The sequence below is a fragment of the Mycoplasma hafezii genome (genome assembly GCF_049942695.1).
Classification (GTDB): Bacteria; Bacillota_I; Bacilli_A; order Mycoplasmatales; family Metamycoplasmataceae; genus Mycoplasmopsis; species Mycoplasmopsis hafezii.
Map to the genome: position 1 here is coordinate 576,714 of NZ_CP187940.1, position 57,671 is coordinate 634,384.

44 protein-coding genes, 1 tRNA gene and 2 rRNA genes (2 of these 47 cut by a window edge) are annotated in these 57,671 nt (G+C 30.3%); 16 read left to right on the forward strand and 31 right to left on the reverse strand.

What is annotated here, in order from left to right; genetic code table 4:
• The 15 genes from ACPYPZ_RS02220 to ACPYPZ_RS02290 form a co-directional block, all read right to left on the reverse strand.
• Positions 1–407, reverse strand: partial view of a hypothetical protein gene (locus ACPYPZ_RS02220; protein ID WP_426460950.1) — the 5' portion only. 394 nt of this gene lie to the left of the window's left edge; the window shows 407 of its 801 coding nt (coding positions 1–407); its start codon is at positions 405–407; its stop codon lies off the left edge, out of view.
• 216 nt (positions 408–623) lie between these two features.
• Positions 624–1,133 (reverse strand): adenine phosphoribosyltransferase, encoded by a 510-nt coding sequence (locus tag ACPYPZ_RS02225; RefSeq protein ID WP_426460951.1) that lies wholly within the window; start codon positions 1,131–1,133, stop codon positions 624–626.
• 8 nt (positions 1,134–1,141) lie between these two features.
• Positions 1,142–2,947 (reverse strand): translation initiation factor IF-2, encoded by a 1,806-nt coding sequence (infB, locus tag ACPYPZ_RS02230; protein WP_426460952.1) that lies wholly within the window; start codon positions 2,945–2,947, stop codon positions 1,142–1,144.
• The gene (locus ACPYPZ_RS02235) at positions 2,940–3,233 is read right to left on the reverse strand and encodes a YlxR family protein (RefSeq protein ID WP_426460953.1); all 294 of its coding nucleotides are present in this window, start codon (positions 3,231–3,233) and stop codon (positions 2,940–2,942) included. Before ACPYPZ_RS02235 ends, infB begins: the two co-directional genes overlap by 8 nt.
• On the reverse strand, positions 3,214–4,884 hold the full coding sequence (locus tag ACPYPZ_RS02240) for a NusA N-terminal domain-containing protein (RefSeq protein WP_426460954.1): 1,671 nt from the start codon (positions 4,882–4,884) through the stop codon (positions 3,214–3,216). The genes ACPYPZ_RS02235 and ACPYPZ_RS02240 overlap by 20 nt, the downstream gene beginning before the upstream one ends.
• Positions 4,885–4,891: 7 nt before the next feature.
• Entirely contained in the window at positions 4,892–5,320 is a 429-nt protein-coding gene (locus ACPYPZ_RS02245; protein ID WP_426460955.1) for a hypothetical protein, read from the reverse strand.
• 189 nt (positions 5,321–5,509) lie between these two features.
• On the reverse strand, positions 5,510–7,054 hold the full coding sequence (locus ACPYPZ_RS02250) for a hypothetical protein (RefSeq protein WP_426460956.1): 1,545 nt from the start codon (positions 7,052–7,054) through the stop codon (positions 5,510–5,512).
• A 108-nt stretch (positions 7,055–7,162) separates the two neighbouring features.
• A complete protein-coding gene (glyA, locus tag ACPYPZ_RS02255; protein ID WP_426460957.1) occupies positions 7,163–8,431 on the reverse strand; it encodes a serine hydroxymethyltransferase in 1,269 nt (422 codons plus the stop codon).
• A gap of 11 nt (positions 8,432–8,442) precedes the next feature.
• The gene (locus ACPYPZ_RS02260) at positions 8,443–10,599 is read right to left on the reverse strand and encodes a phenylalanine--tRNA ligase subunit beta (protein ID WP_426460958.1); all 2,157 of its coding nucleotides are present in this window, start codon (positions 10,597–10,599) and stop codon (positions 8,443–8,445) included.
• Positions 10,599–11,270, reverse strand: a complete 672-nt coding sequence (locus ACPYPZ_RS02265; RefSeq protein WP_426460959.1) for a uracil-DNA glycosylase — start codon at positions 11,268–11,270, stop codon at positions 10,599–10,601. Before ACPYPZ_RS02265 ends, ACPYPZ_RS02260 begins: the two co-directional genes overlap by 1 nt.
• Entirely contained in the window at positions 11,260–12,213 is a 954-nt protein-coding gene (pheS, locus tag ACPYPZ_RS02270) for a phenylalanine--tRNA ligase subunit alpha (protein ID WP_426460960.1), read from the reverse strand. Before pheS ends, ACPYPZ_RS02265 begins: the two co-directional genes overlap by 11 nt.
• Positions 12,214–12,216: 3 nt before the next feature.
• Positions 12,217–13,470 (reverse strand): replication-associated recombination protein A, encoded by a 1,254-nt coding sequence (locus ACPYPZ_RS02275; protein ID WP_426460961.1) that lies wholly within the window; start codon positions 13,468–13,470, stop codon positions 12,217–12,219.
• A gap of 71 nt (positions 13,471–13,541) precedes the next feature.
• A tRNA-His gene (locus ACPYPZ_RS02280) sits at positions 13,542–13,617 on the reverse strand.
• Between the two features lie 236 nt (positions 13,618–13,853).
• Positions 13,854–16,738 (reverse strand): 23S ribosomal RNA (locus tag ACPYPZ_RS02285).
• A gap of 299 nt (positions 16,739–17,037) precedes the next feature.
• Positions 17,038–18,542, reverse strand: a 16S ribosomal RNA gene (locus tag ACPYPZ_RS02290).
• The 16S and 23S rRNA genes sit together here with 1 tRNA gene alongside, the layout of an rRNA operon.
• Positions 18,543–18,804: 262 nt before the next feature.
• Here ACPYPZ_RS02290 and ligA point away from each other — a divergent pair.
• The gene (ligA, locus tag ACPYPZ_RS02295) at positions 18,805–20,799 is read left to right on the forward strand and encodes an NAD-dependent DNA ligase LigA (protein WP_426460962.1); all 1,995 of its coding nucleotides are present in this window, start codon (positions 18,805–18,807) and stop codon (positions 20,797–20,799) included.
• Here the strand turns inward: ligA and ACPYPZ_RS02300 are convergent.
• From ACPYPZ_RS02300 to ACPYPZ_RS02320, 5 genes are all read right to left on the reverse strand, one after another.
• Positions 20,796–21,236: an NUDIX domain-containing protein gene (locus ACPYPZ_RS02300; protein WP_426460963.1), complete on the reverse strand. Its 441-nt coding sequence runs from the start codon at positions 21,234–21,236 to the stop codon at positions 20,796–20,798. The two genes, ligA and ACPYPZ_RS02300, sit on opposite strands and share 4 nt — an antisense overlap.
• Positions 21,236–22,372: a methionine adenosyltransferase gene (gene metK / locus ACPYPZ_RS02305; protein ID WP_426460964.1), complete on the reverse strand. Its 1,137-nt coding sequence runs from the start codon at positions 22,370–22,372 to the stop codon at positions 21,236–21,238. The genes ACPYPZ_RS02300 and metK overlap by 1 nt, the downstream gene beginning before the upstream one ends.
• Positions 22,373–22,694: 322 nt before the next feature.
• Positions 22,695–29,579: a hypothetical protein gene (locus tag ACPYPZ_RS02310; RefSeq protein ID WP_426460965.1), complete on the reverse strand. Its 6,885-nt coding sequence runs from the start codon at positions 29,577–29,579 to the stop codon at positions 22,695–22,697.
• A 140-nt stretch (positions 29,580–29,719) separates the two neighbouring features.
• Complete coding sequence (rbfA, locus tag ACPYPZ_RS02315) at positions 29,720–30,058, reverse strand: 30S ribosome-binding factor RbfA (RefSeq protein ID WP_426460966.1); 339 nt, start codon at positions 30,056–30,058, stop codon at positions 29,720–29,722.
• Positions 30,059–30,179: 121 nt separating this feature from the next.
• Entirely contained in the window at positions 30,180–31,367 is a 1,188-nt protein-coding gene (locus tag ACPYPZ_RS02320; protein ID WP_426460967.1) for a phosphopentomutase, read from the reverse strand.
• A gap of 196 nt (positions 31,368–31,563) precedes the next feature.
• Between ACPYPZ_RS02320 and ACPYPZ_RS02325 the strand changes: the two genes are divergently transcribed.
• From ACPYPZ_RS02325 to ACPYPZ_RS02340, 4 genes are all read left to right on the forward strand, one after another.
• Positions 31,564–32,148 carry an FMN-dependent NADH-azoreductase gene (locus tag ACPYPZ_RS02325; protein ID WP_426460968.1) on the forward strand — a complete coding sequence of 195 codons (585 nt, stop codon included), beginning with the start codon at positions 31,564–31,566 and terminating at the stop codon, positions 32,146–32,148.
• Positions 32,149–32,459: 311 nt separating this feature from the next.
• The gene (locus ACPYPZ_RS02330) at positions 32,460–33,359 is read left to right on the forward strand and encodes a putative cysteine peptidase (protein ID WP_426460969.1); all 900 of its coding nucleotides are present in this window, start codon (positions 32,460–32,462) and stop codon (positions 33,357–33,359) included.
• Positions 33,360–33,745: 386 nt separating this feature from the next.
• Complete coding sequence (locus ACPYPZ_RS02335; RefSeq protein ID WP_426460970.1) at positions 33,746–34,318, forward strand: hypothetical protein; 573 nt, start codon at positions 33,746–33,748, stop codon at positions 34,316–34,318.
• A gap of 20 nt (positions 34,319–34,338) precedes the next feature.
• The gene (locus ACPYPZ_RS02340) at positions 34,339–34,872 is read left to right on the forward strand and encodes a hypothetical protein (RefSeq protein ID WP_426460971.1); all 534 of its coding nucleotides are present in this window, start codon (positions 34,339–34,341) and stop codon (positions 34,870–34,872) included.
• 126 nt (positions 34,873–34,998) lie between these two features.
• Here the strand turns inward: ACPYPZ_RS02340 and ACPYPZ_RS02345 are convergent, their stop codons facing one another.
• From ACPYPZ_RS02345 to upp, 5 genes are read right to left on the reverse strand one after another with little or no spacing between them, the layout of a single operon-like run.
• The gene (locus tag ACPYPZ_RS02345) at positions 34,999–36,456 is read right to left on the reverse strand and encodes an amino acid permease (RefSeq protein WP_426460972.1); all 1,458 of its coding nucleotides are present in this window, start codon (positions 36,454–36,456) and stop codon (positions 34,999–35,001) included.
• Between the two features lie 2 nt (positions 36,457–36,458).
• A complete protein-coding gene (gene lon, locus ACPYPZ_RS02350) occupies positions 36,459–39,134 on the reverse strand; it encodes an endopeptidase La (RefSeq protein WP_426460973.1) in 2,676 nt (891 codons plus the stop codon).
• A gap of 10 nt (positions 39,135–39,144) precedes the next feature.
• A complete protein-coding gene (locus tag ACPYPZ_RS02355; RefSeq protein ID WP_426460974.1) occupies positions 39,145–41,487 on the reverse strand; it encodes a class I tRNA ligase family protein in 2,343 nt (780 codons plus the stop codon).
• A gap of 7 nt (positions 41,488–41,494) precedes the next feature.
• Complete coding sequence (locus ACPYPZ_RS02360) at positions 41,495–42,226, reverse strand: MPN527 family putative ECF transporter permease subunit (protein WP_426460975.1); 732 nt, start codon at positions 42,224–42,226, stop codon at positions 41,495–41,497.
• Positions 42,195–42,821 (reverse strand): uracil phosphoribosyltransferase, encoded by a 627-nt coding sequence (gene upp / locus ACPYPZ_RS02365; RefSeq protein ID WP_426460976.1) that lies wholly within the window; start codon positions 42,819–42,821, stop codon positions 42,195–42,197. The genes ACPYPZ_RS02360 and upp overlap by 32 nt, the downstream gene beginning before the upstream one ends.
• 395 nt (positions 42,822–43,216) lie before the next feature.
• Here upp and ACPYPZ_RS02370 point away from each other — a divergent pair, with 395 nt between their 5' ends.
• Positions 43,217–44,647: a putative cysteine peptidase gene (locus ACPYPZ_RS02370; RefSeq protein WP_426460977.1), complete on the forward strand. Its 1,431-nt coding sequence runs from the start codon at positions 43,217–43,219 to the stop codon at positions 44,645–44,647.
• Positions 44,625–45,209, forward strand: a complete 585-nt coding sequence (locus ACPYPZ_RS02375; protein WP_426460978.1) for a hypothetical protein — start codon at positions 44,625–44,627, stop codon at positions 45,207–45,209. The genes ACPYPZ_RS02370 and ACPYPZ_RS02375 overlap by 23 nt, the downstream gene beginning before the upstream one ends.
• A 99-nt stretch (positions 45,210–45,308) precedes the next feature.
• On the opposite strand, the gene rpsO is transcribed toward ACPYPZ_RS02375, so the two are convergent.
• Positions 45,309–45,575, reverse strand: coding sequence for a 30S ribosomal protein S15 (gene rpsO / locus ACPYPZ_RS02380; protein WP_426460979.1), 267 nt, complete (start codon positions 45,573–45,575; stop codon positions 45,309–45,311).
• 233 nt (positions 45,576–45,808) lie between these two features.
• Here rpsO and ACPYPZ_RS02385 point away from each other — a divergent pair, with 233 nt between their 5' ends.
• The 3 genes from ACPYPZ_RS02385 to ACPYPZ_RS02395 all read left to right on the forward strand — a co-directional run bounded on the left by ACPYPZ_RS02385 (position 45,809) and on the right by ACPYPZ_RS02395 (position 48,113).
• Positions 45,809–46,204 carry a hypothetical protein gene (locus tag ACPYPZ_RS02385; RefSeq protein WP_426460980.1) on the forward strand — a complete coding sequence of 132 codons (396 nt, stop codon included), beginning with the start codon at positions 45,809–45,811 and terminating at the stop codon, positions 46,202–46,204.
• A gap of 112 nt (positions 46,205–46,316) precedes the next feature.
• A complete protein-coding gene (locus ACPYPZ_RS02390; protein ID WP_426460981.1) occupies positions 46,317–47,195 on the forward strand; it encodes a hypothetical protein in 879 nt (292 codons plus the stop codon).
• Between the two features lie 66 nt (positions 47,196–47,261).
• A complete protein-coding gene (locus ACPYPZ_RS02395; RefSeq protein ID WP_426460982.1) occupies positions 47,262–48,113 on the forward strand; it encodes a hypothetical protein in 852 nt (283 codons plus the stop codon).
• Between the two features lie 8 nt (positions 48,114–48,121).
• Here ACPYPZ_RS02395 and ACPYPZ_RS02400 read toward each other — a convergent pair whose 3' ends face one another.
• The 4 genes from ACPYPZ_RS02400 to ACPYPZ_RS02415 are packed head-to-tail and all read right to left on the reverse strand — an operon-like array spanning position 48,122 to position 51,855.
• Positions 48,122–48,997, reverse strand: a complete 876-nt coding sequence (locus tag ACPYPZ_RS02400) for an FAD synthase (protein ID WP_426460983.1) — start codon at positions 48,995–48,997, stop codon at positions 48,122–48,124.
• Positions 48,997–49,815 carry a YcsE-related riboflavin metabolism phosphatase gene (locus tag ACPYPZ_RS02405; RefSeq protein ID WP_426460984.1) on the reverse strand — a complete coding sequence of 273 codons (819 nt, stop codon included), beginning with the start codon at positions 49,813–49,815 and terminating at the stop codon, positions 48,997–48,999. The genes ACPYPZ_RS02400 and ACPYPZ_RS02405 overlap by 1 nt, the downstream gene beginning before the upstream one ends.
• On the reverse strand, positions 49,815–50,648 hold the full coding sequence (gene truB / locus ACPYPZ_RS02410) for a tRNA pseudouridine(55) synthase TruB (RefSeq protein WP_426460985.1): 834 nt from the start codon (positions 50,646–50,648) through the stop codon (positions 49,815–49,817). Before truB ends, ACPYPZ_RS02405 begins: the two co-directional genes overlap by 1 nt.
• A complete protein-coding gene (locus tag ACPYPZ_RS02415; protein ID WP_426460986.1) occupies positions 50,638–51,855 on the reverse strand; it encodes a restriction endonuclease subunit S in 1,218 nt (405 codons plus the stop codon). Before ACPYPZ_RS02415 ends, truB begins: the two co-directional genes overlap by 11 nt.
• Before the next feature lie 178 nt (positions 51,856–52,033).
• Between ACPYPZ_RS02415 and gmk the strand changes: the two genes are divergently transcribed.
• From gmk to ACPYPZ_RS02445, 6 genes are all read left to right on the forward strand, one after another.
• A complete protein-coding gene (gmk, locus tag ACPYPZ_RS02420; protein WP_426460987.1) occupies positions 52,034–52,639 on the forward strand; it encodes a guanylate kinase in 606 nt (201 codons plus the stop codon).
• The gene (locus tag ACPYPZ_RS02425; RefSeq protein ID WP_426460988.1) at positions 52,632–53,408 is read left to right on the forward strand and encodes a PP2C family protein-serine/threonine phosphatase; all 777 of its coding nucleotides are present in this window, start codon (positions 52,632–52,634) and stop codon (positions 53,406–53,408) included. Before gmk ends, ACPYPZ_RS02425 begins: the two co-directional genes overlap by 8 nt.
• Positions 53,395–54,390, forward strand: coding sequence for a serine/threonine-protein kinase (locus ACPYPZ_RS02430; RefSeq protein WP_426460989.1), 996 nt, complete (start codon positions 53,395–53,397; stop codon positions 54,388–54,390). Before ACPYPZ_RS02425 ends, ACPYPZ_RS02430 begins: the two co-directional genes overlap by 14 nt.
• Positions 54,390–55,235 (forward strand): ribosome small subunit-dependent GTPase A, encoded by an 846-nt coding sequence (rsgA, locus tag ACPYPZ_RS02435; protein ID WP_426460990.1) that lies wholly within the window; start codon positions 54,390–54,392, stop codon positions 55,233–55,235. Before ACPYPZ_RS02430 ends, rsgA begins: the two co-directional genes overlap by 1 nt.
• 37 nt (positions 55,236–55,272) lie before the next feature.
• Complete coding sequence (locus ACPYPZ_RS02440) at positions 55,273–55,947, forward strand: ribulose-phosphate 3-epimerase (protein WP_426460991.1); 675 nt, start codon at positions 55,273–55,275, stop codon at positions 55,945–55,947.
• Between the two features lie 77 nt (positions 55,948–56,024).
• Entirely contained in the window at positions 56,025–56,636 is a 612-nt protein-coding gene (locus ACPYPZ_RS02445; protein WP_426460992.1) for a hypothetical protein, read from the forward strand.
• Positions 56,637–56,727: 91 nt separating this feature from the next.
• Here ACPYPZ_RS02445 and ACPYPZ_RS02450 read toward each other — a convergent pair whose 3' ends face one another.
• Positions 56,728–57,671, reverse strand: partial view of an IS1634 family transposase gene (locus ACPYPZ_RS02450; RefSeq protein ID WP_426460993.1) — the 3' portion only. Its footprint extends 706 nt past the window's final position; 944 of the gene's 1,650 nt are visible here — the last part of the coding sequence; the start codon falls outside the window, past its right edge — the gene reads right to left on this strand; its stop codon occupies positions 56,728–56,730.

The window sequence follows — 57,671 nt, forward strand, 5'->3', positions numbered from 1 at the left end:
ATATCTAAAGAAATAGAATTAATCCCTTTTGGAAAATTAAAATAAAAGCTTCCATCACCTGCTGACGGTTCGATTAAAGTATATTCGTGAATGTCAATATCTCAATTTTCAGTAATAAAGTCTAAACTCTTACCAATTAACCTTTTAGCTTCTTCTACAGGTGTAAAAAATTGATCAAGATTACGGTATTGCTCTTTTTCGATTAAGAGCAATTTATATTTGTAATTTAAAACCTTATTTAATTCATTAAAGTAATTTATTGGTACCTCTTGGTTTTCTATTCATCGCTTTATTGTCCCTTTATGCAAATTCAAAAATTCACAAATTTCTTCAACTGAATAATTAGTCAAAATCTCATTTTGTAAAATTAAATATAAATCATTTTTAGTTAAGTCTTTTAAGTACATATCCATCTCCTTTTCCTGTTTTCCTAATACGATTATATAAAAGGAAATGAGCTTGAACAAGCACTTTTAATTACTATACCTTCGTACACTACTTTTAATATTAGCTTTAAATGCACACACTAAGATACTAAAAAAACATTTTGAATTTAAAAAAATCTTTTTAAATTTTTAAATTTAAAGAAAATAAAAAAAGTAAGATTAACTTACTTTTAATTTTTAAACATTAATCAATGAAACAACTTCAACATCGCTTCCTAATAAATCACGTCCTTTTAGTTCAGCAAGTTCTAAAAGAACAATAACTTTAGTTACGATTACACCTTGTGATTCTAATAATTTAATGATTGCTTTAGTTGTTCCACCTGTAGCTAAAACATCATCAACAATTACAGCTTTTTGACCAGGTTTAACAAATCCTTCTTGGATTTCTAAAACATTTGAACCGTATTCAAGGTCATAACTCATTGAAATTACTTTTCCTGGTAATTTATTAGGTTTACGAACCATAATAAAAGGTTTTTTAAGAAAAGCAGCTGCAGGTGTCCCAAATAAGAACCCACGAGCATCTGGTCCGACAATAATGTCAGCCTCTTCACAGTGTTTTGCAATTTCTTTAATTGTGTAATTAAGAGCTTCACCATTTGCTAATAAAGGTGAGATATCTTTAAAAATAATTCCTTCTTTTGGAAAATTAGGAACATCTCTAATTAAGCTTTTTATATCCATAATAACCTCTAATTTACTCTAACATCTTCGTAGAATTCTAAGATGTCATCTTCTGCGATGTCATTGAAGTCTTTAATGTGTGTACCGAAGTCTTTTCCTTTAACAACTTCTTTAGCATCGTTCATTTCACGTTTAAGTGAGTCGATACGACCTTCGTGAATTAATTTACCACGACGGTAAAGTTTAACTTTAGATTTTTCTTTTACTACTCCAAGATCCATCATACATCCTGCAATTTTACCAACTTTTGAGTAGTAAAACACTTTAATAATGTGAGCTTCACCAATTTTTTGTTCTTCATAAACTGGTGCTTTTTCACCGTCAAGAATTGTTTGACAATCCTCAATAATTTTATAAATAACATCGTGAGTAATGATGTCTACTTTATTTGTGTTTGCAGATTGTTTAATTGAAGGTGAAACTTTCATATTGAAAACAAAGATAGTAGCATTTGAAGCTTGTGCTAGTAATAAATCTGAATCAGTTACGTTTCCAGCACTTGCAGAAATAACTTTAATGAATGCTTCATCATTTTCCATTCCTTCAAGTTGTCCTTTAATAGCTTCTGCTGTACCTGCAACGTCAGATTTAATAATTACATTAATCGCTTTTTTACCTTCAGCATTAACTGATGAATTATGTGCTTCACTAAGACTTTGCATTTTATCTTGTGAGTATTTTTCTGTTGCTAATTTTTTAGCAAATTTTTCATCGTTCATACCAACGAATTTATCACCAGCATCAGGAGCATAATTAAGTCCAGAAATAATAGCTGGTCATCCTGGTTTAACAAATTCTAAATCATTTCCTAAAGAATCTTTAAGCATTCTGATTCTTCCGCATTTAGAACCAGCGACAATAAAGTCTCCTTTATAGAGGGTACCGTTTTCCACAATAATTGTTGAAACAACTCCAACCCCTTTGTCAACACGTGATTCGATAACTGTTCCGATTGGATATCTTTTTGGATTTGCACGTAAGTTAAGAAGTTCAGCAAGTAACTTAATTTCATCAAAAAGTTCTTCAAGACCTTCACCTTTTAAAGCAGATCCATAAACAATTTGTGTATCACCACCATATTCTTCAATAACAACATTAGCTTCAGCAAGTTCAGCTTTTAAACGATCAAGGTTTTTATTTGGTTTATCCATTTTGTTAACAAAAACAATAATAGGAACACCTGCTGCTTGAGCGTGTGTAATAGCTTCTTTTGTTTGAGGCATAACACCATCATCAGCAGCAACAACTAAAACAACAATGTCAGTTACCTTAGCTCCACGAGCACGCATTTTAGTAAACGCTTCATGTCCTGGAGTATCTAAGAATGTAATTCTAAATCCTTTATGTTTAATTTGGTAAGCACCTGTATGTTGTGTAATTCCACTACTTTCAGTTGCAACAATATTTGAATGTCTAATTTTGTCGATTAATGTTGTTTTACCGTGGTCAACGTGTCCCATAACTGTAATAACAGGTGTTCTACGTGCTAAATCTTCTTCTTTATCATCGAAGTTAACCTCTTCAAGGAAGTTACCTGCATCAATGTTTGTTTCTTTTTGGAAGTCAAATCCATTTTCGACACAAAGTTCTGCAATTTCTTCTTCTTCAAGCACGTGGTTAAGATTGTACATCTTACCTAACATAAAGAATTTTTTAATAATATCATTAGGATTCAATTTAGTTTTTTGAGCAAAGTCACTAATTGTCATTTTTCCTGTGAAGACAAAAACACCATCTTTTAATTCTGTTTTTGTATTTGAAAGTTGTTGTTTAATATCATCAACGTTACTAATTCTGTTTATTTTTTTACTCATAAAGCACCCCCTTAAGTTCTTGTTCTATCGTATCATATGTTTCTTTTGGGACATTGAAACGAAAAACACGATTTAATGCTTTAGTTTTTTTAATTTTTTCTCAATTTTGAGAAGTCGGAATAAAGTATGCACCTCTTCCTTGTTTAGTTCTGTTTAAATCTAAAGTAATTGTCTGAGTTGATTTTTGATAGTCGAATCTAACTAACTGACTAATGTCAACTATTTGATTGGTAACAATACATTTACGCGTGAAATTGTTATTCAAATTAGTCTTCTCAATCATCATCAAATTCACCAAGATCGATGTTTGTGTCTAATCCGTAGTTTGCTAAATCGCTATCAACTTTGAAATCTTTAAGTTCAACTTTTGATTTTTGGTAAGCCTTAACAGCTTTTTTACCTTTTTCTTCTGTACGTTCAACTGGTTTTGTAGTAGCTTCTGTATTTTCTTTTTCATCTTCAGAAACAAAGCTTTCATCAAACATATTATCAATTTCTTCAATGAAATCATAATCGTTATCTTCAACAGCAATATGAAGCTTTTCTTCATCGAATAATGAATCAAGTTCTGATGCAGAAGGTGTATTTGTTTTTTGTGCTTTCTTGTATTTTGCTTTTTGTAATGCTTCGATTTCTTGAATTTCAGCTTCTTGTGAAAGCATTTTTTCAATGTCTTCTTTGAAATCACTTAAATCAATATCAATTCCTTTGAAGAATTTATTTGATCTAGATTGAGCTGAACTACGTGAGTGTTTTGCTGTAGATTTAAATAATGGTTTGTCATATACAAATCTTTCAGTAAAGTCTAAATTACGTTCAGCAGCTTGATCGGCTGTCACAATTTCTAATTTAACACCTACTAATTTTGCAGCAAGCTCAATATTAATTCCTTTTTTACCAATTGCAGACATAATTTCAAGTGGTTTAACAATAGCGATATATTTTTTACCATCTAAAACTACATCCATTACTTTAGCAGGTGATAAAGCATTTTTAATGTATTCTACAATATCATCACTGTAACGAACAATGTCAACTTTTTCATTATTTAATTTTTCTGAAATAGCCAAAATACGTTTTGCACCTTCACCAAAAAGTGAACCAACAATATCGTATTGAATATCTCTTTCTGGATTTGGTTTAACTGCGATTTTAGTTTTAATCCCAGGAATTCTTTGAATTTTAACAACTAAAACATCACCATTAGCAATTTCTGGAATTTCGTTTTTAAGAGCTTCTTCTACTTCTTTAGGTGAATCAACTCTAACTTCACAAATACTTAATTTGCTATCGATGTTAACACTATCTAAATAAACATCAATAAATTGACCTGGTGAAAGTTTTAACTTATTAGAAATTTTATTCAATGGTAAGAAAGCAGTAACACCATCTTCAAATTTTAAGTTGTATGAACCTTTTGAGTTTTTAGATAAAACTTGAGCTCTGATTTTATCACCAATACGGTTTGAATATAAATCATAAATTCTTTGTTTATCAGCAAGTTTTAATGTTTGAATAAATCCATTTTTAATTGCTACTTTTGTTTTTTCTGGAAAAATATCAAAGTTTAAGGAAGCAGAAATAATATCTCCTTCTGAATGTTTTTTACCAGTTTGTTTAAGTGCGTCTGTTTCTGTAATAAATGTTACTCTTTGCACATCTGAAGGTTTATCATCTTCTAAATCGCTAAATTCAAAATCATCAGCAACAACTTCAATGTTTTGGTTTGTAATTGCTACTCTTTTAGCATCTTGGTCAGCTACTAATTTAATTTCAGCTTCTTTATCAATATCACGGTTTACAGCTTTTGCTGTTTCATCTTCAAAAATTTCTAAAACTTTTTCAAATGGTAATTTAAAAGTATTAGCATACCCTTGAATCATTTCAAATAAATCTAATTCTTGTGCTAATAATTTATCTGTAATTACTTTTTTCATAAAACTCCTAAAACTTAATATATGTTTCTATTGAACTAATATTTGCTTTATCAAATCACACTTTACGGAATTGACCTTTTTTGTTTCATTTCACTAAAATTCGTGTGTCTTCTTCTTCTAATAATTCAGCAACAAATGTATTTAAACCTTCAAAACTTTTTACAGTATGAAACTTAACCATAGTTCCAATACTATCTGCTAAATTATTTACATCTAAAGTTAAATCACTTCCTTTAGATAATACTTCAAGGTTATATTCATCCTTAAATCATGATTGTGTTTCAAGGTAATCATATAATTCACGAGAAAATTTTTCAACCTCATCTAAATTAGTTGAATTAAGTACAACTTCTAATGTAGTTCCTAAATTATTAACTAACTTAGCTTCGAGAATTTTTCCATCAAATTGCTCATTTAATAACTTTTTATAATCCATAAAAACCCCTATAAAAAGACTAAAGAGCTGCTTTCGCAACTCAATCTGTCCTGAATTAACTATATTTTACCATTTTTTGGTAATTTTTCTAGTAAACAATTAGTTATGTACTAAATATAATATGAATTATTATTTATTTTGTCCACCTGTTTTATTAAAAAAATAATATCATATTAATGCTAGATATTTCTAGCATAATTTAATTTGGTTTTCTATGTTATCAAGAGAACTAGAGAACCTTTCAAGAACACTTTGAATTTTAAAGAGAATTTCGTCAGGGAGTTCTCTTTTCTTTTGCAACAGTTCTTTAACTTTATGTAAAAATTTATGGAACTCTCTCGTTTTCTTAATTTCATTTGAAAGAACATGAACTAAAGGAATATTAATATCTAAATTTTTAGCTAGTGATCATAATTCTTGTTCACTTAATTGTTTTCCGTTTGGTATTCTTGCATCAAACTTTTGACCTTTTATTAAAAATCAAATTTTTTGATTTATATCAGTAACCAATGTTGCTTCGACACTACTTCTGATATAAATTCTTTTCCCTTCTTTATCAAAAGGTGCGTAATAATTACCGTTCATTTTAAAAACACCAGATGTAATTTTTCTTTTAATTTCTATTAAAAAATCAGGATTATCATCAAATAACTTTCCTTTTTCAAAAACATTTGATTTTGATATGTTGTTTTTATTGAATTTATTATTGTAAAAATCTACAATAAATTCTCAATTATCATTTAATGACTTAATAGAATTTATTTGATTTTCGTAAAAAAATAAAGGATAGTTCATTTGTGCTGTTAGAAAAGAACGCTCAACATTAGGTTTGAACGTTGGATTGCTTGAAGTTAATAACTTAATACCTCTTTTATTTAAAGCTTTTTCAAAATTTGTCATTGTTTCACCATTGATTCAAAAATTTCTTCTTCTATCTGTTGAAATATTTTGTGGAAAACCATATTTTTTAAAAACTTTATCTAGTAGTCTTTGATATCCTATTGCAGTTTCGGTTTTTTCACAATGAATAGCTAATAATTTACCAGTTGCAGAATTTACTGCGTGAAATAAAGACACAGTTTCGTTATTTCAAAACACTTCGATACAAGCATCTAATTCAATAAATTCTCCAAATTTTCTATTTTCCTTAATATTTAAATATTGTCTCTTTTCTATTTTTTCATCTGTTTGATTTATGTGCTCGATAATTTTGGTTAATCTGTTGATTTCTGTTTTTGTTAGTTTTGACACTTCTTGTTTTAATTTGTTTTGAAGTAATTTCTTTGCATATCTTTTAGTTTTCTTATGAGAAAAAGAATTAGCAAACCCATTTTTACGTAAAAGCTTTTTAAAATGAGATTTTGAATAGAACTGTCTTTCGCTTAAATTTAATCTGTCTACGAAATCACTTACTGTAATATCTGAAAAAGTAGAATTTTGATGTGGAAAAATAGCAGTCTTGATTTGGTTATATTTGTCGACTGCGTTGTTATAAGTTTCTTGGGTTATTCCGCAATTTTCTTTTGTCTTAAATCTATTTCCGTGAACAAAAGAATAAAAGATTTCTTTAGTTTCTTTCTTTATTAAAATATCCTTTTTAATTCTTTGTATTGTTTTAGTTGAAACATTAAGCATTGTTGCAAGTTTTTGATTTGATAATTCAAAGTATCTACCTATCATTTCGTATTTATGCATTCTTTGTACTTCATACGCTGTTCTAGTTTCTATTTTCATAAGAAAACCACCTTTCAAGACACTAATACAATTATAGTTTTAGTATCTATCCAGGTGGACAAATTAATTAATAATTAACAATTTTTCTAGTAAACAATTAGTTATGTACTAAATATAACTTTTTTTAATAGGAAATTCCTTTGTTAAAGCTAATACTCTTAATTTGTATGTTTCTAATTTAGCTAAATCATATACATTTTCAGATACATATTCGTAATAATTTCTTAATAATGAATTAATTATTTCAAATAATTCTTTTCATTTATTGAAATCACGTGATGTCATAGCGGCTGTACCAATTCTAATACCGCTTCCTAACATTGGACTAAGTGTATCAAATGGAATTGTGTTTTTATTTACTGTAATATTTACAAGTCCTAAAATTTCTTCAGCTTGTTTTCCGTTAATGCCATATGTGGTATTTACATCAATCATAAATAAATGATTGTCTGTACCATTTGAGACAATTTTTGCTCCAGAATTTAAGAAGTATGAGCAAAGTTCTTGTGAATTTTTAACAATTTGTTTTCCATATTCTTTAAATTGTGGTTGTAATGCTTCATAAAAAGCAACAGTTTTTCCAGCAATAGCGTGAAATAATGGTCCACCTTGATATCCAGGAAATACTCAACGATTCATTTTAACAGCAAGCTCATCATCATTTGTCATAATGATTCCACCACGACCACCACGTAAAGTTTTATGTGTAGTAGAAGTAATAATATCTGCATAACCTACAGGTGATGGATGAACTCCGGCAACAATTAAACCAGCAATATGAGCAATATCAGCCATTAATTTTGCACCAACTGTATCTGCTATTTCTCTAAATTTAGCAAAATCAATTAAACGTGAATAAGCTGAATAACCACAAATAATTAAGTCGGGTTTTTCTTTTTTAGCTAACTCTAAAATTGCATCATAATCTAAAAATCCGTTTTCATCTAAATCATATGAAACAGCATTATAAAATAAACCGCTAAAACTAATTTTATATCCATGGGTTAAGTGTCCACCACAACTTAAAGATAGTCCCATAATTTTTCCACCACTTGGCACACAAGCAGCAATAGCAGCAGCATTAGCTACACTACCTGAATACGGTTGCACATTCGCATATTTCACACCAAATAATTCTTTTAAGCGATCAATTCCCGCTTGTTCGATAATATCAACATTTTCACATCCGCCATAATAACGTTTTGCAGGGTATCCTTCACCGTATTTATTTGTCAAAACACTTCCTTGAGCTTTAAGAACATCTTCTGAAACATAATTTTCACTTGCAATTAATTCAATATGATCTTCTTGACGTTTAAGTTCATTATTAATAGCGTTTTCAACTAATTTATCTTTTAATTCAACATTTTTATACATTTTTACCTCGATTAGACATTGTATTTTTCGATTAATTTTTGAATTTCAGTTTCGTTTGCAACAATTCTTAATGTGATGTTATGAGTAAGTTCTTTTTGATAATCATCAACTACAAATATATCAAAGCATTGAGCGGTTTTCTTAATTTCATTTGTAATTTCTTGTAAATGATCTTTATTTTCAAGAGTGAATGTTAAATCAATTGTTTTTAACGGATTAAAATCAACTGGTTTAAATTTGTTTGAGTGTTTAAATTCTAAATCTAATAATTCTGCATAAAATGCATTTGTATTATCAAATTGCGGATGTAATTTCCCAATTCATCCAATCATTTTGTTTTGGTACATAATTTTTGCAGAAACATTAGGGTGAATCATTTCATTATCAGTAAATGGTACAAATTCTAAATTATTTAGTCCTAAGAAATTAATTACATCCTGTCTAAGTTCAAAGAAAGTTTTAGTTGTTGTAGCAAAACCATAAACAAAAATATTATTATTTACCATTCCCTTTTCAAAGAAATCAATTTGAGTCATTTTACGTTTTTGGTTATATTCAACAACTTCTTGTAATGAAGTAATAATAGAATTTCTAACCACTTCTCTTTCTTTTGAAACATATGTCATTAATTTTAAGTTATCAATAAATCCAAAAGGATTTAATTTATTTTTTACTTCAGATACTAAAGTAAATGTACGAGCTTCGTTATAACCAATTTTAGTTAATAATTGTTTTTTAGTATCTCTTTTTTGAATCATTACTGGAACATTAATATATGGTTCTGGTTTGAATTGTTTATATGAATAAAATCTAAATACTTCTTCAATTAAGTCTTCAAAGATTTTCACATCATATCTATAGTTCGGAACAAAAACTAAATTATTATCAAATTCAAATCCTAAATTGCGTAATTGTTGTTTTGCTTTATCAAAAATAACTAAATCAGTTGCATTTGAATATCTTTTAAGTTTTTTATCATCTCACTTAATTTGAACACGTTTTAGCTCAGTAATTTCATTAACTGTTTGCGAAATTTCTAAATCTTCACAGTAGTTTCTAATAAATTGCATTCCTAATTTTGCAACTTCTTCAGTAATAACTCTAGCACCTTGATTTGCTGAGTTAGAAGCTAATTTAATTTCTTTTGAACCATGACGAACCATTTTAGGATCAAAGACACCAATTTCAAAAACAAAATCATTTGTTTGTTCACTGGCTTTAGTTTTTTCTAATCCCATAACACAAGCTAGTGAAATTGGAGAAACATCATCATAAATAGCAAGTACGTTTTGTACATTTACTTTTTTATTACCTAAAATTTCTAACTCACCAGAATATAAGTTAGCAATTAAATTATTACCAATTGTATTTCGATCATAAACGTGTGCAGGGGCACCTGTAAATAATAAACAAAGATTTGTTAAATTGACAGCTCAAGAAAATCTACTTGATATTCCGTGTTTAGCTAAAAATAATTTTTCTTGTAAACTAGTTACTTTATTTCCTTTAACTTCAGTAAAACTTAATTTTTTTGCTAAACCTGGATTAACCACTAAACTACTTTCAAAAGTTGGTTGTACATCTTTTAATTCGAAATTAAATTCAGTTTCAAAGTATGTAGCTAATTCTTTTGCTAAAAAGTAATATGAATTAGCATCATTACGATTAGCTGTTACTGAAATTTCAATTAAATAATCATCTAATCCTAATAATTTCATCGGATCATCTTGAAGTGTAGCAAAATCATTAGGTAAAACTAATACTTGATTTTTTTCTTCAACTAAATCATATTGGTATCCAATTTCTTCAAGTGCAGCAAACATCCCTTGAGAAATTTCACCTTTAAGTTTAACTTCTTTAAAAGTCATTTCTCCTTTTGTAGCACCTACAGGAAAACAAACTGTTAAATCACCCGTTTTTAATATTCTGTTAGTTGTTTGAATTTGTAATTCACCATTTTTAGTTAAAACTTTAACAATATCTAATCGGTCAGAATTAGGGTTATCTTTAACTTCTAATACTTTTGCAAATAAAAGTCCGCTAACATCAGAAAAAGGCTTAATTTCTTCAACTTCAAGTCCAATTTCATTTAAAGCAATCTCCACTTCTTCAGCGGTTAAATTTCTTTTTGAAAAAAACTTATTTAACTGGTTTAACGATAAAATCATTATTTAACCTCCTTGAGTAAATCTCATTTAATCACACCTTGATGAGTTGCTTTTAAACGATTATTGATTTTCTTAAACATTTCTCCATTTTCAAATCCTTTTTTATAGCTATATGGGCTAGGGTGAGAAAGAACAATTTTATTTTTAGGATTAATATTTAAGTCTTTTGTAAATTTTTCTGCTTCACGTCCTAAAATCACAAATATAGCATTTGGATTTTCTTTTAAAACATTTTCAAGCACAACATGAGTGAATTGTTGTCACCCAAAAGATTTATGAGAATTTGGCTCATTTTCAGTTACTGTTCATACAGTATTTAAAAGTAAAACACCTTGTTTTGCTCAAGCACTTAAATCATTAGTTTCAATTTTTGTTTTTGGATAATCTTTTTGAAGTTCTTTGAACATATTTCTTAAACTTGCTGGAGTTTTAGCTTGCTTAGTACTAAACGCTAATCCGTCAGCAACATTTAATGAATGATATGGATCTTGTCCTAAAATAACAACTTTAGTTTCTGGTAATTGGAAAAATTCAAATGGGCGAAACATATCCATTTGATGTGGATAAATATTTTTACCGTTTTTTTCTGTTTCTTGTAATCCGTTTAGAATATTTTGAAAATAAGGTTTTTGACCTTCTGTTTGTAAAATCTTTAAAAAACTATCTTTCATTATTAAATTGCTCCACAATTCTTAAGTCATTACGGTATAAATCACGAATATCTGTAAATCCATATTTTATCATTGTTATTCTTTCAAGCCCAAGACCAGCAGCAAAACCATTAACATCTGCTGTATATCCAGCTGCTTTTAAAACATTAGGATGTAACATTCCAGCACCTAAAATTTCTATTCAAAGGTTATTGTAATAAACATCAACTTCAACACTTGGTTCAGTAAAAGGGAAATAACTTGGACGTAAACGAATTTCTACTTCTGTCTCTAAAACATATGATAATAAGCTTTTTAATGTTCAAATTAAGTTAGAAAAACTAACATGTCCAATTGATACAAAATCTAATTGTGTAAATTGGTGTGAGTGAGTTGCATCATCTTCATCGTTACGATATACTTTACCAATTGCAAAAATAGAAATCTTGGTGTCTTTATTTTCTTCAAGCACTTTCGCTGTAATTCCAGTGTTATGGGTTCTAAGTAAAGTTTGTGCATTAAAGTAAAGTGAATCATGCATTGCACGTGCTGGGTGATCACTTGGAATATTTAAACGATCAAAATTGTATAAATCCGAAACAATTTCACCTTCTTCTTTTTGGTAATATCCATTAGCGAAGAATCAATCTTTTAAGCGTTCCTCAACTAATGTAATAGGGTGTAAGCTGGCTACTTTTTGTGTAGGTAAAGTTACATCCACAAACTCTGAATCAATTTTTCTTTGAATTTTTTGTTGTTCAATTCTAGCTTCAGCTTCTTTAAAAAATTGTTCGTAATCAGCTTTTAATTTTGTGATTTCTTGACCGATTTCTTTTTTTAGTTCAACTTTAGCTTCTTTGAGTTGTTTTTGTAAAATTGCAATTTTGCTATCTGGTGCAAATAATTTTGCTTTTACTTGTTTTAAATCTTCTAATGTATTTATATCTTCTAATTTAAACTTCATAAATTATCCTTTCTTAATATTCTTTATACTATCTCAATATTTTTGATATCCTAGCTCATTTTGATTATTAGCAGGAATATAAAACTTCATATTTTTTAATTCTTTTGGTAAATATTCTTGAGGTAATCAATGTGTTGCTTTATTATCGTGTGGATATTGATAACCAATACCATCTCCTATTAATTTTGATGACTTATAATGTGCATCTTTAAGGTGCTTAGGTATATCATAAATTTTACCAGTTTCGATTATATTTTCTACTTTTTGCATTGCTTCGTAACTAGAATTTGATTTAGGTGCTAGAGCTAAATCGATAATAGCGTGTGAAATAGCTAATTTACCTTCCGGTAGTCCTAAACGTTCAAATACTTGTATTGCAGATAGAGTTCGCATTCCGATATTTGAATTTGCAAGTCCAACATCTTCATACGCAACACATAGCATTCTTCTAAATAATCCATCAGTATCACCAGATTTTAAAATCAAAAACCCATAATATAATGCCGCATCTACATCACTACCACGAAGTGACTTATGAAAAGCAGATAAATTATTATAATGAGCAGTTGAATTACTATCACTATAAAAATTAATATTAGGAACTATAGCCTTTAAATCTTTTTCAGTTACATATGAATCGTCATCTTTTAAAAATGCTAAAATTTGTAAATTATTAATGCTTGAACGAAAGTCTCCAGCACTATAACGAGCTAAATTAAGTAGCATTTCATCACTAATTTTTAAATTAGGAAAATGTTTAGCGGTTATTTTTTTAAGTCCTTGTAAAATATCATTTTCACTTAATTTTAAAAATTGCAGAATTTGCATTCTACTACGTAATGCAGGATTAACCTTAAAATACGGGTTTTCAGTCGTTGTAGCATAAACAATTATTTTGTCAAATTCTAAATATGATAAAAGAATATCTTGTTTGTCTTTATTTAATCGATGAATTTCATCGATAATAATAATTTCATTATTAGTTAGTATTTCAATTAAATCGCTTTTATTATCTACGCTAGCATTAAAATAACCATATTTTTTATTTAAGTCATTTGCTAAAGCAATTGCCGCTGATGTTTTACCTATTCCACTTTCTCCAAAAAAGATAAAACTAGTTAATAATTTATTTTGAGCAACTTTCTTAAGAAGCAGTTTAATATGTTCTTGGCCAACTAAATCATCGATTGTTTTTGGACGTAATTCATTTGCTAAGTTCTTTTTCATATCTAATTTACTTTCGAAAATATTATTCATTTTGAATATAATTTACCTCTATTATATCAAAAAAAGCACATCGTTTGATGTGCTTAGGACATAAGATGAAATGGGGCGATTGACGGGATTCGAACCCGCGAATGACGGGACCACAACCCGCTGTGTTAGCCACTTCACCACAATCGCCAGATGTAAAGTAATTATAACATATTACTTACTTTATTTTGCAATTTAAAAACATTTTGAAAGAACTACTTTCTATATAAAAAATACCCTCTTGGGTAAAGTTCTTTCAAAACTGAATAGTAAATGAATAATTCATTAAAATGTCTAATATATATAAAAAATACCCTCTTGGGTAAAGTTCTTTCAAAACTGAATAGTAAATGAATAATTCATTAAAATGTCTAATATACATCTTAACTTTTAAACCTATCAATTTATTAGTAATGGTCAGCTAAATGTATTGCTACACGTACACTTCCATCCTATCAACCTCGTCGTCTACAAGGAATTTCAAGGGAATACTTATCTCTGAGGAGGCTTCCCACTTAGATGCTTTCAGCGGTTATCCTTTCCGTACTTAGCTACCCAGCTATGCTCCTGGCGGAACAACTGGAACACCAGCGGTACGTCCACTCCGGTCCTCTCGTACTAAGAGCAGCTCTCATCAATATTCCAACGCCCACATCAGATAGGGACCGAACTGTCTCACGACGTTCTGAACCCAGCTCGCGTACCGCTTTAATTGGCGAACAGCCAAACCCTTGGAACCGACTCCAGCTCCAGGATGCGATGAGCCGACATCGAGGTGCCAAACCTTGCCGTCGATGTGATCTCTTGGGCAAGATAAGCCTGTTATCCCCAGGGTAACTTTTATCCGTTGAGCGACTACCGTTCCATAACGTATAGCCGGATCACTAAGTCCTGCTTTCGCACCTGCTCGACTTGTAGGTCTCGCAGTCAAGCACACTTCTACCTTTGCGCTCTACATACGGTTTCTGACCGTATTGAGTGTACCTTTGAACGCCTCCGTTACCTTTTAGGAGGCGACCGCCCCAGTCAAACTACCCACCACGCACTGTCTCCCCTCCGGATCACGGAGGCAGGTTAGAAACTCAACATACCAAGGGTGGTATTTCAAGGTCGACTCCATTAAGGCTAGCGCCTTAACTTCAAAGTCTCCCACCTATCCTACACATGTTAGGCCAAGTTCCAATACGAAGTTGTAGTAAAGCTCCATGGGGTCTTTTCGTCTTGATGCGGGTACCCGGCGTTTTCACCGGGACCATAATTTCACCGAGTCCATCGTTGAGACAGTTGAGAGATCATTGCGCCTTTCGTGCAGGTCAGTATTTAGCCGACAAGGAATTTCGCTACCTTAGGACCGTTATAGTTACGGCCGCCGTTCACCCGGGCTTCATTTCAACGCTTCGCATAAGCTAACGCATCCACTTAACCTTCGGGCACTGGGCAGGCTTCACCCCCTATACATCACCTTGCGGTTTAGCAGAGAGCTGTGTTTTTGATAAACAGTTGCCCCTCACAATTTACTGTGGCCAACTTGCGTTGGCGTCCCTTCTTGCGAACTTACGGGACCATTTTGCAGAGTTCCTTAACGATGGTTTTCTCGCGCGCCTTAGAATACTCATCTTGGGGACGTGTGTCCGTTCTCGGTACAGGTACCAAATATGTAAACGCTTAGAAGCTTTTCTTGGAAGCATGAAATCACATAATTCAGAAACTAGTTCCTATGCATCGCACATTCCGGTTATAGAGTACGCATTTAACTATACTCACCAGTCGGTGCTTACCCCCAAATCCAATAATGGGTAATGCTATCCTTCTCCGTCACTCCATCACTCATAAAAGGTAGTACAGGAATATTAACCTGTTGTCCATCGGATACGCTTTTCAGCCTCTCCTTAGGTCCTGACTAACCCTGGGTGGACGAACCTTGCCCAGGAAACCTTCCCCAATAGGCGTCGTGGATTCTCACCACGAATCGTTACTCATACCGGCATTCTCACTTCTAAACGCTCCACATATCCTCACGGTTATGCTTCACCGCATTTAGAACGCTCCTCTAACGCACTTTCGTGCCCGTAGCTTCGGTATCATGTTTTACTCCCGTTACATTATTGGCGCATGATCTCTTGACTAGTGAGCTATTACGCACTCTTTAAAGGATGGCTGCTTCTAAGCCAACCTCCTAGTTGTTTATGAAATCACACAACCTTTCTGACTTAACATGATTTTGGGACCTTAGCTGACGATCTGGGTTGTTGCCCTCGCGAGCCGGGACGTTAGCACCCCGGTTCCGACTGCCCGACAATGCACAATGGTATTCGGAGTTTGATTATAGTCAGTACCGCTAGGCGCGGCCATTCCATATTCAGTGCTCTACCACCAAAGTTTAACATCGGACGCTAGCCCTAAAGCTATTTCGAGGAGAACCAGCTATCTCCAAGTTCGATTGGAATTTCTCCACTATCCACAAGTCATCCGGGCACTTTTCAGCGTACTACGGTTCGGCCCTCCACTTAGGGTTAACTAAGCTTCAGCCTGCTCATGGATAGATCACATGGTTTCGGGTATATGTCGACATACTAAACGCCCTATTAAGACTCGATTTCTCTGCGGCTCCGCTTTTTTCCACTTAACCTCGCATGTCAACATAACTCGCCGGTCCATACTGCAAGATGTACGCCATCACTCATTAACGAGCTCTGACTAATTGTAAGTAAGTGGTTTCAGATTCTATTTCACTCCCCTCCCGGGGTTCTTTTCACCTTTCCCTCACGGTACTAGTTCACTATCGGTGTCTGGTTAGTATTTAGCCTTACCGGATGGTCCCGGCAGATTCAGACAGGGTTTCACGTGCCCCGCCCTACTCAGGATACTATCAAAAGTTCTTACCATTTCGCATACAGGAGTATCACCTTCTATGCTATAGCTTCCCAACTATTTCTGCTATGATAAGAATTTGTAACTTTATGTAGATAGTCCTACAACCCCAGCTAATGCTGGTTTGGGCTCTTTCACGTTCGCTCGCCGCTACTGATGAAATCATTATTTATTTTCTCTTCCTGTTGCTACTAAGATGTTTCAGTTCACAACGTGTCTCGCAAATGCAACTATTTTATTCATTGCATAGCAACCAGAGATTAATCTGGTTAGGTTTCCCCATTCGGAAATCCCCGCTTCGTAGCTTATATCCAGCTCCACGAGGCTTATCGCAGGTAATCACGTCCTTCATCGACTTCCAGACCCAAGGCATCCACCACAAACTCTTACTTATTTAAAAGTTAATTTAAGTATAAACCTATTGTTGATGTATATTCAAAGACATTTCAATAAATTATTACATTGTAATAATTACTCGGTATCAATCAAAACAAATTAACCAAAATTTAATTTATTTAATTTGATGTCGTTGTAATATCTTTACTATTCAGTTTTCAAAGAACAATGAGAGAAAGTTCTCTCAAAACTAGATATATCTATGGACTATTAACATAGTACATAACAATTTACAATATTTGATAATAAAAATAGTCTGGTAATAAGATGACTTATATATAGATAAGTCGTTGTACTCCGTAGAAAGGAGGTAATCCATCCCCACGTTCTCGTAGGGATACCTTGTTACGACTTCACCCCAGTCACCAGTCCTGCCTTAGGCAGTTGTCTCCGTAGTTAACAAAACCGACTTTGGGCATTACCAGCTCCCATGGTGTGACGGGCGGTGTGTACAAGACCCGAGAACGTATTCACCGTAGCGTAGCTGATCTACGATTACTAGCGATTCCGACTTCATGTAGTCGAGTTGCAGACTACAATCCGAACTGAGAACGGTTTTTTGAGATTTGCTCCACATCGCTGTCTTGCTTCTCTTTGTACCGTCCATTGTAGCACGTGTGTTGCCCCACTCGTAAGAGGCATGATGATTTGACGTCGTCCCCACCTTCCTCCGGATTACTCCGGCAGTCTCCTTAGATCATCTAACTAAGGACAAGGGTTGCGCTCGTTGCAGGACTTAACCGAACATCTCACGACACGAGCTGACGACAACCATGCACCATCTGTCATTCCGTTAGCCTCCACTATATCTCTATAGCTTTGCGGAAGATGTCAAGAGTGGGTAAGGTTCTACGCGTATCTTCAAATTAAACCACATGCTCCACCGCTTGTGCGGATCCCCGTCAATTCCTTTAAGTTTCACACTTGCGTGCATACTACTCAGGCGGATGATTTAATGCGTTAGCTGCGCCGATGGTTCCCATCAGCTAATCATCATCGTTTACGGCGTGGACTACCAGGGTATCTAATCCTGTTTGCTCCCCACGCTTTCGTCTCTCAGTGTCAATATGTGCCCAGTTAGCTGCCTTCGCCATGTTGATGTTCTTCCTAATATCTACGCATTTCACCGCTTCACTAGGAATTCCGCTAACCTCTACACAATTCTAGCGTGCCAGTATCCAACGCTATTTGGGGTTGAGCCCCAAGTTTTTACGTCAGACTTAACACACAACCTACAGACGCTTTACGCCCAATAATTCCGGATAACGCTTGCAACCTATGTATTACCGCGGCTGCTGGCACATAGTTAGCCGTTGCTTTCTGACAAGGTACCGTCAAGACAAAGGCATTTCCTCCTCTGTTTTTTCTTCCCTTATAACAGCAGTTTACAACCCGAAGGCCTTCATCCTGCACGCTGTGTCGCTCCATCAGACTTTCGTCCATTGTGGAAAATTCCCTACTGCTGCCTCCCGTAGGAGTCTGGGCCGTATCTCAGTCCCAGTGTGGCGGATCAGTCTCTCAACCCCGCTAAACATCATCGCCTTGGTAAGCCATTACCTTACCAACTAGCTAATGTTACGCACCCCGATCCTCTAGTGAAGCAAACGCTCCTTTTATATTAATTTCATGCGAAACTAATAAGTATCCGGCATTAGCGCTAATTTCTCAGCGTTATTCCAATCTAGAGGGCACGTTAAGTACGTGTTACTCACCCATTCGCCGCTAAATTCCGAAGAACTCCGCTCGACATGGATGTATTAGGCACACAGCCAGCGTTCATCCTGAGCCAGGATCAAACTCTCGAAAAAATTGACTGTCATGTATTGTATATATCTAGTTTTCAAAGAACTTTATTTAGCAATTTGTTTGCTTAACTATTATAACTCAAAAAATAATTTTTTTAAAATAAATTTTAAATATTTTTTATTAATCATTTTAAGAACGTCTTCGCAAATAATTTGCTTAATAAATATAACACATTTTTATGAGATTTAAAATATTTTTAATTTATTTTTAAATATTATTTAATTAGCAATAATATTAATAATATATAAAGGAGTTTTCTCAATAATGAATTCAATAAATAATAAAGTTTTAAATAGAATAATAGAATTAACTAAGCAAATTAATCAATGAAATGATGAATATTATAATCAAGATAATCCTTCAGTCACAGATCAACAATATGATGTTGCTCTAAGAGAGCTTGAAGAATTAGAAAGTAAATTCCCGCAATTTATTCAATTTGATTCACCAACTTTAAAGATTGGTGGTGTATCTGATAATAAATTTACTAAATATACCCACAAGAAACCTATGCTATCTTTAGCAAAAGCATATTCATTAGATGAAGTATCAAAATTCTTAGACACAAATTTAAAAGAGCAACATAAGCAACTTGAATATATATTAGAACCTAAAATTGATGGTTTATCAATTGCTTTACATTATGAAAATGGTATTTTGATAAAAGCAGTTACTAGAGGAGATGGAAAAATCGGTGAAGATGTAACTGAAAATATTTATCAAATCGCATCAGTACCTAAAAAAATCAATTTATTAGATCAAATCGAAGTACGTGGTGAAGTATATTTACCAAAATCAAAATTTAATGAGTTAAATAATTATTTGCTTAACAATAATCAAAAAACATTTGCTAACCCAAGAAACGCAGCTAGTGGCACATTAAGACAATTAGATTCAAGCATTGTATCTGAACGTGGATTAGATTTAATTATTTATGATATCGTTAATCCACTTACATATGGTATTAGCACACAATTACAAGCAATTAACTTTTTAAAAGAAAAACAGTTCCCTGTTCATCCATATTTTAAAGTTGCAACTGAAATTGATGAAATATTAGAAAATGTAGAAAACTTTGCTGAATTAAAAAACTCATTTGAATTTGATTGTGATGGATTAGTTTTAAAATTAAATGATTTAAGTTTATGAGATAAGATGGGTAAAACTGCAAAGTTTCCAAAATATGCAATTGCATTTAAGTATGAAACAGAAGAAGCAATTAGTAAAATTCTTGATATTGAAGTATCAATTGGTAGAACTGGAAAAACTACTTACGTGGCTTTACTTGAACCAGTTCAATTAAATCAAACCACAGTGTCTAAAGCAACTTTACATAATTATGAATTTATTGAAGCGATGAATATAAATTTAGGTGATGAAGTTGTAGTGATTAAAAGTGGTGAAATTATTCCTAAGATTATCTCGCTAGCTAAAAAACATTCTGTTGGCATTTTACCTAAAGCATTAACTTGTCCGTTTTGTAATTCTAAATTAGTGCAAAGCAATGATTTAGTAGATCAATTTTGTTTAAATGATAGTTGTCCTGAAAAACAAATACGTACTTTAATTCATTTTGTCTCTCGACCAGCTTTAAATATTGTGTCTCTTGGAGAATCGAATATTAGATTATTTTATGAATTAGAATATTTATCTGATATAGCTTCAATTTTTAATTTAAAAGAATATAAAGAACAAATCTTAAGCTTAAAGAGTTTTAAAGATAAAAAAACTAATAATATTCTTGATGCAATCGAAAAAGCTAAATCAGTGCAATTACATAAAGCATTATTTGCTATCGGAATTAAACATATTGGATTAGAGGTTGCTGAGATTATTTGTGAAAAGCTAACTTGCTTAAATGATTTAACTAAAATCAATTTAAACCAGCTTGATGCTATTAATACCATCGGTCCTAAAATTATCGATTCAATTCGTGAATTTATTAGTAAGGATGCAAATATCGAATTAATTCAAAAACTAGATCAAGTTCTAAACTATGAAACAAAAACCTTAAAAACAAACGAATTAGAAGGACTGACTTTTGTAATTACTGGAACTTTATCAAAAGAACGTAATTATTTTAAAGATTTAATTACCTCTAAGGGTGGTAAAGTATCTGGAAGCGTCTCTAAGAATACTAATTATCTTTTAGCAGGTGTAGAGGCTGGAAGCAAATTAGATAAGGCACAGTCTTTAGGAATTACTATTTTAAATGAAGAACAATTTTTAAAATTATTAGAATCAAAAAACTCGGTTTAATTCCGAGTTTTTGTTTGTCAAATTTGATAATCTCTATAAGCTTCTTGAAGTTGTTTTTTATTAGTTGGATAAGTAATTAAGTTCATTGCTCTTGTAAGTGGAAAAAATCCAATTTTATCAACTTCTGAAATTTGTCTTTTTGGATTCAAACTTCCATAGTATTTTGCTAAAAAGAAATGAACTTCTTTATTATTTCCATTAGCTAATACATACTGGTTATCATATGTTTTACTATCAATAATTTCTAAATATTGATCACTTGGAATTGAAGTTTCTTCAAGTAATTCACGTTTAGCTGTTTCTAAGAAGGTTTCATTACCTTCTTGGTGACCTTTTGGAAATGTTCAATATCCATTTTTTTGTTTGATTAATAAAACTTTGGTTTGTTTTTGAAATTCTTTAAAAACAATACATCCACATGAAATTTCTAAAGCCATTATTTAGATAACTCTTTCACCTTAGCTTGTAAAATTTCAACCTTGTTTAATTGTTCTCATGGGAAAGAAACATCGTCTCTTCCAAAGTGTCCATAGGTAGCAGTTGGAAGGTAAATAGGTTTTCGTAAGTCTAAGGCTTGAATAATTCCTTTAGGTGTTAAATCGAATGTTTGCATAATTGCTTCTTCAATAATTTCTGGATTTACTTTGGCGGTTCCAAAGGTTTCAACCATAACTGATACTGGTTCAGCTACACCGATTGAATAAGCAATTTGAATTTCACAACGATCTGCTAAATTAGCAGCTACTACGTTTTTTGCGATTCAACGTGCTGCATAAGCTGCACTACGGTCTACTTTAGTTGCATCTTTTCCACTAAAAGCACCACCACCATGACGTGCTGCTCCACCATAAGTATCAACAATAATTTTTCTTCCTGTCAATCCTGTATCACCAATTGGACCACCAACTACAAATTTACCTGTTGGGTTAATTAAAATTCTTTGTGGTGCTGCTAAATGATATTTAGTTAACACTGGAAGGATTATTTCGTTGCGAATAAAATCTTTAAATTTTTCTTCATCAAATTTTTCATCATGTTGAATACTTAAAAGCACAGTGTCAACAAAAACATTATTCCTATCAGTATAATCTAAAGTTACTTGTGATTTCATATCAGCTTTTGCTCATTTAAAAGAGTTATTTAATCTTAATTTTTCTGCTCTTTTTACAAGTTCATGAGCTAGCGTAATAGCTAGCGGCATATATTCAGGTGTTTCGTTAGTAGCATAACCAAACATAATTCCTTGGTCACCTGCTCCGATTTCCTTACCTTGATCAACACCCATTGCAATATCAGGACTTTGCACTTTAATATCAGTTTGAAAACTTGTTCTAGTTGTATAGTAACCAAGTTGTTTTAAAATGTTGATTGCTACACCGATAACATCAATTTCAACTGATGAATTTACCTCTCCTGCAATGAAAATATTATGTCCACTCGCCATTGCTTCTACTGCTACTTTAGCATGTGGGTCTAAACGCATATATTCATCTAAAATTGCATCAGATATTTGGTCACAAAGTTTATCAGGGTGTCCACTACCTACTGACTCACTTGTAAATAATTTTCTCATAAAAAAACTCCTAGTCTTTGAAGCATAGCTAGGAAATTCGGCATGTTAGTATTCCCCTGACTATCCACCTTACAAAACGCAGGTTGGCAATGGTCACAGCTGTCGAGCTACCATACTCTTTATGCTTTATTTGGTTTTTATATTATAAAACTTCTTAAAAAATTTCAAAGAAAAAGGTACTTACCTGGTGTAGTAAGTACCCTTATGAAACTATCTGGTGTAATAGTTTAAATTGTGGTGAATATGACTAATCAATGAATGATTAAGAATAAATATCAACTGGTGTTTTTTGATATTTATGAATGAATATTATTTATTTTAATTAAGCAGCAGGTGTAGGAGCTGGTGTAGGTGTTGAACCTGTTCCTGTAGTTGCTGGTTGTGTACCTTCAGCTGGTTTTGTTTCTTCTGGTTTAGCAGTTGAACCTGAAGCATTTTCTGTTCCTGGTGTAGAAGGAGAAGCTGGTTGTTCTGGTTGTGGTTGTGCAGGTGTTTCTGCAGCAGGCATTGATGTTAAGAAATCAAGAATTTTTGAACCTTTTGGAGCAGTTTCAAATTGTGCTTTAAGAACTTGAGCTAATGGTGATAATCCATCTGCTGTTTCTGCGTATGGTTTGAATAATGCTTCATTGTATGTTTTAACTTGTTCAGAAGTTAATAATGCTCTATATGCATCTCTTGTATCAAGTGATACATATTGTAAGTCAGCATTAGCTTTGAATAATTCTCTTGATAATACTTTAAGTTCATTTAAGTATCCAGTAAGTTGTTCTGTTTGTCCTGTTTGATCTTTTAAGTCTTTAATTGCTTGTGCTTTTTGAGCTGCTTGATTGTAGTTGACAATTGCAATTTTCTTAGCATCAGTGAATTTAACTGTTAATGGTTCTAAGTAATTTGTTTGTAAGTTTTTGTAGAATTCATTTCATGCATTTTCAATTTGAGTGTATGCATTATTTACATTGCTTAATTGTGAAGTTACATTAACACCTTCGTTGCTTGCAGTTTTTCTGTAATTTGCAATTAAGTTTTGTAATTTGTTTTGAAGTTCTTTTCCACTCTTATCAGCTTCAAATTTGTTGTAGAATGTTTGTGAATCGTTTGAATTTGTAGCTGATGCTGTGTTGTTTGCAGCTGGTTGTGAACCTGTTCCTGTAGCAGGTTTTGAAGGTTCGTTAACAAATGCTTTTTGGAAGATTCCTTCGTTTCCAGTTAATACTGTAAGTAATGAGAATTGTTCTTCTGCTTTTGCAATTAATGTATTAATTTTGTTTTGAGCAAGTAATAATTGTAATTGACCAATAGCATCTTTGTAAGCTTTGATTACATTTTCTGTTTTTACAGTAGGAACATCTTGTGCTTTAAGTGTTTGTTGAATTTGTTCGAATTTAGTAATTTCTGCTGGTGAAAGTTTATCTTGCATTGCAACAATTTGATTTACAAGTGTGTTATATTCTTGTCTTTGTTCAAATAATGCTTCAGCTCTATCTAAAGCTTCACGAACTGTAGCAACATCTTTAAGTGTTGTTGCGTTGAAGAATTGTTCAAGTAATTGTTTTCTTTCATCAACTGGTAAAATGAATTTTTCTGTTGATTTACCTTCTTGATATGCTTGTGCTTTTGCAATATCTTCTTTTGAAGGTGTGTAGATAATGTTTGCAGCAGCATCGTTGTAAATTCTGTTTACCATATTTTGGTGTTTATTTTTGTTTGCTACTGGTTGGTATTGACCTTGAGCATCTTTAGCAAATAAACTTGCGTATTTGTAGATTAATGATTTTACTGATTCAGCTGTAATATCTGTAGGCATTGTTCATGGAGTAGATGTATCTGTTGCATCCATTCACATTAATACTAATTTATCATCAGCAAGTTCATTATTTGAGTTTTGGTATGTTGTTAAGTAGCTGTACATTTGTTCAGCTGTAATTAATACATTTTGACCAAATAATTTAATGTAAGCTTCGTTTTTAGCTCCTGGAGCAAATACTTCTTGAGCTTTAGAAACAGCAGCAATGTTATTATCTTTTTCGTTAATTACTGTTGTTTGAAGTGTCATTGAAGCTTGTGATGATGCAGCTTGGAATGCTGCTAATACTGATTTGTAAGCTGTTGTGTAAGCATCAATTAAAGCAGCAGCAGTAACTGGTGTAGTTGCATTTGGTTTTGTAGCGTTAGCAAGTGTTGTAACAGCTGTATTTAATTGTGTTGATAATGTATCACTAATTAATTTTTTATCGCTGTTTAATAAACCTTGATATAAAGGAGCTAATGCTTTAACTCTGTTATATAATGCGTCGTATTTAACTTTTGCTAAGTTAGCTGTGAATTTTTGAACTGCTTCAGCTGTGTAGTTTTGAGCTGCGTTAGTTGAGTTTTGTAATAATTCACGGTTTGTTTCGTTAGCTTTTAATGCAGCTTCTACTAAAGTTTTTTGTGAGTAAAGAAGTCCTCATTCAAAGTCACCAGCATTTTCTTGTGATGGGATTGTAATTTCTTTGTTAAGACTTGCAACCATTTCTTTGTATGCTGTGTATTCTTTAGCAACTTTTGCATTAAGTAATGCTGTATCGATTGTTTTAACACCTTTTTCAAATTCTGCAATTACTGCATCTTCTGAAGAAGCAAAGTTTGTTCCCATGAATTGTTCAAATTGTTGTCCAGCTGGGAATGTATTTGTTAATGCAGTTGTATCTGCTGTAACTGTTGCTGTTACTACTGGTGAAGCTGTTAAATCGTTTTCAAGTTTTGCAATAGCATCTTTAACTGGTTTAGCAGCATCTTCTTTTAATGTAGAAGCATATTGGTTACCTTTAGCAATAGCAATATTTGCGTTAGCTTCAGCGATAGCAGCATCGATTAAATCTTTAGCTGTTTGTTCTGCAGCTTTTGATTTTGTATCATTTGCATTTGTAACAGCTGCATTAAAATCATCTTGAGCTTTTAAGTATCTTGCAAGGTTGTATGCATCTGTTAAAGCTTTTGTATCTTTGTAGTAGTTAGCAAATGTTCTGTTTGTTTCGTCGTTGTAATCTGTAACACCGTCTAAAGCAGTATTTGCAACTTTAAGAGCATCTGCGTATGCTTTTTGTGATTCTTCTGTTTTTGCTAATGTATTGTTTACATAGTTTTGTAATTGTTGTAAAGCAGCTTCGTAAGATTTAACTTGTGGTGCTAATAATTCATCAAAGATTGGTTGAACATCAGCTGGAGTTTGAGCGTTTGCTAATTTATCTCTTAATGCAGCAGCCACTTGTGGTTGTGTTTCAGCTAATTGGTTGATGTTTAATACAAGTAATTGTCTTACTGTTAAACCGTTAGGGTTTTGAGTAGAAACAGTGTTGTTTACATCTGTTTGAGCTGTTTGGTTTTCACCAGCCACGTATACTAATTTAGCATCTTTGTATGATGGAGCTAAGATTAAGTTATCTGTTGTGTATGTATCTTTAGCAATGTCTTTGCTTAAAGCAGCATCGTTTCATGATGTTGTTTGTAATACACCTTTAAGTAATGCTTGTGTATTTCTTAAATCTTTGTATTTAGCTTCAGCTTCATTTTGGTGTGCTGTAGCAGCATCAGCTGTAGTAATTGTAATCTTAATATCTTTTGAAGTTGGGTTAGCAATTTGATTGTAGTTTACGTTTGTTGCTTTAAGGTCTTGCATTAATTTAGCAGCAGCTTTTTGTAATCCAGATAATTGATCAACGTATGTTTGACCTTGTGCAAGTAATTTGTTTCTTTCTACATTGTCGTTATTTGGTTGATCGTCTTTAGATGCAGCAAGATCTGTTTTAATAGCCTCATCAATTTGAGCTTGAATTCCTGTAATTGTTACAGCTAAAGCTTCTGGTGCTCCAAGAGGTTTTAATGCATCAGAACTAAATGTATTAATAAGATCTGTTTGAGCTGTTAAATCTGTAACAACTTTTTGTGCAGCCTCAACTACTTTTTGAGCAGCTTTAATTGCATCTTGAGAAGGTTGAACTGTTGTTCCATCTTCATCTTGAGTTGTTTGTTTAACTTTTTCTAATGCTTTTTGAGCATTTGTTAAGTTTGTTTGAGCTGTAGATAATGCATCAGCATTTTCTTTAATTAAAGCAGCAACTAAGTCTTGAGCAGCTTTAATAGCAACTTGTAATTCTTGAGCTGGTTTTTGAACTGATGTTAAAGCAAGAGATAAGAATCTTTGTTTGAAGACAATATCACTTTGTTGTTCTTTGTTAGCTTGTAAGTCCATGTAAGCAGCTGTGTTTGATACTCATAATGCTTGGTTTAATTGGTTTAAAGCATCTTGGTAGATAGCAACTGTGTAGTCTGCTGCTATAGCTTCTTTTACTACTTCACCTTTGTCGTTTGTAACAGCTGGTTTAGCATCGTGTAATTTTAATGCTGTAGTAATAGCGTTGTAGTTTTTAGCAAATAATCTGTTTGCGTTGTAACGTGTGTATGTGTAGTACACTTGAGCTTGTGTATATGAGTTGTTTCATGCAGCTTCATATTCATATCTAGCTTTATCAAGTGTTGTGTATGTCATTGCACTATTAAGTGCATTAATAGCTTCTTGGTAAAGTTTAGCGTATTGATCTGGGTTGCTTTGTGTAGCATCAGATAATGTAGCAACATTAGCTGAATCTAAATCTTTACCTAAGTATTTAACTTGGTCTAAGAATGATTTAGCAACTGCTAATTGATCAGCGAAGTATTTTGCTGGGTTGTATTCAGCAACAGCTGGAAGTGTTACATCATTTGTTGTTGAAACAGGTTGACCTTCAGCATCTTTAACTTGTAATACATGTCTTTCTGGTAAAGCAGGTAATACTTGGTTAAATCCTTCAACTGTTTGAGCTTTTTCAAACACTTTAAGGTTTTGAGCGTATTCAAATTTGTTAAATGCTTCTGTAGCAGCAACAGCAAGTCTGTATCCGTTTTCAGCGTATTGGTAATCTGTAGGAACTTTGTTGTCTACTGTAGGAAGTGTGTTTTGTTTATTAACAACTTCGTTTAAAGCTTTAACTTCTTCTGCTGTAGCATCACTGTATGGAGCTTGAGAAAGAGTTGCGTTTTTGTTTAATTGTAATTGTGATAAGTAGTTGTCAATTGTTAATCTTGCTTGGTTGTCAGCATTTGTAAGAGCTGAGTTTAAAGTATTAATAACTTGTGTTAAGTCTTGTAATGCTGTAAAGACATCTCTTGTGTCTACTAAACCGATAAGTTTATTATCGTTAGCAGTTTTTTGTTCTTGAGCTGCACTTGCAACGTTAGAAGCAAATGTATTGATTTCTTCACTGTCAACTTTTTGTTGTCCAAGGTATTTTTGTAATGTTGTATAAACATCACCAAATACTTTTAAACTACCTGGATATAATGAAGATGGTTGTAAGTATAAGTTTAAAGCAGCAACGATTTGAGCTTGAGCTTTTTCAAGTGCTTGGAAGGTATCTGAAAGTGATTCTTTAGCACCTTTATTTAATGTTTCTGCTAAGTTAGCAATTAATACGTAAAGTTTTGCATGTTCAGCAAGTGCACCATTTTCAGCAACAAGTGTATTGTATTGAGCAAGTGCATCTTGTGTCATTCCTGTATAGAATGTGTTGATTGCTGTGTTTAATGCTTCTTTAGCAGCTTTATATTGATCACCTAATGTTTGATATTCAGCAGCTGTTGTGTATTGTGCAATTGTAGCTGGTGCAATAGCAAGAGTATCTTTCATTGCAGCTGTTTGAGCATCAGCAGCTTGGTCAAGAGCTTTAGCTAAAGCTTCAGCATCTTTAACTTTTGAATATTCAACTGTGTAAGCTGAGTTAGGGTTTTTAATGTTTGCTAAGCTGTTAGCGTGAGCAACTGCTCTGTTAAAGAAGTTTTGTTGTAATACAAAGTATGCATTTTGTTCAAGTAATGTAACAGCAGCTGTTTGTTCTTGGAAGTTAGCTGTTGTAATTTTGTCAGAAATTTGAACATTGTCATTTCCTGTTACATTAGCTAATGCAGCAGCTTGTAATGCTTTAAGTTGTTCTGTAACATATGAACGAACTGGTGTAGTTGTAACTTCTAAGTTTCCATCTTTATCTTTAACTTGAACTGTTTCACCTTTGTCGTTTGTTGTTGTTTTTACTCTTGTAATTACAAGTGTTGTATCATCAAATACACCTTTAGCAATGTATTGTGTTAAAGCAGTAACTTGTTCTTCAAATGCAACTTGAGCAGCTTTTAAATCTGTGTTGATTTTTACTTTAAGTTGTTCAGCAGCACTTAATGAATCCATACAGCTTTGAGCTGTTGATACTAATCCTTCTCAGTATTTAACGTTAGCAGCGAAAGCTAATGTATTGTTTGCTAAGTTATCAATATCAGACATTGCTGTAGAGTATGATTTAAGCATTGCGTTAAATGTAGCAAGTGTATCAGCATCAGCATAACGTGCCTTAACCATATCTTTTGTAAGTTGAATTGAAGTTAATAAATCATCTGTTAATTGTTGTTGTTCTTTGTCATTAACTTTGAATGTTGGTTCTAAAAGAACTCTGTCACTCATGTATGGTGAGCTAAATACTTTTGTATCTGTAGCATTAGTTGTATCAACTGTGTTGAAGAATTTTAAAACATAATCTTTAACACTGTCTTTGATAATGCTTTTTGCAAGTAATGCGTAAACAGCTGTTCCTTGGTCTGGTGTAATAATGTAGTTTCCATTAAGTACATCGTTAGCTTGTTTAACAATATTTGCTGTTTTTAAATCACCTGGTAATGAGTTAATAAGTTGTTGAATTTTATCTGTTTTAGCTTTTGTTTGAGCTGTTAATTCATTATCAACGTTTGTTAATGCTGAAACTGCTGACATAACAGAATCGTTAGCGTCTTGAATTTGTTTTTTAGTTACACCTTGTTGTGATTTAAGGTTTTCTGCACTAGCGATAGCTTTTTCAACGTTTTTAATAGCATCTTTAATAGCTTTTGGTTCTGAGTAATTAATTAAACTATTAAATTGTGATTGGAATCAAGGTTTTACAGCAGATGTATATTTGTTTTCAACTTCATTAACTGAATTAGAAGCTGTTTCAATTGTTTTATCTAATTGAGCAAAAGCTTCTTCTTTTTCTCTGGCTTCTTTATTTTTTACACTGCTTGTAACTGCTACCGGTATAGCTACAACAGCTGTTCCTACTAAAACACCAGAAACACCTAAAAGTAAGTATTTACTTTTTTTAGTCATATTATTCCTTTCTTTTAAAAAGATTTGATATCAAATTTTTATATCATAATGATATAAAGTCAGTACTGACAATTTAAAATATAAATTGCAGTGAGTTTTGGTCTACTACCAAATTGGTAGTCTAGAAACTAAAAAACATTTTAGTTATTGTTTTTAATCTCTCTGAGTATTTCGTCAATACGATTCCCAGTTTGGCTCACTTCATCTAGTAAAAAATGAACTTCTGGAACTTTCCGTCAATTTAAAGATTTCGAAAGTATCTTACGAACGTACCCAGCAGAATTATTTAGGGCGATAATTCCTTTTTGAGTATTTCCTGATAGATTTACAAATACCTTCAAATGCGACAAATCGTTTGTTAGTCTAACATCTATTACCACTGGGTCAATAACATTTACATTAGATAAATCGTTTGTGATAATATCAGCTACTAACTGATGAATTTGAGATTCTTTTCTCTTTAAATTTATTTCATTCATGCGTTTATTATATCAAAATACAATATTTGTATTAATTTAGAAATAAAAAAAACAACAAAAATAAGGAATTTGCATAATTTTGTTGCACAATTTCCATATTTAGTTGCTTAAAGTGTAATTTTTATACAAGTTTTTCAAAAACGTCATCACCTGTTTCTGTAACGATATCAGCACCAAAGTTACGTGCCACAATGTTACCTAATGTGCCTAAACCTTCGAAGTTAGGTAATACTTTAGGTGATTTGAATGATTTAGAGTAAATTGTTGCTGGTAAAAATTCTCTAGTGTGGTTAAATCCAGGGTAAAGTGGGTCGTTTCCGTGGTCACTAGTAATGATTAATAAATCATCTTCGTTCATAGCGTTAATTAATTTACCTAATTTAACATCTAAATCAGCAATGTTTTGAGCGTATCCATGTACATTTCTTCTGTGTCCATAGTGTGAGTCAAATTGAACTAGGTTAGTAAAAATAAATTTGTTTTCTCCACCTTGTGTTGCTAAATCAATTGTAATATCCATACCATTAGCATCTCCAGCACTTGGGTAGTGTTTTGAGATACCTTGACCTACGAAAATATCATTGATTTTACCAACAGAGATAACTTCAACACCTTTGTTTTGAAGTTCATTTAAAATCATTTCTCTTGGTTGGTTTGCATAGTCGTGGCGGTTGAATGTTCTAGTATAGTTTCCTTCTTCACCAACGTATGGACGAGCGATAATTCTACCTACGTTTCATTCAGGTCTACTTGAACAAATTTCACGAGCAGCTTTAGCATATTTATATAAGTTATCTAAACCTGTTCATTCTTCGTGAGCGCAAATTTGAAGTACTGAATCCATTGATGTATAAACAATAATTGCTCCACGGTTTTTTTCTTCGTGAGCTAATTCGTTAATGATTTCTGTACCTGATGCAGCTTTGTTTCCCACAATTGGACGACCATCAAAAGCTTTTGATAATTCGTCAATTAATTCTTGTGGAAATCCATTTTCAAAGAAAGTAGGGAATGGAACAATTGTTTTAATTCCCATCATTTCTCAGTGTCCTGCAAGAGTATCTTTTGCATTTGAAACTTCTTGCACTTTTGCCATATATGCAAGTGGTTGTTTTACATGGTAATTTCCATTTAAGTTTGTAATATTACCAATTCCTAATTTTTTTCATGTATCGATTTTAAACTCTTCAGCCATTGAAGCTGATCTAATAGTATTAGCACCAGCATCTCCAAAAGCTTTTTGATCACGGTCAGGACCAATTCCTAATCCGTCAGTTACAATCATAAATACACGTTTAAATTTTGCCATTGTTTCTCCATTCTGGACGCTATTTAAAAATAGCATCTTTTATATTTTATTTTGTTTCCAGTAATTGTTATTGAAAAAACTTTATTTTGTGGAATTTGTGAAAAACTATTCACATTTTTATGTAAAAGAATGATATTCAGTTATATAATTTATTTATCTGATTAAAATACAAAAAATTAAATAAAAAGGAGTTTTTATGCAAAAAATGTTATTTTTAGACGGTAATGTCTTACCTGATGATCTCTCATTTTCTAAACATTTAATGGATCGGTTTTATGAAACAGCAAAAAACTTAAATAAATACGATTTAAACCGAATTGATTTAAATAAAACCGAACATTCACGTATTTTTTTAACAAAGGAAACATTAAATACATACTATAATGATATTAATTCAGACAAATGAATTAATCTACTTAAAGAAACTGATATTCTTGTTCTTTCTTCTTCTATGATTAATTTTGGACCTAGTGTGGTTGTAAAGAATTTTATTGATTCAATTTCAGTTGCAAATAAAACCTTTAGTTATAAATATTCTAAAAAAGGTGACGCTATTGGACTACTTACCAATTTAACAGTAATTCTAGTAACTTCACAAGGAGCTCCAGAAGGTTGATATCCACACAATAATAATGAACAATGATTAATCGGCACATTTAAGTTCCTTGGTGCTAAAGTTCATCACATTGGTCAATACGGAACTAAAGTTGATCCACTTAAATCTGAAGGACCAACAAAGCACATTGATGAACTTAAGGACAAATTTAAAGAATTAATTTAGTTAAATTATTTTTAAATTCATAACATTTCAACTTAGTTGAAGTGTTTTTTGTTTTAACTTAAAATATAATTCAAAAATAGCAATTTATTTTTTCACATTTAATTAATAAAAAACGTGTTTTTAGTGCGTTTAATCCAATTAAATTACCTTTTAAGCCAAATTGTGGAAATAAATTAGAAAATGGTTTTTTGTAATTTATAAGAATATAATCATTATGCAAATAAGTTAGGAGGCCTTATTTAGTGCATAAACATTTGTTTAATATCTAAATCTAATAAATAGATTATTTAATACCAAATAGAAAGATAAAAATGAAAAAGATTTTTAAAAAATTACTTATTTTTAGTTCTTTAGTTTCAACCACAGCGGCAGTTCCTTTAGCAACTATATCTGCTAAGGTTGAAACTAAATTTAATAACAATATTGTCTTTGGTTCTGAATTACTTAGAGTTAACAGAATCGATAATAAAGATCATAAAATTGAATTTACTAAAACTATTACAGATTTAAATGGTCACAAAGTGTTTTTAGTTTGTTTTGATAATATTTACTCAATTATTGATACAAACAGTCTAATTACATTAGAAACAAGATGAGATAACCTCTTAGAATTTGAAAATAATCAAAATTTATTTTACATACCTACAATTGGAATTGTTGAAAAAATTAATAACTTGCAATACAAATCTGTTATTGATGAAACAATTTTTGATTATGAACAAATCAAAGATTTTATTGTTAATATTGACAACTCTAAAAGTCAATTTATAAAAGTTGATGAATATAAAAAAAGACAATTAGAATTAAATGATTTTTCTAGTTTTTATAGAAGCTTTTTTGTATTCCCAATTGATCCATATGAAAGGGTTACAGACGCATATATCTGAAGAGGTTCAAAAGAAACTTTTGCATCTACACCTAATGTAAGCAATTTAACAGAGCATGCATGATGATGACTTTCAAGAGACTCAGAACAAAGAATTGGGTATGATGAACCACGAACAGGTGGTGGTTGATGTTGTTATCACGAACTTGCTAATTTATTACTATATAATGAAATTTTTAAATATCCAGGTTTATTTTCCGATAGTGAATATAAGCGATTTATTACCAACGATCAAAACACTGATAATAAAATTCGCTATTCATCACAAATAAAGCAGCAAACTCACAATATAAAATTGATTTTGATGAAGATAGTTTTAACATAAATGATCAAGAAAATAATAAAAATAGCATTGAACAAAAAAGCAAAATTTTCGAAAAAGCAAAAGAATACATATTAAATGATAAAATTCCTGTAATTTTAACAACAGTTGGATTTACAAAAAATTCAAAAGTTTTAATCACGCTTTTATAGCATATGGTTACAATAAAGAAACTCAACAATTTTTAATTTCTAATTTATGAGCTAATCAAAAAACTAATGCATGTTTAATTTCTGAAAAATTAAAAATAAAACACCAATCTTTTTTTGCACTTAAACCAATAAACTATACAAATACAGGACTTAATTCTAAACCTTATTTTTATTATGATGGTAAATATAACACTTGACAACAAATCGAAGATCGTATAATTTATGACCACACAGCAAATGTCTAAGATTCAAAAATCTTATTTTATAATCTGAAATATTTTTACCATTATATTTTTACTTATAGGGTTTTTCTCACTTATATACATTGGTATCAAATCAATAACCGATCCTGCACCTGTTATATTAGTACCAGCAGCCACTCCAGATTGAGAGAACTTACACTATGGATATAGCTTCGATATGTGAGATTATTATAAACCATGTTTATTTCTTGGCATAGCTTTATATTTCTTACAATTTATAGAAGTTTTATCAAAGAAAAATAAAGTTTTATATGCTTTATTCCCTGTTTTCTTTATCAAAAAGATTAATTTTACAATTAGTAATAAAATTTTTGCATTAATTTGAAAATTCATCATTTTTATAACCTTAATTGCATTTTTTGGTTTCTCACTTCCAGAATACTCAATATGACTATTCCGTTTAGATAACCCTTATTGAATACATCACTGAGTAATTTTAGTATTTTGAATTTTTGACTTATTATTATTTATTTTTTACCCTCTTATTTCCGTTATTGATTTTAAATTATCTCAAGTAAATGAAATAACTAAGGAAATCAGTAATTAATTATGAAAGAAGCATTAATAATGAAACAAACCACTATGTCTAAAATTCAAAAATCATACTTTTTATTTTGAAATATTATTGTAATAGCTTATATATTAGTAGGATCTATTTACCTAACATATATGAATATTGTTACAAGTTTATATTGAGAAGATTATATATATTATTGATACGATATCTATGTGGCTAAGCTTTATGGAGCAAGCTGATTTTGAAAACAAGAATATCTTGCATTTTTAATCGTAGGTTTAATATTATACTTTGTTCAATTTATCGAAATACTTGGTAATAAAAATAAACTTATTTATGCATTACTCCCTCTTTTCTTTATTACAAAGATTCGTTTTTCTGTTTCAAATAAAACTTTTTCATTAACTTGAAAAATAATCACATTTGTTATATTGTTTTTAAGTTTACTTTTTGCAATTTATTTAAATATTCCTCGTTTAACTTCAAACAAACCTCAAACTATTTCATTTTTAGTTATTAATCTTATTTTAGTAACCTTTTATCCTTTAAATTGTTATATTGAATTTATGTTACCTAAGAATTAAATCTTTTAAAGTTAATAATTACGTGTAAAGCTAACTAAGCTTTACACATTTTTTATAGCTTTGTAACATATGTAAACAAAAATAGGCAAACCATAAAGCTCACCTATTTTTCTTGCGTGATAAATATTATTTTTCTAATTTTTTATTTTTCTTTTGTTTTAAGTTGTATCACTTTGGACTTATTTTTTTCGAAATAACATTCAGTATAATTCCAAAAACAATAAATGCAAAATAAATCGAAATAACGACAACGGTGTTTGAATTTGGAGCAACTCCGTAAATTTGAGGGAAAAAGTAACTAATCATTAAAACAAGAATTAAAATCATTGCTAAAACATAAATTATTTTTTCTCAAATCGGTATTGGTTTGATGACTTTCTTTCTTTCAAGTAAAAATGCAGTAATAAAAGTACAAAAATCCTCGATTACTAACGCAACTGCACTTCCTAAAATAGCTGTTTCAAAAAACCGATCTTGCTCACCTTCGGCTGTGCTTCCTAAAAAGATATTCATAACTCAAAAGACAACCAAGGTTATTAGAGTAATAACCGTAGTAAATCAAATCGCATTTTGAAATTCGCCTTTTTTGTTCTTTTTGGTTAGCTGATAAAATAAATTACCATCTTCACAAATTGGAACAAGTTTTCTTGCTGTTGATACACTAGCTGTAATTTTTGAAGTAACATCATTAGCTAAATATCCAATAATAAATAATATACTTCCAAAAATTAAGAAAACACTATAAATTCCAATCATTCCTTGTTTGGTTTTAATTGCATCAAATCCTAAGAGCAAGGTAAATGCAACCATATAGAAAGTTAAAACGGCAGCAAAAGAAATGATTAAAATTCTACGAAAACTTTTAACTTCGACATCTTTTACCATCGCTGAAACATCTTCAGTTCCTGCAAAAGCATAAACGAATAATAAAGCATTTGAAAGGATAAGTTGAGCATTAACGTTTTTTGAACCATTACGTGCAAACTCAGTAAAGTTTTCATCAAAACGATTATCAGTAATAACTGAATAAACTAAAATTCCAATTCCCATTAATAAAGCAAATCATTTAACAGTACTGGTTACTAAAATGATTTTTTTATTTGTTTTAAGTCCAATAGTAGATAGAAAAATTAAAAAGATAAAGAATAATAAAGATAAGATTCTTGTAATTCAGACATATGTTAAGTAATTCGGAGTATCCTGTGGAAATAACCCTATGATTGCACTAGCTAAGAATAACGGAGACACAGAGGATAAAATCGGATTTTGAACAAACTGATTTCATCCAACAAAGAAAGAGAAGTTATTAAAAATTTTTCTTTGTCGATCGGTTTTATTATCATTATCTAGATGTCTAACAAATGCGTAACTTCCACCATAATTTTCTTTAAAGTTATCTGCTAATCTTGAAAAAACAAGAGATACAGCAAAAATAACAAATGCAGAAAGAAGAATAATTAAATACCCTCATAAGCTAAATTGTACAAGTGTACCGATAGTGGTTAAAAATCCTACACCTATTACATAATTAATTGTAAAGAAGGTGAAGGATTTTTGTGTAAAGTGTTTAGTTGATGCTGACAAAATTATTTTTTAGCATCACATTCAAAAGAAAGAATTTCTTTAGGCTGTTTATTTAAGAATATAAAATCGAAAATTTCACTATATTCATAAACAGGAATGTAATTTAAAGTACATTTAATTTCATTTGGTACATCTTGAATATTTTTAACATTTCCTGCAGGAATAAAAATGTATTTTAATCCTTTTTGACTTGCAGCAAATGATTTTTCTTTAAGTCCACCAATTTCAAGAACTTTTCCACGTAATGTAATTTCTCCAGTCATTCCGATATTTGAAGGAACTGGTTTTTTGCTTAATGCAGAAATTAAAGCAGTAGTGAAAGTAACTCCAGCACTTGGACCATCTTTTGGAACTGCACCTTCTGGTACGTGGATGTGGATTGTATTATTTTCAAAATCAAAATCATTAATTCCGAATTTTTCAGCATTGCTTCTTACGTATGAAAGAGCAATTTGTGCTGATTCTTGCATAACTTCTTTAAGTGAACCTGTTAATTTAATTTCTGGTTTACCTGGGAATGTATTTACTTCAATTTGTAAAGTGCTTCCACCATAAGAAGTATAAGCAAGTCCATTAACAATACCAGGGATTGAAATTTCTTCTTTTTCTTCATCTTTAAATTGAATTACACCTAAGTAGTTTGGAATATCTTCTGGTTTGATTTCTTGTGATTTCATTTTTGGATTTTCCATTAATTTAACTACAACTTTACGTGCAATTTTATCAAAAAGACGTTTTAATCCACGCACACCAGCTTCTTTGGTGTAGTGTTTAATAATAAATTCAATTGTTTCATCAGACATTTTGAAGTATTTTTTATCAAGTGCAGTTTGTTCAAGCACTTTAGGGATTAAGTGTTTTTTAGCAATGTTTAATTTTTCACTTAATGTGTATGATGAAAGTTCAATAATTTCAACACGGTCTAAAAGTGGTTCAGGAATTGATTCATAATAGTTTGCAGTTGCGATGAAAATTGCTTTAGATAAATCATATTCGTGTTCAAGATAATGATCTTGGAATTTGATGTTTTGTTCTGGGTCAAGAACTTCTAACATCGCACTAGCTGGATCGCCTTTCATATCTGATTTCATCTTGTCAATTTCATCAAGTAAAATAACAGGGTTAGAAACACCAGCTTGGTTAATTCCTTTAATAATTTTTCCAGGCATAGCACCAACATATGTACGTCTATGTCCGCGAATTTCACTTTCATCGTGAACTCCACCTAAAGAAACTTTAATAAATTTACGGTTTAAAGCTTCTGCAATTGCTTTAGATAAAGAAGTTTTACCTGTTCCTGGTGGACCTACTAAAGTAATAATAGGCACATTGTTAAATGTACGTTTTTTAGCGTTATCACCTTCTTTAAATAAGTTTAAATCTATTTGATATTGGTCATCAATGTTAATTAATTTTGCATCATTTTCAGCTTTATTTTTAAGTTTTTGATTAATAATAACAGCTAAATATTCCACAATTCTTTCTTTAACCTTATCAAGTCCATAGTGATTATTATCTAATACTTTACGTGCGTGTTTAATATCTAAAAATTCCTTTTCAGTTTTTCTTCAAGGAAGTTTTTTCATAATATCAATATATGTTTTAGCTAATGTAGCTTCTGGTGAAGCTTGCATCATTTCTGATACTCTTTTTGTTTCAGATTCAATTAAGTTTTGAACTGATTTTGGATAAATTTGACTTAATTTTGGATTCTTAATTGTTTTTTGGTATTCATCTTCATTAACTGGAACATTCATTTTTTCTAAAGTATTTTGAATAGTTCTTAATTTTTCACGTAAGATGAATTCTTTTTGTTGATCGTTTAATTTTTGGTTAATATCGTCTTTAATTTTATTTTCAACTTCCATATATTTTGTTAAGTATTGTGTAATATCTCCAAACACTAACATTAATGGAGCTTCACAACTATCATCAAATGCAATAGTTTCCTTACTTGGAATTAAAATTGGGTTAAATAAGTTAATGTATGTTACAAATCTTGTGTATACATCAACATCAGTTGTTCCACCTAAAGCATTTGGTTCAAATTCTTTAAGTAAACTATGAATGTGTCTAATTCTATTTACACCACCTGTATTTGGATTTGGTAAGAAAATTGATTGTTCAGCAATTCCTGTCATCGGATCTTTTTCTGCAGCTTCTAAACTAGAAATTAAAAGTTCTAAGGTTTTGCTAATTTCATCAATTTCACTTGGTTTAGGCATTCTTTTATCAATATCCGCAACCACTTTAACTTTAAATGGTTCAAATCTTGAATCGTTTGCAAATTTTTCTAATAAGTTGTATGGAATTGCACTGTTAAATTGAATTAATTCAGCAAATGTTGGTTTTTCCTTGATAATGTGCAACATTTTTTGAGCTTTGAAAACTAAAATATGTTTTCCGTTTTCTTTTTTATATTTTAATGGTTGAATTAATGAAGCTTGAATATAGATGTCACGATCTGAACCGTCGTGGCTATATACTAAAATAAAACGAATTTGGTTAATAAATGAATCTAATGTTTCAGTTAAGATTTCGTTGATTAATTCAAATGATGGGCTATCTGTTATATCAATTTCACCAAGTCCACCAGGGATTACAGCATATTTTGGATTCACCACTAAAGGAAAGTGAACCAATTTCACTGCTTTTGGTTTTTTTGTTTCATTCGCCATTGTTGTTCTCCTAATCTTTTATTACAAAGTTAATAATTTTTGCAGGAACAAAAATCTCTTTTACAATTTGTTTGTTTTCCAATCATTTAGCAGCTTTTTCTTTAGCAAGTGCTAAAACTTCATCTTTAGTTGTTGATTTAGCAACTTTAAGTTCAGCTCTAAATTTACCATTAATTGAAATTGGGTAAGTAACTTCATCTGTGACTAATGCTTTTTCGTCAATACTAAAATCCTTTAAGTTCGCTAAATTAAAGTATTGTTCTGAAATTTCTCATGCAAAGTGTGGAATAAATGGTTCTAAAATATTAAGCATTACATAGAACATTTCAGTAATTAATTTTGGATCATTTACTTTGTCATATGCATTTAATGTTTCCATTGTTCAAGAAATTAAAGTGTTAAATGCATAATTGTTTGCTCTATTTTCAAAAGTTTCAAGTTGCTTTTGCATTCCTTGGTAAAGCTTCATTCTAGCTAATTTTTCATCAGCATTTAAAGTCGCTGAATCAATATTTTTATAATCAGTAGTTGTATCAATTTCACTAACTCTATCTCAAAGACGGTTAATGAATTTAAAACATCCATTAACTCCAGCATCACTTCATTCAAGTTCTTTTTGAGGTGGAGCTGCAAAAAGAATAAATAATCTAGCTGTATCAGCACCGTATTTAGCAAGCATTTCACTTGGCTCAACTACATTTCCTTTTGATTTGGACATTTTTGCACCATCTTTAAGCACCATACCTTGTGTAATTAAGTTGTTAAATGGTTCACGGAAAGGTACCATACCTAAATCTGCAATTGCTTTAGTAAAGAAACGCGCATAAAGTAAGTGTAAAATCGCATGCTCAATACCACCAATATATTCATCAACACTGTTTCAGTAGTTTAATGATTGTTCATCAAAGATTTTTTCATCTCACATTTGACTTGGTGTTGTGTAACGTAAGAAGTATCATGAAGATTCAAAGAATGTATCAAGTGTATCTGTTTCTCTAGTTGCTTCTGCACCACACTTAGGACATTTTGTTTTTAATCATTCAGCATTAGTTTGTAATGGATTCCCTTGACCAGTAAATTGCACATCAAATGGTAAAGTAATTGGTAAATGAGCTACATTAACTGGTTGCACACCACAAGTAGCACATTTAACAAGTGGAATTGGTGTTCCTCAATATCTTTGACGTGAAATACCTCAATCACGTAAGTTGAATTTAACTTCTTTTTTGAAGTTAAAGTCTTTAATTTGATTTAATTCAATTTCTGTATCATCAAATGCTAAATTGTTAGCTTGCATAAAAGCTAAATGAGTTGGGTTAATAAATGATACTAATTGAACTGGTTTGTTTGGATTATGTGAAGCAAAATCACTAATAATAACTGGTAAGTGTTTGTCAGTTACTGGGTTAATTACGTAAAACGGTGTTGCTAAATAAATCTTATGTGTGAAGTCTTTGTTAGCAAAGTGTTTATTAATATCTTCAAGTAATTTTAATTGTGCTTCAGTAAAGTAATTTTGTTCTTTAAGTGTTGTAACTAAATCGTGTTTATTTGAAATAGCAACATAATTAGCATTAATTAAAATGTTGGCATCTTTTTCGTATGCTAAAAGATTTACATCTTGTTTTTGATTTGCTTGGTTAAATAATTCAAAATCAAGTTTATATTCTTCACTACGACCAATTCAGTTGTGTTGCATTGTTAAAACTTGTTGTGGTCAGTGGTTTTCTAATGTTTTTAAATCATTTAATAATTCATCAGCATAAGCAGTAATTTTTAAGTAATATGTTTCCATTTCTTTGATTGTAACTGGATTATCACATCTTCAGCAAAGTCCATCGACAACTTGTTCGTTTGCAAGCACAGTTTGATCTGTTTCACATCAATTAAGTTGCGATTTCTTTTGATAGATTAACCCTTTTTCTCAAAGTTTAATGAAAATAAGTTGCTCTCATTTAGTGTAAATTTCATCTGATGTAATACATTCACGACTTCAAGCAAAAGAAATTCCAAGTCTTTGGATTTCTTTATCCATTGCTTCAATGTTCTTGTATGTCCATGTACGTGGATGAATTTGGTTTTTAATTGCTGCATTTTCAGCTGGAAGCCCAAAAGCATCTCATCCAAATGGGTGAAGTACGTTAAATCCTTTTCTACGGTAGTAACGTGCAATTGCATCACCAATAGAGTAGTTTCTAACGTGTCCCATATGTAGTTTTCCACTTGGGTAAGGGAACATACTTAAAATGTATTTTTTAGGTAAGCTTAAATCTGTTGAAGGTTCAAAGTAATTTTCTTCAATTCATTTAGCTTGTCATTTTGCATCTATTTCAGTAAAGTTAAATTTTGACATATTTCTCCTAATATTTATGCTGATTAATTGTTGAAACCATTCTGGTAAAGAATTTTGTTTTGTATTCTAAAACCATGAGTAAATTAATAATTATGATATTTATAAAAAAGTTTAAAGAGTTAAATGTAAAGTAGAAAATAAAGCTAGCTCAAAAGTAATTCTTAATTCCAAAAAAGTAAGTATTTAACGATTTGGTTAAATACACCTCTTTAATTGCGTTGTAGCTCGCTGAATCGATAATTCCAAATACCTTAAAGTAAATTGGATTGATCAAAAAAGTATTTAGAAGAATTAATACTAATTGAATAATTACAAATGAAGGACTAAACATTAAATTTAAAATAACAAGATGTTTTTGAATACTTGGATTTTTATTTTGATTTTGATTGCGTTTATAAAAGAGTTTTATAACGAGTGCAAAACACAAAATAAAAATCAGTTGAAATAAAAGTCCTACAAAGTTTCCTAGAAAGCTAAGTACAATAATTCCAGGTTGTAAAATTGACACAATAATAAATTTTAAAAGCAATAAAAGTATTGTGTGCTTTAAATCAATTAGATAGAAAGTAAAAAAGACAATAAAAAGCGAAATATTAAAACTTAAAAAGTAAAACTTAAAAGATAAGCTAATTCATTCAATTAGTATTGCAAAGGCTAAAAAAATAGCAGTTAAAACTAATCAATAAATCTCTTTTTTAAAACTATTTTTATTTGGTACCAAAAATTCTATCTCCTGCATCACCTAAACCAGGTTCGATGTACCCGTGTTCATTCAATTTATCATCAAGTGATGCTAAATAAATTTTGAAATCATTTCCGAATTCTTGATGAATTTTCTCTACACTATTAGATACACCAACTAAGCATACCAATTGAATGTTTGTAAACCCATCTTCTTGCAAGGTTTTAATTGCATCTGCAGCAGAGTTTCCTGTAGCTAACATCGGATCAACTACAATGATAAGTGAATCTTTTGGAACTTCTGGCATTTTGTAAAAGTATGGAACTGGTTGTAATGTTTCTTCATTACGATACATTCCAATGTGTCCCACACGTGCTTGAGGCACTAAATTTAAAATTCCTTCAACCATTCCTAATCCAGCACGCAGAATTGGAACAAGCACGATTTCTTTATCAAATGTAAATCCTTGGTATTCTTGGTTTAATGGAGTAAGAATTGTTGTTTGTTTTGTTTGGTAATCTCTTAGAATTTCATAAACCATTAATGAAGCAATTTCATTTAAATTATTCCTAAAAACTAAGTGATCTGCGTGTTTATCACGCATTTTAGTTAACTTAATTTGAATCAGTGGATGATTAATAATTTTGAGCATTATTTTCTCCTTTAAAAATGAGCTTTTTATGTTTTATATTATATTAGATATATCAAAAACAAAAGTGTTTTTTTAGTTTGTTTTTAGTTCAAAAATGGTAAACTCAATCATTAAAAGTGAATAAAAATTACAGTTTGACTTTGATATTTTGAATAAGTTTAAAAAATCATCATATTTTTTCTTTTTTATAGACTCTTTTTTCACTACAAAGTGCAATTACAATCAAGATTTTATTAAGTTTTCTTTTTAAGAATTAGTAAAAAATCAAACTAAAATAAAATAAATTGTAAGATTTTAAATTTTATTTTTTAAAAGCATATAATTATTGTATAAATAAGCATATAGGAGGGCTTATTGTTATGAAGATGATTGTCAAAATCATCAAAAGGAAAAACATGAAAAAATGATATAAAAAACTAATCATTGCAACCTCTATTGTTTCAAGTACAATGATTTTTCCTACAATAGTTCTTTCTGCAAAAACAGAAAAAAATAATGATTATGACTTTATAATCAATTCAGAATTAGCAAGAGTTAATAGATTTGATAATAATTTACATATTGTTAATTTTTCAAACGTAATTACCGACTTAAATGGTCATAAAGTTTTATTAATTTCCTTTGATAATATGTATTCAATTGTAGAAATTAAAAATTTAATTACATTAGAAACAAACTGAGAAGATATTTCTCAGTTATCTCAAAAAAATAATTTATTTTACGTTACCACAATAGGTATAGTTGAAAAAATAAATTCTAATCAATATAAAAGTGTTTTAAGTGGTGAAATTTATGATTATAGCAATATAAAGGATTTTGTTTTAAAATTAAATTTCTCACGTAGTGCAGATATTAAAAACGAAGAAATCGAAAAAAGAGAAAGTGAAATCAAATCACTCACTTCATCCGAAATAACTTCTGAACCTAAAAAATTACCATATACAATAGTTAATGACGCATATATTTGGAGAGGTTCAAAAGAAATGTTTGGTTCAACACCCAATATAAGCAATTTAACAGAACATGCTTGGTGGTGATTAACCAGAGATACTAAGGCTAAAATAGGTTATGATTTGCCAAGAGAAGATGAATATCCTAATGTAGATAAAAGTAGTGGATGATGCTGTTATCACGCATTAGCAAACTTGCTTTTGTATAATGAATTGTTTAAATATCCTGCGTTATTTTCTGATTCTGAGTATAAATCATACATAACTTATGATTCTAATCCAGAAAACAAGATTCTTTACACTTCACCAATATTTAAATGAAACAAGTTTAACGATCATCCAAAAAATGAAGAGGACCGCAGAACATTTGCTTATTTCTTACATAAACTAAATAATAAGAATTACCATAATTTTCACGGCGGTAATGCAGGAGTAAGTTTCAATGAGTTATATCAAAAGTTTGTAAACAATAAAGAAGTAAAAAACAAGTATCAAACTTTTTATAGTGATAATTGAAATAACTCATTTAGAAACGCTTATAAAACAATTATAAATGATAAACTTCCTGTTATTTTAACAACCGCTGATGTTGATGAAGAAAAATACACAAGATTTAACCACGCTTTTGTAGCTTATGGTTATGATAAAGATACAAACCAATTTTTAATTACTAATTTATGAGGTGGAAAGCGTACATCAGCTTGTTTATTATCTTATTATTTAATGGCAGATTATTATTCTTACTTCGCTATAAAACCTTTAAGTTTTTCAAAGACTTCTGATTATTTTAAACCATATTTCTTATATAAAGGTAAAAGATATAATTGACAAAGAATAGAGGATTACATTTTTTATGACCAAAGCGCAAACGTTTAATACTAAAAAAATATATATTTTAATCCTAAATATAACAATTATAACTTTCTTACTTATTGGTTTTATTTCTCTAATTTATGTTAGTTCAAGACTTGGAGAAGATATAACACCAGTAGTGTCTTCTGAAAATAACGATGGCTGTTCATCTTGCATTCCGGTATTTTATACAATGGATAAATGAACAAGATATTTCCCAACGTATCTAATTGCTGGTTTCTTATTATATTTTGCTCAATTAGCATGTTTAATAATCAATAAAAACAAAATAATTTATTCATTTTTACCTATTTTTTATATTAAAAAAATAAATTTAGATTTTGTTAATAAAAAACAATTTTTAACAATATCTATAATTAGTCTTACAACACTAATAATTCTCTTTATAGGTGCTACCATCACTTTAATTCTTGGATTATGTTGACCTTTTGCTTATCGACATAAATTATTAAGAGTTAATATTGTTCTATGAATTTTCAGCAGTATTTTGCTTGGATTTTATTTATTTATTTGAATTCCAGAATTTAAAAGACTTAAAAAACTAAATTTCCAACTTAAAAACTAACTCGCAACACACTTTAAAATGAAGTGTGTTTTTTTAAGCAAAAACAAATGATTAATAAGTGATTTTTGTATAAAAAAAATCGCTAGATAGCGATTTATATTATTTACGAATGTTAAGGTCTTGAAGAGCTTTTGTGTAAGCATCAAGATTTGTTTCTTTAAGGTGTTTTAATAAAACTTTACGTTGTGAAATTTTAGCTAAGAAACCTCTACGTGAGTGGTTGTCTTTAGGGTTGTTTTTGAAGTGTGATTTTAAAGCTTCGATATCTTCTGTTAAGATAGCGATTTGTACAACTGTGTTCCCTGTATCTTTAGCGTTTTTACCGTATTGTTTTACTAATTCAGCTTTTCTTTCTTTTGAAACCATAATATTTCTCCTTCTATTATGTTTTAAACCTAGCTAATATATTTATATTGACCAAGCTTAAAATTTGTGTTTACTAATCTAATTAGCTTGTTAATTATATATGTTTTTTATTTTATAAAAACAATAAAAAACTAAAATTTTTATGAAATTTATCATTTTTTCAAATGAATATATTTGTAATAAATTTGTATAATTTAGTTAAATAAATCAAACAACCTTATAAGGAGTTAATAATGAATTTAAACAAAAAGATTATCTTTGCTCTTGCCTCTAACATTGCATGCTTTGCTTTAATGATTTTTTTCTGAGCAACACTTTTTATTTCAATTGCAAATGTTATTTTTGGTTTTTTATTTACAATAGCTTGAATTACCGCTTTAGTCTTTAACATTCTAGTTAACTTAGACTTAGAAGTTAAAGGAAATGTTTCACTTAAAACACAATCAATCACCCTTTGAGTTGGTACAGGATGTTTAATTTTCGGTTTCATTGGAACAGTTATCTCAGTAATCGCTTTAGGATGAATGCTTGCTGAAAGAAATAAAGGACTTAAAGTTGAAGTTGCCGATGTAGTTGAACCAGAAGCTATTGAAAACAAAAAAGACGAAGAACAAAATAAAGAAAAATAAAAATATTCGAATAAGTTTGATTTTTAACAATAAAAAGAATAAAAAAGCACTTTTTGTGCTTTTTCTTTTAAAATTGTTTTTTAAATTTACATTTTTTACTAAAATTATATTTATGAATAATGATAAAGATAAATTAGAAACATTAAATACTCAAAATGAAAATAACACACAAAGTAAAGAAGTATTATTTATTACTGAACCAGCAGAACACGATCCAAAGACTAATAAAAGAAAGAAATTCTTAACTAGAGCTTTACCAATTCTTGGTGGAGTTGCAGTTATCGGATGCTCAGTTGGTGTTGCTGTTTATAAAACCGATAGACGTTTAAGTGCTAGATATGATGATTTAATTAAAAGAGAACACGAAACATTTGTAGCTTTAAATGACAGATACGGTAAAGTGCTAAAAAATAGTAAATTTTATCCAGAAGCTAAAAAACTAGATGATCAAGCAACTAAATATATTAACAACGAAGAATCAATTAGTGGATACGGAGCAAGAAGATTCGAAAGTAAATATAATAAATATATTGAGGCATTAAGTGTGGATAGTCACTTAGTAATGGTTGAGTCACAACTTAATACCAAGTGAAACAACCGTGGTGTAGCAATGCAACGTGAAGACTTGCAAAACTTAATTGATAAATATCGTAAAGTATTGCAAGAACAATTCGATGGTTCTGGAACAATCGAAACATTAAGTTTATCATTTGATTTTGCTCGTGAAGCTGCTCCAATTGAAGAACAATTAAATGCATACTACGAACAAGTGTCAAAAATTGCTGATCAAATTGCGACATTAAAAGTAACAGCTAACGACTTAGTTAAGAAATTAACCAACGCAGGTAAAGAGGCAGATGCTAAGAAATTTAAAGCATACTTAGATAAAGTTTCTACTAGTTCAAATATGGATTTAGTTGCTGCCCAAGCTGAACTTCAATTCCTTGAAAAACAAATTGATACCTACAATAATATCCTTAAAGAAAAATAAGATTTGCATAAAGTACCTACTTTATGCTTTTTTTGTATAAACAATAGAATTTATTAAAATTAAAATATGGAAAACAATAATAAAGAACAATTAATTACATCTGATTTAGAAACTAAAAAACATAAGAGATGAAAAAGAATTTGAAGTTCAGTATTTTTTGGTGGAACTTTACTAATTTCTGTTGGTATAGCTGTTGGAGTTACTTATACTGTAAAAAATAACACCATAAATCTAAGTGATGAATATATTCGAATGGCTAATAATGTTATAGAAGAAATTAAAAAAGAAGATTTAATGAAAATGGCTGAAAAAAGTAGTTATTACCAAAAAACAATGAATGACTTTGCAGAAGCACAAAAACTTAAAAATGAGAATACTAAATATACCATTCAAGCAAAGAAAGAATTTGCAGAAGAATATTTATTATATAGCCGAGCATTACAAGGTGATGCATTTTATTATGAAACAATCGATAAAGTTAACAATTGACCAATTTTAAAAAATGAAGGATTAGCTACAGAAAAACAAGAATTACTTACTGCAGCTGCAAACCTAAAAGAATCTATTGCTAAAGCAGTTGCAAATAACGATGAAGATACATTAACATTTTCAATTGCTGATTTTCTTGTAGAAAGAATGAAAAAAGTTTTTGCAATAGCAGAATATAAAGAAAAATTGAATAAAATAAACGAATCGTTAGATGAACAAATAAGCAGATGCAAAGAATTAGTATTTGAACTTTCGAATGTCGTAGATAAAACAAATAGCCAAAAACTTTCTGACTACGTTCAAGATTTAGTTTCTAAGAGCACTAAAGACGATTCAATAACCAAAATTGAAAATTTACTAGAAAAACTTAAACAACTATACGAAGAATATAACAAAATCCTAACAGAAAAAAAGAGCACAAGTGATTAACTTGTGCTTTATTTGTTAAATTGTTCTTTAGCTGAAAGATAATCTAATTCCATTACGTTATCTTTTTGTTTTGAAATAATCAGTCTAACTTTATTTAAAACAGTAACTAAAATCATTTGATTATCTTTGATATTTAAATTATCTAAATCAATTGGATGAATAAATCTTTCTTGTTGCATATTTACGTGTAATAACACATAAAAACACATATTATCGATTTGAGTAATTGCAAGATAAATTCCAGGATGCATCGCTGTTAAATATTTAAAAGTTTGTAGTGGCTCATCTTTTTTATAATAAGCACTAAAAGCATATTCGCTAACTGGCAATAATTCATTCACGTATTGCACATTACCTACATAAAGTTCTTCCTTTAATTTAGATGTAGACACCTTTTGATTATTATCTAAATAAGGTTTATAAGCATGTACTTCAGCATTAGGTAAGATTCTTTGGATATCACTTGCATCACAACTTGCATTTCTTCCGAATTTAAAATCAGCACCAACGATAATTTGACATTTTAAATTATTAGTTAATTTTTGTAAAAATTCTTCACCAGATAAAAGTGCTACTTTTGAAAAAACAAGTTCAACAATTGCATCTATTTCCAATTGAGCCATTGTTAAATATTTTGCATTATTATCAGTAAATACTTGTTTTTTAAATTTAGGCATTAAGTCTTCATTACTAAAAGTAACTAATATTTTTCTTCCTTTTTCTTTTTGTAGCATTTCTTGATATAAGAGAAAATGCCCTTTATGAAATGATTCGAAACTTCCGATGATAAAAGCGTCGTTTTCTTGTGGAGTAAAAGATTCAAACGGAATAACTAAAATACTATCTTCATCAATTTCGACTTTTGGTTCAACAAAATGTGTCATTAGATTAATTTTAACTCTTTTAATTTTCAGTAAGCACCATCGTATTCACAATCAAGTGCAATATCATTTGCTACACGTTTGATTTTATCGTTAGCTCTTTCCATTGCTACACCATAATGTGCATCACGAATCATTTCAAAGTCATTTGAACTATCACCAAAGGCAATTAAGTTATCCATTGAGTAACCTAATTGTTTAGTTAAAATTTCTAAAGTATGACTTTTAGTTACGTTCTTAGGAGAAATGAAAAATCCTCTTGATCAACGAGCGGAAATTTCCATTTCATAACCTTTTTCTTCGATGTATTTAGACATTTTATCGCTAAGTTCTCTAGTATTATGTGCAGAGTTGATAGTAATTACATATAAATCTGTGCGAGAAAGGTAACCTTCAGCAAAATCATAATAATTTTGTTCAAATGGTCTAATAAATCATGAAGTAGTTTGTAAAGAAGGAGATTTGTAAACTTTATCAAAGTCTGATACAGAGAATCCATCCATTTCTTCGTCAAAAGTACGATAAATATCAATCACTTCTTCTTTCTTTAAAGTTGCTTTAAAAGTAAAGTCTTTTTTATTATTGTCTCAAATAAAAGCACCGTTAGCACCAATAAAGTAATCTACAGGTGCAAGTTGTTCTAAAAAGTCTCCAATTGTCGCAAACTCTCTGGCTGTAGAAATTACTGTAACAATCCCTTGATCTTTTAACATTTGAAACATTTTTCTTGTGTTTTCACTAAAACGTGTTTCTCCATTTGGTAATAATGTCCCATCGACATCAAAAGCTGCTATTTTAATTGTTTTCTTTAAGTTTTTCATTATAACCTTTCCATAAATACTTTTTTTGGTGAAAATTTTTCATCTTTAACCTCACCAACACTAGCTACTTGATTATTATTTATAGCTAAATAAATTCCATCTTTACCATTTCTTTTAGTAAATGAACGTCCAAACTTTAGTTGATTTTTTTCATAATCATTTAAATCAAAGGTTGGTAACACAAATAACTCGTTTAAACTAATTTCACTTAATTCATTTTCTTTTAAATTATCTAATTTCACTTTTCCACATTCTTTTCTAAGTAACGAATCCATTACACAAGAATTATCACATTCTTTAGCAAGATCCATTAAGACACTTCGAACGTATGCACCTTCAGAAACTTTCATTTCAAATTTAGCCCATTGTTTCTCAAAATCAAATTCAAGTAATTTTAATTCATAGATAGTAATTGATTGTGGTTTGATTTCAAACTCAACATTTTTTCTTGCTAAATCATAAGCTTTTTGTCCGTTTATTTTTTTAGCACTGTAAATTGGTGGTATTTGTGTTGTTTGCTGTTTGATCTTTAAAATTGCTTGTTCAATTTGTTCTTTTGTAACTGAATTATCAGTAACTTTTTTATATTCTGTATCTATATCATATGAGTCAGAATAGTACCCAAACAAACAAGTTGTAACATATGTTTTTGTTTTATCATCAATATACTGTAATAACTTGGTGTCTGATTCTGTTGCAATAATCATTAAACCGCTAGCTAATGGATCTAAAATACCAGTATGCCCTATTTTCTTTGTTCCTAGTTCTCTACCTAATTTTCGAACTGTTTGATTAGCAAAATCACCTGATTTTTTATAGAACTTATAAAACATCTTCTGTCCTTTCTGAAAAATCTAGCAATTTATTTCTATAGTAGATATAACGTTGTTTTTCGAGTTCGATTATTTTAGGTAATCCGTTAAGTGAATTTTCTATAAAGTTCTCTAAAAAAGTTAATTTATCAGATACTTCTTTTTGTACTTCAACATTTGGTAAAGTTAGCAATATCTCTCTTACTGTTGGAGTTGCAATATAAGGAATTCCACCAGTTCTTGCTTCAAATTTGTGTATATACTTCAGATAAAAATATAAAAACTTTAAGTCTAATATATCTGTCTTTTCTTGTGTTAAAGAATAAACACGACTGACCGGATAAATAGGTTCGTTAAAATATTTAACATATCCTAATGTTCCTACCCTAGAGATACTAATAGAATTATTTGGTACATATGGAATATCGGTATATCCGAAAATCATATTTTCATCTTTTCCGTTTCCAATTACTGGAACGTAATATTTATCATCTTTGTGTAAAGATCCTTGAACATTGACTAAATCTTTACCTATAACTATTTTTACAATATCATCAAGTAGATACGATTTTAATTTAAAATTTTTGTCAATTTTTTTAAACGTATTTTTTATGTACGTATTTAATTGTTGTTTTCTTAGCATAAGCTCATGCGTAAGGTTATGCGTAAGGTCAGTAAAAGCGTCTAATGATTCAACAATAAATTTTTGGCTTTCTAGATCAATAATCGGAAATAATTCATTAGAAAAAGAGTTTAAATTAATAGAGTTAAACGTACCACCTTTATTAAGGTTTCTACCTTCAATTCTCTCGACAAGAATAAAGAAAAGATAATAAACAAATTTAGGACTTATATATTCTTTAAAATAACCTTTAATCGCAAAATTTGTAAATCTTCTATCAGCTCACGCATCTTTTTCAAGATAACCAATTTCACCAACAGTTGCTGAATTCGAAATGATAATAGAATCTTTAGGAAATAATTTTCTATTTCCTAAAACCATTGCATTTACTTTTAAAATAGAATCGGTTAAAAATCTACCATGTTCTCTTATATCTTTAAGAGAAAAAACATCAATTGTTGGATTTTCATAAAATTCGCTAACTTTTGTAGAAATACTTTGTCCACCACGTATATCAAACACTTCTTTCAGTGTTAATCAAACAACTTTGGTACTATCTAATTGTTTGATTTTTTCAATAATTTTGTGATCAATTGATTGTTTCATTTTAACTCTCTTTCTAATAGTTCTTAAATTATATAAAATAACCTCAAATAGTTAAAAAATGAATAACTTTTCGTAAGCAAACATTAAAAGCTTTAGTATTTTTAATACTAAAACACTTGTTAAAAACTGAATTTTGCAAGTCCAAGCAAATTAAAAAATGCTATAATAAATTTTAATTATGAATAAGACAGTGAATAAAAAGCCAATTATTATCTTTAGTGGACCAAGCGGAGTAGGTAAAGGAACAATCGAAAGATTGCTTTTTGACTTTGAAGAACTTAACCTATCTTTATCTTGCTCTGCAACAACAAGAAAAAGAAGAGAGGGTGAATTACACGGTATTCATTACTACTTTATTGATGAAGATGAATTTCGTGACAAAATCAAGAAATTCAAATTCTTAGAATTCTCATATCATTTAGGAAATTACTACGGAACATTATTTAGTGAATTAGACAAAATCCACGCAAAACACAAAGTTCCAATGCTTGAAATTGAAACACGTGGAGCAAAACAAGTTATCGACAAACTTTCTAGTGGTGAAAATGCTGATAAATATAACTTAATCACTATTTTTGTACTTCCTCCAACAATGGAAGACTTACGAATTCGTATTTTAAAACGTGGTTCAGAAGATGAAGAAACACTTAAAAAACGTCTTAAAAAGGCTGAACACGAAATTGAAGAATCTTCAATTTTTAGATACAAAATTATAAACGACTCACCTGAACGTGCTGCTGATGAAATCAGAGCAATCTTACACAAGGAAATCGGAATTGATTAATTATTTTGCAAATTCTTCTAAAGGTGAGATTCGTCCTAAAAATGATGATCGTGTTGGTGTTTTCGAACGTGATAATGCAATTTTAGCAGTACTTTGCGATGGAATGGGTGGACATTTAGCTGGAGATATTGCAGCTAGTACAGTTGTTAATTCTCTTGGAATTGAATTTCAAGAAACTTTTCGCTTTATTGATGCAATCGAAACTAAAAATTGAATTACATCAGCCATTGAAATTGTTAAATCTGATTTAAAGAAAATTGCTGAAGCAGATTATGAAAAATCACAAATGGGAACCACATTAGTAGCTTGTTTAATTATTCCTGATGAAAAACGTTTCTTTGTTTTTAACGTCGGAGATTCACGAGCTTATGCATATACAACCAATTTAGAATTAATTCAAATCACTAAAGACCAAAATGTCGCTAACTCTTTAATTGAACAAGGTGCTAACTTAGAGTTAGCCTACCAAGTACCTAACGCAAGACACTTAACAAGTGCTCTTGGGCCTAAAATCTCTACAACAGTAGAAATTTACGACTTTGATGAAAAAAGTTACGACAAAATTGAAAAAATCTTACTAACTTCAGACGGTGTTCATGAATTTATGTTTTTAAATGAAATTGAATATATCATTAAACAACCAAAAGCACCTGAAGCTATTGTAAATCAATTAATTGCACAAGCTGCAATGAACCAATCTAACGATAATATGAGTGCAATCGTACTTGATTTTAATCGTGAAAAAGTAGAGGTAGATGATGCCAAATAACGTTCCAGTTAATAATATTATTTATAATTCGACAGTATATGACAAATACGAATTAATTAGTATTATCGGTAAGGGTGGCATGGGTATTGTTTATCTTGTTCGTGATTTAAAAAACAAACAATATTATGCTTTAAAATACCGTAATAACGACTTAAATAATACCAATTTAAGTCGTTTTATTGCGGAACGTAAATTACTTGGTCGACTTAACTGTAAAAATATTCCAAAATTATTCGATTACTATGAAGATGAAAAAGAACAATATTACGTAATGGAATATATTGACGGAACAACATTACACAAAAAAATTAGTGATAATGGATATTTATCAACTCGTCAAGCGGTTTACTACGCTAAGCAAATCGCTGAAGCTCTAGGTGAATTACATGCTAACGGAATTATTCACCGTGATATTAAATCACAAAACATTTTAGTTAACGTAGCTCATGAAGTTAAAGTTGTTGACCTTGGAATTTCATTATCAAAAGAAAGTCAACGTTTAACTAAAACTAACGCTGTAGTATGTAGTCCATACTATGCAGCTCCTGAACTTTCAATTAAAAGCACTAAGATTACTAAAGCGGTTGATATTTATGCCTTAGGAATTGTACTCTTTGAAATGATCATCGGAAAATATCCATTTGAAGGTGAAGTGGAAGCACAAACCATTTTAATGCACCGTAAAAACACATTTCCTGATCCTCGTAGTTTCAGAGATATTCAACAAGCATTAGCGAATGTTATTATTAAAGCTACAGCTAAAAACCCAAACGATCGTTACCAAGATGTTTGAGAATTTATTGATGATTTAAGTACTTGCTTAGATAAAGAAAGATTTTTAGAAAAACCTTTATCTCCAAAAACATTACAAACTAAAAAGAGTATTCCAGATGTTATAAACTCTAATTGATTTTTAGTTGGTGCAATATTATTTATTCTTGCAATTATTATTACAGTTATTTTATTGGTGGTATTTTTATAATGGAAAAGATTTTTCGTATTCACTCAATTATTGCAGGTATTTATCATTTATACGATGATAAAACACACGAAACCTTAAAAATACCAGCTGCTGGTAAATTAAGATACCAAGGTGTTACACCAGTAGTTGGTGATTTAGTTGAAGTTAAAGATAACTTAATTACTAAAGTGCTTGAACGTAAAAATGAATTCATTCGCCCTAAAGTTGCTAACATTGATCAAATGTTTATTTTTATGTCAATTAAAGAACCTGAATTTCAAAGTTTTTTAGTTGATAAATATTTAGCCATTGTTGAAAGCAAAAACATTATTCCATTTTTATGTTTAACTAAAGTTGATTTAGATAATGTTCTTGCAAAGCAATGGCTAGACTATTATCAAGGAATGAATTATCAAGTCTTTTTAATTGATAATGATAATCCAAATTATTATGATGCTATGCATCCGTTTTTCAAGGATGAATATTCAGTTTTCATGGGTCAAAGTGGAGTAGGAAAAACCACCACTTTAAATTACCTAGGAAATCACGATTTTGAAACTCAACAAATCTCAAAAGCTCTCGGACGTGGAAAACATACCACAAGAGTTGTACAAGCCATTCCGTTTAATGAAGGGTTTTTAATTGATACTCCAGGATTTTCATCGTTAGAACTGAATATGACAAAAATAGAGCTTGCTCAAAGCTTTAAAAGTTTTAAAGAGCTAGCTAAAACATGTAAATTCCGTTCATGTTTGCACATAAATGAACCTGAAAATTTCTGTGCTGTCAAACAAAAAGTAGGGACTTTAGAAGTACCTACTTTAAGATATGAGAACTATTTAAAGCTACAAAAAGAATTAGACTAGTATAATTTAAATAGTTATCATAAGGAGAATAAATATAATGAAAAAATATGTTACACCAAGTTTATTAAACGTTGAACCTGAAAAAAGATTAGAGGTTGCTAATACATTAGTACAAAACGGTATTAAATGAATTCACTACGACATTATGGATGGTGAATTTGTTCCTAACACAGCTATTACACCAAAAGAAATTGCTAATATTGCAGCAAAAGGATTGCCACATATGAAAGATGCTCACCTTATGGTGGTTGACCCATATTCATATGTTGATTCAGTTAAAGATAGTGTAGATGTAATTACATTCCACTACGAAGCTATTATGGATGATGAAGAAAAGTTCGAAGACTTTTTAAATGAATATCATCACGAACTTAAAATTGGACTTGCAATTAAACCAGAAACTAGAGTTTCTGAAATTAAAAAATATTTAAATAAATTAGCTTTAGTTTTAGTGATGTCAGTTGAACCAGGTAAGGGTGGACAAAAATTCATGCCTGTTGCTCTTGAAAAAATTCACGAATTAAAAGAATTAAGATCAAGAAATGGATATGACTACTTAATTCAAGTCGATGGTGGAATTAACGGTGAAACAGGACCAGAGTCATTCCACGCTGGTGCTGATGCATGTGTTGCTGGTACATACTTAGTATTTGAACCAACTAAAGAAAGAATTGACTCAGTACTTGGTCGTTACGCAAATCATAATAAATAGTTGTCATCTGACAACTTTTTTATTACTTATTTTTAATAAATAGTAGTAAAAAAGAATATAATAATCACGAGGTTATTATGCATTTAAATAAAACCCGTACTTTCTTAATCGTTAATTGATGCAATGGTGCACTTTTTGGCTTTACATCTATTTTCTTTATTGTTTGTGTAATTCTTTCAAATGTTCCAATTACATTTGATGACGGTGCAGCTCTTTCATGAAACGAACCAATATTTTTCTGACTAGTTTGATTCTGTCCTTTATGGCTTATTACATTACTTATTCTATTACATAACTTAGTCATTATTATTTCTCACAAAATTAACTTTCCAATGGTCATGTTACCATTAAGTAAAAAACGTAAAGATGAACTTGCTGCAATTGAACTAAAAGGTTCTAAGGGTGTCTTAATTAGTTTTATCATCTTTACATTATTAATTTTATTCGTTATGTCTCTTACATTTTTTGGTGTCGTTTTATATGTGCAAGCACTAAATTCGGAATCACATGAAGAATGCATTAAACATTCTATTGAAATGGTATGTATTAAAATAACCCCAGCATATGTATATATTCCTTTCTTATGTACTTCAATCTACTCATTAATTTTGGCAATCACATTTGTCACATACAATTGCATTACATTCTTTAAGAAAGTTAAAAAACCAAATACAAGAATAGCAAATTAACCCTTGCTATTTTTTCCTGGGTTTCCGAGTTGTAACTAGGTAAAAATAAATACACCTAAAAAATAGGTGTATTCGTAAACCTAAAATAAAATTACTTGTACAAAATTGCATTTACAATATTTGATATTGTTTTGTAATCTTGTACTTGTTTTTTATTATCTTCATTTTCAATGAAAGTTTTTTCTACTTCTTTTGAGTTTATATACTTAACAAAATATTCAGCTGAAACAATAGCTTCAATAAATCTTTTGTTTGTGTAATGTTCATATAAAACTCCACTATTTTCCAAAGTTGAATTTACTAAATAAAGTGAGTATTTTAAAATAACTAACGACATAAAGCATAATGTAAAATGTGCGATGATGTGTTCATCTTTTCACACATACATTGGTCTAACTTCTAAAGCTGTTTTCAATGTTCTAAAGTTTTCTTCTATTTGTCATTGTTGACTGTAAATATCAATTATTTCAAACGGAGATAAATCAAATCTATTTGTCTCGTAAATGTAATAACCGTCATATTTTTCATCTTGTTGAATTTTTTCTACATCTAACTCATAGTAAGATTTACCAATTTGTTTGAAAAAACGACACTTTTTAGAACCGGTTAAGTCATTTGCATTAACATAACCATCTTTATTTTTTCTTTTGTTAAAATTGTTTATTAAAGTTTTTCTATCTTCTCTATCTTTTGCTGCACGACTTTCGCTGAAAGTAATAATTCTTTTTCTAACTTCACCGTTAGGTCTTTTACTTTTAAAAAGCGAAGCATATGTCATTTCTTTAAATTTAATATTATTTTTTTCGATGTAATCACTTTCATCCAAAACATATTCCTTAAACTTTTTACTACTTGTTTTTAGTCTATAAGAAATAATATAGTTAATTTTATGTTGCTCTAAAAAACGAATATTAGAGTTGATACTCATACCTTTATCAGCAATAATTGTGACATTTTGAATTTTGTAAATTGACATTATTTCCAACATAAAAGGTATCATTGTTTTGCAATCTGCAGTAGAACCCTTGAATACTT